Genomic DNA, 56292 nt, shown 5'->3' on the forward strand with positions numbered 1-56292 from the left:
GGGAAATGGGCACTTGGCGGGGTGCCAGCGGCGAAGCGGCGAGCACGGGAGGTTGCTGTGGCGGTTCGGCATCGTCTGATCATGACGAGCCCGTGGACGGTGTGGTCCGTCCTGGCGGACGGTCACCGGTACGCGGACTGGGTGGTGGGCACCTCGCAGTCCCGGCCCCTGCGTGGAGAGTGGCCCCAGGTGGGCGCGACGATCGCCTACGAGGTCCGCGTCGGACCCATGTCCCTGAACAACGAGACGGTCGTACGGCGCTGCGACGAGGGCACCGCCCTGGAGCTCGAGGCCCGGGCGGGCGCGCTGGGCACGGCCAGGATCGCCATCGAACTGCGCCCCTGGGGCGAGCACTGCCTGGTGATCGTGGACGAGCATCCGCTGCGCGGCGCCGGCGGCGCGCTGCACAACGTGGCCGTGGAGACACTGATCCAGATCCGCCACCGGGCCATGCTCGCCCGCCTCGCCAAGGTGTGCGAGGCGGAAGCCGGAGCCGACGGCGATCCCGGCGAGCGGGCCCCGGGCCCGGCGTCGGGGTCGGGAGCCAGGCATGCCTGACGCGGTGGTGATCGGGGCCGGGCCCAACGGACTGGTGGCGGCCAACGTGCTCGCCGACGCGGGCTGGAGCGTGGAGGTCCTGGAGGAACAGCCCGAACCCGGTGGAGCGGTCCGCCACGACCGGGGCGTCCACCCCGACTTCGTCAACGACCTCTTCAGCTCGTTCTACCCCCTCGCCGCCGCCTCCCCGGTGCTGTCCGCGCTGCGCCTGCACGAGCACGGCCTGCGCTGGAGCCACGCCCCCCGGGTCCTGGCGCATCCGCTGAGCGACGGCCGCTGCGCGGTCCTCGACCGCAGCATCGACGTCACCGCGGACTCCCTCGACGCCTTCAGCCCCGGGGACGGGGCGGCGTGGCGGCGCCTGCACGAGGTCTGGCAACGCCTGCACACCGACATCCTCGACGCCCTGTTCACGCCCTTCCCGCCGCTCAAGGCCACGGCACGGCTCGCCGTCCGGCTGCGGGCCGCCGGCGGGCTGCGGCTGGCGCGCACCCTCGTGCTGCCGGTGCGGCGTATGGGGGAGGAGGAGTTCGGCGGCGAGGGCGGCAGGCTCCTGCTGGCCGGCAACGCCCTGCACGCCGACCTCGCCCCGGAGGCCGCGGGCAGCGGCGGCTTCGGCTGGCTGATGTCGATGCTCGGACAGACGTACGGCTTCCCCGTGCCCGTCGGCGGTGCGGGCGCCCTCACCGATGCCCTCGTGCGCCGGCTGCGCTCCCGCGGCGGCGTCCTGCGCTGCGGGCACCGCGTCGGCCGGATCGTCGTCCGCGGCGGCCGGGCCGTGGGCGTGCGCACCGACGACGGCGAGACGGTCGCCGCGCGCCGGGCCGTGCTCGCCGACGTGTCCGTGCCCGCCCTGTACGGCGAGCTGGTCGAGCCCGAGCACGTGCCCGCGCAACTGCTGGCGGACCTGGAACGCTTCCACTGGGACTTCGCCACCTTCAAGGTCGACTGGGCCCTCGACGGCCCCGTGCCCTGGCGGACGGAGCAGGCCGCGCGGGCCGGCACCGTCCATCTGGCCGACGGCGTCGACGAGCTCACCCGTTTCGCGGCGCAGATCGCCATGCGGCAGGTCCCCGACCGTCCGTTCGCCCTGTTCGGCCAGATGACCACGGCGGACGCCACCCGCTCGCCCCAGGGCACCGAGTCGGCGTGGGCCTACACCCACGTGCCGCAGCGCGTCACCTCCGACGCCGGCGACGAGGGCCTCACCGGCTCCTGGGACCCGAAGGAGCAGGAGGTGATGGCCGACCGGGTGGAACGGCAGGTGGAGCGGTTCGCACCGGGTTTCCGCGCGCTGGTCCGCGCCCGCCGCGTCCTGGGCCCGCCCACGCTCCAGTCGCTCGACGGCAATCTGAGCGGCGGCGCCATCAACGGCGGCACGGCGTCCCTGCACCAGCAGCTCGTCTTCCGGCCCGTGCCCGGCACCGGGCGGCCGGAGACGCCGGTGCGCGGACTGTTCCTCGCGTCCGCCGGCGCCCACCCCGGCGGCGGCGTCCACGGAGCCCCGGGCGCCAACGCCGCCCGCGCGGCCCTGCACCGCCACCGCCCGCCGGGCCTGACCCGCGTCCAACGAGCGCTCATCCACCGCGACCGCACCGGGGACAAAGCCCCACCGCGGCGGTGACGACCGAAGCAGGGGGGAGCCGCGGTCGCGGGCCGGCCGGGCGGGGGCCGCTCACCGGGACGCGGCGACGCGTCGGCAGTCGAAGGAGACGGGTCATGGCCGACAGCCCTCTGCGCGGCCGCACGGTCGTCGTGACCGGTGCCGCCCGTGGCCTCGGCGCCGCCCAGGCACGGGCGCTCGCCCGGCGCGGCGCGCGACTGGCGCTGCTCGGGCACGAGGGACCCGCACTGGAGACGGTGGCCGCGGCCCTGCCCACCCCGGCCCTGGCCGTCGAGGTGGACGTCACCGACGCGGCGGCCCTGGAGCGCGTGGCCGAACAGGTCCGTGGCGGGCTGGGCCCGCCCTCGGCCGTCGTCGCCAACGCGGGCATCGCCGAGGGCGGCCCCCTCGCCGTGGCGGACATGGGCACCTGGCGCCGAATCGTCGAGGTCAACCTCGTCGGCAGCGCGCTCACCGCCCGCGCCTTCCTGCCCGACCTCCAGGAGACGGCGGGCTACTACCTCCAGATCGCCTCCCTCGCGTCGATCGGCGCCGCGCCGATGATGAGCGCCTACTGCGCCTCCAAGGCCGGTGTGGAGGCCTTCGCCCACGCGCTGCGCGCCGAGGTGGCCCACCGGGGCGTCGCGGTCGGCATCGCCTACATGAGCTGGACCGACACCGACATGATCCGCGACGCCGACCGCCATGTGGTCCTGCGCGAGCTGCGCACCCACATGCCGGGACCCGCCCGGCGGGTCCACCCGGCCGACCTCGTCGCGGAGCGGCTCGCACGGGCCGTGGAAACCCGCCGCACCGCCGTGTACGTACCCGCCTGGCTGCGCCTCGCCCAGGTGACGCGGGCCGCGCTGCCCCCGCTGGTGCTGCGGGTGTGCCGGCGCGAGCTGCCCCGCCTGGAGGCCGAGGAGGCCCTCCGGTCCACAGGTCCGCTCGGCGGCGGCGGACGCGCCGACAGCGACGCCGCCCGCGCCCGCCGGCCCTGAATCCGTGAAGAAACCTCGAAAGTCTCGCGACTGCTCAGTGTGCAAGGGGGAATTCGGGGAGTAGGAGGTCGATGGAAATGGTGCCCCTGATTCTGGTTCTTCTCCTGGCCGTGTTCCTGTTCGGAGTGGGTTTCGCCGTAGAGGCCCTGTGGTGGATCGCGCTCATCGTGCTGGCCGTGTGGGTGCTGGGCTTCTTCCTGCACCCGGCGGGCGGTCCGGGACGCCGGGCCCGCTGGTACCGCTGGTAGAGGTCGCGTTTGTGAGTCGGAAAGCGGGTCACTACGGTGTGCGGAGCACTGGGCCGCTCTTTCCGACCGCAAACGCATCGTGAGGTGTTCGGGTCTGTCCGCGTCGCAACAGGCAGAAACCGCAGAAGCCATAGAAAAGACAGAAAAGACACAGGCGAGCGACATCGCAGCGCACGCTGAACCAGCGGAGCGCGCGACGCGGGCACCGTCCTCGGGCGGTGCCTCGCCGCGTCCGCTCACCCGGGAAGGACCCTCGCCGCACTCCCCGAAGGCGAGGGACGCGTTCTTCGACAACGCCAAGTACCTCGCCATCGTGCTGGTCGCCGTCGGCCACGCCTGGGAGCCCCTGCGGTCCGGCAGTCGCACGGTCACGGCGCTCTACACCTTCGTCTACGCCTTCCACATGCCGGCCTTCATCGTCGTCTCCGGCTACTTCTCACGCGCCTTCGCCGCCGAGCCACGGCACATCCGGCGCCTGATCACCGGCGTGGCCGTGCCGTTCGTCGTCTTCGAGGTGGCGTACACCCTGTACACGAGATGGACCGACGACGCCCCGGACCGTCCGATCAGCCTGCTGGACCCGCTGTACCTGACCTGGTTCCTGGCGGCGCTGTTCATCTGGCGGCTGACCGCCCCGGTGTGGAAGCTCGTCCGATGGCCGGTCCCCGTCGCGCTCGGCGTCGCGATGCTGGCGACGCTGTCGCCCGCCATCGGCAAGGACCTCGCCCTGCAACGGGTCCTCCAGTTCCTGCCGTACTTCGTGCTGGGCCTGTGCCTGACGCCGGAGCACTTCCGGCTGGTGCGCCGGCGTGCGGCCCGCGTCCTGGCGGTGCCGGTCCTGGCCGCCGCCCTGGCGGTGGCCTACTGGGCGGTGCCGCGCATGGACTACGCCTGGTTCTTCCACGACGACAGCGCCGAACAGCTCGGCGCGCCCGCCTGGTCGGGCCCGGTGATGACCCTGGCGACCTTCGGCTGCTCCGTCGCCCTGGTCGCCTGCTTCCTGGCCTGGGTGCCCGGCCGGCGTACCTGGTTCACCGTCCTGGGCACCGGCACGCTCTACGGCTATCTGCTGCACGGCTTCGTCCAGCAGGCGGCCGGACCGGCCGGCTGGTACGAGCCGGACTGGGTGCACCGGCCGCTCGGCGCGCCGGCCGTCACCGTCGCCGCCGCGGCGGTCGTGACGCTGCTGTGCACATCACCGGTACGCCGGCTCTTCCGCCCTGTGGTGGAACCGTCGATGGACTGGGCGTTCCGCGGCGGCGCGGTCCGGACACCGAGGGGCCGCGCGCCTCATACGCGGACGGGGCCGTCGCCGTCGCCGAGCCGTCTGCGTAGCACCATCAGGGCGGTGTCGTCACCGGGCGTGCCCGCCGCGTGGCGCCGCAGGTCACGGTAGACGGCGGCCGGTACGTCACCGGCGAGGACGTCGGACCAGGCCGAGGCCCGCTCCTCCAGGGGGTAGAACGCGCCGGACGGATCGCGGGCCTCGGTGACGCCGTCCGTGCACAGCAGGAGCGTGCTGCCGTGCGGGAAGGCGAACCACTCGACCGTGCGCGGCTCGGGGGCCAGGGCGTCCAGGCCCAGCGGCACGCACGGCTCGCGCCTGAGCACCGGCCCGGTGGTGTCGCCGTGCAGCAGCAGGGGCGCCACATGCCCGCAGTTGATCGCCTGGACCTCCACCCCTGAGTCGACGCCGAGGACCAGCGCGGTCACGAAGCGCTCGCTCTCCCCGGCCTGCGCCGCGAAGGAGTTGTGCCGCAGCACCGCCTCCTCCAGAGCGTCCACGATGCCGGTGAGCGTCGGCTCGGCCACGGCCGCCTCGCGGAAGGCGCTGAGCACCGCGAAGGCCGCGCTGATGGCGGGCAGGCCCTTGCCCTGCACATCGGCGATGAAGACCCGGGTGCCGTACGGGGAGGCCACGACCTCGTAGACGTCGCCGCCCACCCGGCTGTCCTCCTCCACCGGCTGGTAGAGGCCGTGCACCAGCAGCTGGTCCGTCATCAGCGGGAACGGCCGCAGCAGCTGGCGTTGCAGGGCGGCCGCCGCCGAACGCAGCCGGGCGATCTCGCCCTCGCTGCGCACCCGCTGGGCGGCCCGTGCCACGCTGAGGCCGTTGAAGACCAGCGCGAACACGACGGTCGCCGCGCCGGCGCCGACGCTGTCCTCCGCCCGGTCGAAGAGCGACCCGATGATCATGAGCGTCACCCAGACGGAGGCGACGGCGGTCTGCCGCACGGTCCCTCGCCCGGCGATCAGCGCGGGGAGCACGACGAGGAAGGGGGCCAGCCGGGACTCCCGGTCCAGGAAGACACCGGTCACCGCGAGGATCACGGTGAGGGCGGCGAGCCAGGACACCACCACGGACCAGCGCAGCGCCGGGGCCGACCCGTCCCGGCCGTCGACCAGCGACAGCCGGTCCGTGTCCCTGCGGATGCCCGGGATGCCCACCGGTGCCTCCCGCTCGTGCGCCTCTCGGCGGACCCGCCCGTGGACGGGTGCCCTCCACCCCAATGGTCCGACAGTCCCACGAGGTTCGCCCGCCACGTCTTGACCACGATCGAGAGCCAGGTCCACCGTTCCGGCGTCCGAGTTGGTTGAAACGATTCAAGGCATGTTCCTCCCGGCGGGCATCGGCCGCTGCCGCACGACGATCGACCTGCCGTCTTCGCCACCGCCGCCCGGCAGGACACGGCCCGGTCGGCCCGGTCAGGCTGGTGCCCTACGGCCAGGCCGCCGGGAACCGACCGGGGGAGTGCGACGGCCGGACGCGGGTCCGCCGCCCCGACGGGGAGCCACGCTATCCGGCGTCGGGGAAGCCGACGTCGGGCAGGCCGCCCGGACCCCGGCGCGGGCCCCGGCCCGGCCCCGGGTCGGGTTCGCCGTCGGCCCGCCGCGCCCGGCGCGCGTTCTCGCCGCGCATCGCCGTCAGCCACGGCCACAGGTCCGGCAACGGCTGCGCCGCGCAGGTCAGCCGGTGCTCGATCCGGCAGCGCTGCGAGGCGACCGGCGGACACACCCCGTACACCGTCACCCGGCCGTCCGACAACACGATCCACCGATGCTCGGCGGGCACCAGGTGGGCGAGCACGTCCACCCCCGGCTCCAGCAGCACCCAGTCGTGTTCCGACGTCAGCACCCGGTCCTGCGGCAGCCCGCAGTACGGGCACGCGTACGTGCGGCCCTCGCGCAAACGGCGCGGCCCCCTGTCGACAGCCCCCATGGCAGGAGCGTGCCCACGACCGGGGCCCCACGCACGCCGTCTTCAGGCCGCAACCGGTGGGACCCCACGGACCCGGCACACCAGCCGAGACACCACCGGACCGCCGCCGCCCCCGCCGGCCCACCGGTCACGGCCTGAGGCCCGCCGCACACACCCCCACGGCGGGCCGGGCCGGGTGCGGAATACTGCCCCGGAGGATCACGGCACGGATGGGGGTATCGGTGCGACCGCTGGGCAAGGACGATCCGACGCAGATCGGCCCGTTCCGGATCATCGGGCTGCTCGGGGGCGGCGGCATGGGGCGCGTCTACCTCGGCCGCGCGGTGGACGGCCGGACGGTCGCGGTGAAGACCGCGCGGGCGGAACTCGCCGACGACCGTGGGTTCCGGACGCGTTTCGCCCGTGAGGTGGCCGCCGCCGGACGGGTCGGCGGCCCGTTCGTGGCCGCCGTCGTCGACGCCGCACCGCACGACGACATGCCCTGGATGGCGACCGACTACGTGCCGGGCGTGTCCCTGACCGACGCGGTGCTCGACTGCGGGCCGCTGCCCGCACATGTGGTCCGGCCCCTGACGGCGGGTCTGCTGCACGCCCTGACGGCGGTCCATGCCCAGGGCCTGGTCCACCGTGACCTCAAGCCGTCGAACATCCTGCTGACCACCGAGGGCCCGCGCGTCATCGACTTCGGCATCGCCTACTCCGCGGCGGACACCGCGCTGACCACGACCGGCACCGCCCTCGGCAGCCCGGGATTCATGGCACCCGAGCAACTCACCATGACCGGCCCCAAGGTGACGGGCGCGGCGGACGTGTTCGCCCTCGGCGGCGTCGTCGTCTTCGCGGCCACGGGCACCGGCCCGTACGGCAGTGCCGATCCGCAGGTCCTGATGTACCGCACCGTCCACGAGGAGCCACGGCTCGGTGAACTCCCCGACGACCTCCGCGCGTTGGCGGCCTCCTGCCTGGCGAAGGACCCCGACCGGCGGCCCGCCCTGTCCGAACTCATCGCCCGGCTCGGCCCTCCCGGCCCCTACGGCGACTGGCTCCCCGAACCTCTCGACGTCCGGCTGCGCCGGCTGTCCGCGCGCCTCGCCGACCCCCGCTCCGCCCACACGGTCCCGCCGGGGCCCCCGGCCGCCGCGACCGCCGACGTGCCCGACGCGACCGCGGTGAGCACGACCCCCTTGCCGCCGTTCCCCGCCACCGTCCCCCGGCACCAGGGTCCGGCGGGCACCTCCCGTCCGTCGGGGCCGAGCAGACGCCGGGTTCTGGCCGCGCTCTCCGCCGTCGGTACCCTCGCGGGCGGCGGCGCCCTGACCTGGGCCCTGCTGCCCGACAGCGACGGCAATGGCAACGGCGGGAGCGGGGGCGGCGCGGCCGGGGGCGGATCCGGCACGGGTGCCGCGCAGGGCACCGGAGCCACCGGCGCCCCGGCCGCCGGCACGCTCGCCGCCCGCCTGCCGCAGGAGATCCGCGACAAGGGCGTCGTGGTGGTCGGATCGGACGTCGCCTACGCGCCCATGGAGTTCCTCCGCGACGGCACGCCGGTCGGCGCCGACATCGATCTCGGCAACGCCCTCGGCCGACTGCTCGGCGTCCGCTTCGATTTCCGCAACGCCACCTTCGACACCCTGCTGACCGGTCTGAACGCGGGCCGTTTCGACCTGGTCATGTCGGCGATGGCCGACACCCGGGACCGGCAGGAGGGGCGCGCGGACGGCGTCCTGACGGGCAGCGGCGTCGACATGTTCGACTACCTCGACGCCGGTCTGGCCATCGTCGTCCCCAAGGGAAACCCGGAGGGCCTCAAGACCCCCGAAAACCTGCGGGGCAGGAAGGTCGCGGCCCTGAACGGATCGGCGGCGCACGCATACCTGTCCGCACTCGGTCGGAACGGTTCCGGCGGGGTGGACGTCAGGGGGTTCGGGTCCCCGGCCCAGGTCTACGACGACGTCACGAAAGGCCTCTCCGCGGCCTGCCTCGACGACTTCCCGGTCGCGGCCCACACCGTCGCCCCCGACCAGGGCGGTGCCGCCCTGGAACTCGTCGGCGAGCAACTCGACCCGGTGCCCTACGGCATAGCCGTCGCCAAGACCGACACCGCCCTGCGCGACGCCGTACGCGAGGCCCTCGACCGTCTCATCGCGAGCGGCGAGTACACCAGGATCCTGAAGAAGTGGAACCTCCAGGACGGCGCGGTGACCCGAGCGGTGGTCAACGGCGGCCGGTAGCGCCGCCCGCTTTGGGCAGCCGCCCTCGGGGAGCGGTCAGCGATGGCCGACCAGGTGCGCCGCGTCGGTGAAGTCGGGGGTGAAGGGGCGCAGGAAGTCCCTGCCGGGCTCGACGACGCCGTAGCTGTTCTCCGGCACCTCGTTCCAGGCGCCGGGCAGGTCGCCCAGGGGCTCCGACACCACCATGCGGGTCTCGTCGGAGACCTCGCGAAGGAAGGCGACATCGGGGTGCAGGGCCCGCAGGGACTCCACCTCGCTGCTGTAGTACAGCGACCGTGAGGCGCCCTCGCTGGAGTAGCGGAAGGCCCACACCCGTTCGCCGTCGGCCACCGCGACCGTCATCTGCAGCGGGTGCCGGACCCCGTGCGCGTCCCCCGTCGCCTCGATCAGGCCGGCCATCCGGGCCACGGCCCGGGGCGGATCCTCGGTGAGGCCGAAGGTGAGGGCGAGGAAGAACATCAGCTCCGAGTCGGTGGAACCCTCGATGGCGGGGTAGAGCCGCGCGTCGACGGCGAGGGCGAGGTCGCGCCGCAGCAGGCGGAAGTCGGCGACCGCCCCGTTGTGCATCCACATCCACCGGCCGTGGCGGAACGGGTGGCAGTTGGTCTGCTGCACCGCCGTGCCCGTCGAGGCCCTGATGTGGGCGAAGAACAGCCCCGAGCGGACATGGTCGGAGATCTCCCGCAGATTGCGGTTGTTCCACGCCGGACCCACGTCCCGCAGGACCGCCGGAGTCTCCGCCTCGCGGGTGTACCACCCGACGCCGAACCCGTCGCCGTTGGTCGTCTCGACACCCATACGGGAGTGCAGGCTCTGATCGATCAGCGAATGCTGCGGCTTGAACAGGACCTGGCTGAGCAGCACCGGCGTACCCGAATAGGCGATCCAGCGGCACATGGTCACGCCCTCCCTCCCCGGCCGGGGCGGGCCGGGAGCACCTTGCTGGGCTCACTCCAGTATCGCGACGCCGGGCGAACCGGGCATCCGGACCCGCTCGCGCCACAGCGCTCCGGCCGGCCCGACCCACGGGATACCGCCGGTAACGCCTTTCGGTGGCTGTCCGTTCTCCGGCCGCCGGGCCGCGCCCGTGGGAGGCCACCGCCGACTGACGGCCCGACCGCCCGCCACGACCGCCCCAACTCACCGCCAGGGCAAGGGCGGCGCGCGGCCGCGCCAGTCAACGGCGGGCGGGAGCGGGGTCGGTCGCGGGGCCGTCGACAGCAGGCGCGCGCGGCGGGTCGCGGGCCGTCAATCCGCTCTCGGGGGAAGGCGCGTACGAGCAGGTCGCTACCATCGACTGCGCGGCACCACTCCTCCAGTACGAAAGCGGTTCCCCACGTGTTCAGCCCCACCCCGATCTACCAACGCCTCATCGCCGAACGCGGTGACGTGCCTGCCCAGGTCCGCAGTGAGGCGGAACGCATACAGCGCGACCTGGCGCAGCTCATCCAGACCCCGCTCGCCACCGGTCTGCCGCCCCACCGCCTCCTGCCCGACGGCAACCGCCCTTCCGGACTCCTGTGAACGCCGCGCCCGCTGCGCGCCGCCCGGAGTTCACCGCCCTTCGCCCCGGGCGGTGAACAACCGGCGGGCCTCGCCCGTACTCCACGGCGTAGAACTGTCCGCCCACGGGGGCGGCACCCGCCCGGAATCCGAAAGCGAGCGACGTGCCCCAGCCGCAACCGCGATCAGCCCTGTCCGTCGTCCGTGTGGCCCGCGGCGCCGCGGTCGTCGGCAGCCTGGCCCTCCTGCCCCTCACCTCCGCCTGCGGCGGCGGTGACGAGACCGCCGCGCAGGGCAAGCCGTCGAGGACACCGACCGTCTCGGCCCAGCAGGCCCAGGTGGTGGCCCCCGCGAAGGTCGAGGTCCTCGCCGGCCTGACGGGTTGCACGGCCAAGATCCGCGTCGAGGCCGACGAACTCCGCGAAGGCGTCTGCCACACCGCCTCCGGCGACTACCTGATCACCACGTTCCCCGAGGAGCGGTTCAAGGAGACCTGGCTCGAGACGGCCGGCGTCTACCAGGGCACCTACCTCGTCGGCATGCGCTGGGTGATCAGCGCCAAGCCGAAGCTCCTCGAGCAGTTCCGCCCGAAGGTCGGCGGCGACATCGTGCGGATGTCCGGCATGGCGCCGGCCCCCGGGGCACCGGGCTCCACCTAGCCCTGCCTCGGGCGGGCCGCGGGCCGGCCGGGTGGGGACGCGGCCCCGAGGCGGCGCCGGCGTTCGCCGTAGGCGACGAGGGCCTCCCACAGGTGGTGCCGTTCGACGTCCGGCCACGCGTGGTCGGTGAAGTACAGCTCGGCGTAGGCGGAGTGCCACGGAAGGAAGTTGGACAGGCGCCACTCCTTGCCGGTGCGCCACAGCAGGTCGACGTCCGGCAGGTCGGGGTCGGGGAGGTGGCGTGCGAAGTCCCCTTCGCCGATCCGGTCGGGGTCGATCTCGCCGGCCCGGGCGGCCCGGGCGAGCGCGGCGGAGGCCCGGGTGATCTCGTCGCGGCCCCCGTAGTCGACGCACACGGTCAGCGTCAGGCCGCCGCGCGTACGGGTGGCGTGCTCCCGTCGGCGCAGCGCCTCCATGAGGTCCGCCGGCAGCCGGTCGGGCTTCCCCGCCCAGCGCAGACGCACGTCCAGCTCACCGTAGGGATCGTCGTCGAGCTCCTCGCGCATCGCCTGGAGAAGGGCACCGACCTCCTCGCTGTCGCGTTTCCAGTTCTCGGTGGAGAAGGCGTACACCGTCAGATGGCGCAGGCCGACCTCCAGGGCGCCGTGGACGGTCTCGTGCAGGGCGCGGACGCCCGCCCGGTGGCCCGCGTGCCGGGGCAGACCGCGCTGCTCGGCCCAGCGTCCGTTGCCGTCCATGATGATCGCCACATGGCGGGGCATCCGGTCGGCGGGGATGCGCGGAGGTCTGATCCCGCTGGGGTGCGCCGGCGGCGGGCGCAGCGCGGTGGTGGAGGGACGCGAATCCGGGGCGAGGACGGCGGGTGCCGTGGCGCGCGGCACGCCGGCCCGGGGCCGGTGCGGGGGGATCGTCAGCGGGGTGAGCCTCCAGGCCAGCGCCGAGCGCAGCCGGGCCGGGACGAGGACGCGGGCGACCGCGGCGGGGCGCGGGCGGGGCGCGGTGCGCAGCAGCGTGGGCCCGGCCGCCTCCACGGCGTCCAGCTGGGCGGTCAGAAGCCCCGCCATGGTGTCCAGCACGGTCGCCGGGCCCGGGTGCATGCCGTGCGTCAGACGCGGCTGCGTCACCCAGCGGCGGCCCAGCGCGGTCAGCTCGGCCGTCAGCCCGGCCACGGCCTCGCTCCAGCGGCCCCCCAGCAGGTCCTCCTCCGCGCCGGGGAAGCGCTCCAACGCCTCGCGGGGCAGGAGCAGGTCGCCCTGCGCCAGGTCGGCGGCCAGATCGGTGAGGATGTCGGTGAGCCGGAAGCCGTCCAGGAACCGCTCGTAGCCGTCCAGATGGTCCAGGCGCAGCGCCACCGGCACCCCGGCCCGGTCGAACAACTCCCGCACCCGCTCGAACCAGGGCAGCAGATTGCCCCGCCCCCAGGCCCGCCAGGCCGCCCAGTCGGCGAAGACACGGCCGGCCGTGTCGTCCCGCACCACCTCCAGGGCGCCGCGCAGCCCGCCCAGATCCAGGTCCCAGCGCAGCGCCGTGTCGACCAGGGCGTGCCGCACGGGATCGGTGCCGGCTCCCGCCGCCAGGTCCTGGTCGAGCCCGGTGATCCACGCCTCCACACGCGCGGCCCGCTCATCGGCCGTCGCCCCGCGGTCGTCGGCCAGGTCGTCGACGGCGTTCGCGGCCGCCCACAGCGCCCAGCACGCGGGGCGCAGCGCACCCGGCACCAACTGGATCAGGGCGTACTGCACGGGGTCCTCCCGCCGGGTCAGCCGACGGCACAGCCGGTACGCGGCCCGCAGCGCGGGATCCTCGCCGGTCACCGCCCGCGGCCCGGCCCTCCCGACGACCGCCGGGCGGGGCGGCTCCGTCGGTGAGGTTCCGTGGTGGCCGGAAGAACTGTCTTCTGTCGTATGCACGTTCATGACAACGACAATGCCCCAGCCGGGTCGCGGACGCGGCCCGCACCGGCGTGTTCAGCGGGCGGGACGACGCCCGGCGCGGCCCGGGCTCCTCGCACCTCTCGCTCCTCGCGCCGCGCTCGTGCCGCACCGGGACGACGACCGGGGCACGGGGCGTCCCGCAGCTCGGCGCGGCTGCATAAAGTAGCCGTGTGCGGGGCGGAAACAGGTCCGCCGGGGAGGGGAACGCGTCATGGGCAGGACGGACAAGGACCGGGGGCGCGCGGGCGTGGCCGCGCCCGAGCAGATGATCGCGGAGGCGCGCAAGGCGTTCTTCGTGATGTTCGGTGTCGTGGCGTTCGTCTGGCTCGTGCAACTCGCCAACTTCGCCGACGACTACGCCCTCTCCCGGGACTACGGCGTCGTGTCCGGCGACTCGGGCACGCTGCCCCACATCCTCACCGCGCCCTTCCTGCACTGGAACTGGGCGCACATCGAGAGCAACTCCGGGCCGCTGTTCGTGTTCGGGTTCCTCGCCGCCTACCGGGGGGTCGCCCGCTTCTTCGGGCTGAGCCTCCTCGTCGCGGTCACCAGCGGGCTCGCCGTCTGGCTCTTCGAGGGCCGGGCCGTCGACACGGTGGGCGCGAGCGGCCTGGTCTTCGGCTACTTCGGCTACGTCGTCGTGCGCGGACTCTTCGACCGGCATCTGATCGACACACTGATCGGTCTCGTCATGGCGGCCTCGTTCGCCTATCTGCTGACCGTCGCGGTGCCCGGGACGCCCGGGGTGAGCTGGCTGGGACACCTCGGGGGGCTGGCCGGCGGCCTGGTCGGGGCCTGGCTCTTCCGCGACCGGCGCCCGCGCGCCGCCGCGCCGGCCCGCCGGGACGACGCCCCGGGACCGGCCGCGCCCGGAGAGCTCCCGGCGCCGTCCGACGGCTCACGCGCCGACCTGCACAAGGAACTCCGGGACCTCGGCCTGCTCTAGCCAGAACTCCGCTCGGGGCGTGGTGCTTCTCCGGGGGCGGCTGTCGGTGGCTCGCGTTACGGTGCCCCCGTCCGACCGCTTTCCCCGTTCAGGGAGGCTCTCATGAGCGCGCGTCTCAACCCCTACCTCACCTTCGACGGCGACGCCCGCCAGGCGATGGAGTTCTACAAGGAGGTCTTCGGCGGCACCCTCAAGATCAACAGCTACGGCGACTTCGGCCAGGCGGGCACCCCCGAGGCCGACAAGATCATGCACGGCATGCTGGAGACGCCCAGCGGATTCACCCTGATGGGCGCCGACGCCCCGCCCGGCACCGAGCACAACCCCGGCAACACCTTCTCGGTGAGCATCAGCGGCGACGACGACGCCGAACTGCGCGGCTACTGGGAGAAGCTCTCCGCCGACGGCACCGTGTCCGTCCCGCTGGAGAAGCAGATGTGGGGCGATGTGTTCGGCATGTGCACGGACCGGTTCGGCATCTCCTGGATGGTCGACATCACCACGCCGCAGTGAGCGCGATGTGTGACACGCCCCCGGACGGCGCATCCGGCCGGATCGCGGGCCGAAGGTCATAACGTACGAAATATGATCAAAAGCCATATTGCGTATCTCGCATGCGCCGCCGCGGTCGTCGGTACGGGGCTCGGCGCCGCCGCGCCGAGCCCCGGCTACAAGACCCACGTCGTCCAGCCCGGACAGTCCATCCAGAAGGCCGTGGACGCCGCCCGGCCGGGCGACACCGTCCTCGTCACCCCCGGCACCTACCGGGAGAGCGTCACCATCAGCACGCACGGGCTGATCCTGCGCGGAGTCGGCCAGGACACGGTCATCAAGCCCGCCAAGGCGGTCGTACCGACCACGACCACCGCGCCCGCCACGCAGCAGGCCGCGCGACGGGCCCCGGTCGGCTGCGCCGCGAGTGGCAACGGCATCTGCGTGGTCGGGACGAAGGACAAGAAGGTCCAGGACGTCACCATCGCCTCCCTCACCGTCACCGGATTCGCCAAGTCCGGGATCTCCGCCCTGGCGACGGAACGGCTGACCGTGCGCAACGTCACCGCGGAGAAGAACGGCGTGTGGGGCATCGCCCAGGAGCAGTCGGTGCGCGGCGTGTTCCGGAGCAACACCGCCCGCCAGAACGGCGACGCCGGCCTGTTCCTCGCCAACACCGTCTCGGCCGAGGAAGGCGCCGCGGACAGCCATGGCACAGTGGTCCAGCGCAACCGGCTGGAGGGCAACCGCATCGGCCTCACCGTCCGGCGGCTGCGCAACCTCACCGTCGAACGCAACAACGTCACCGGCAACTGCGCGGGCGTGTTCGTCGTCGGCGACGAGAACAAGCCCCGGGCCGGCAAGGTGACCGTACGCGCCAACCGCATCGTCAAGAACAACAAGTCCTGCCCCAAGACCCCGCGGCTGCCCGCCCTCCAGGGCTCCGGCATCGTGCTGACCGGCACCGAGCGGGCCCTGGTGACCGGCAACACCATCACCGGGAACTCCGGCACCTCCCCGCTGTCGGGCGGCATCGTCCTCTTCCAGAGCTTCGTGGGCGTCACCAACGAGCAGAACCGGATCAGCGACAACGTCCTGGACGGCAACGCCCCCGCCGACCTCGTCAACACCGACACCGGCAAGGGCAACACCTTCGCGAACAACTCCTGCCGGGCCTCGAAGCCCGCGGGACTGTGCTGACGGGCTGACCCCGGTCACCCGTCGACACGAGAGAGGAAGGAGGCGGCGCATGACGACCGCTGAGACTGCCCCACCGCCGTCCATGCTGCTGAGGGAGCTGGTGTTCGGGGCGGCGTGTGCCGCCGCCCTCCGTACGGCGGCCCGCCTGGGGGTCGCCGACGCCCTCGGCGACAGCCCGATGACCGTGGAGGACCTCGCCACCGCGGTGAAGACCGAACCCCGCCCGCTCGGACGGCTGTTGCGGGCCCTGGCCTGCTACGACGTCTTCGCCGAGCAGGCGGACGGGAGGTGGGCGCACACCGACATGTCCCGGCTGCTGCGCGAGGACGACCCGCACAGCCTGCGCTACATCACCCTGTGGTGCACCGAGCCGTGGACCTGGGACGCGTGGCCGCGCCTCGACGAGGCGGTGCGCACCGGCCGCAACGTCGTGGAGGACCTGTACGGCAAGGAGTTCTTCCAGTACCTCAACGAGGACGCCCCCGAATCCGCGGTCGTCTTCAACCGCGCGATGACGACGTCCAGCACGCAGTCCGCGCGGGACGTCGCCCAGCACCTCGACCTGTCGGGGAGTTCCTCCGTCGCCGACATCGGCGGCGGCCAGGGCCATGTGGTGGCGAGCCTGCTGGAGAAGTACCCGACCGTCCACGGCACCCTGCTCGACCTGCCGCGGGTCGTGGAGAACGCCGACCCCCGGCTGCGTCCCGGCGGCGCCCTCGCGGACCGGGTGCGCATCGTGCCCGGCGACTGCCGGGTGGCCATCCCGGTCCGGGCCGACGTCTACGTCATCAAGAACATCCTGGAGTGGGACGACGACAGCACCGCCCGCACCCTGCGCAACGTCCGTGAGGCGGGCGGCCCCGGAGCCCGGGTCGTCGTCATCGAGAACCTCGTCGACGACACCCCCTCCATGCGGTTCAGCACAGCCATGGACCTGCTGCTGCTCCTCAACGTCGGCGGGGCGAAGCACACCAGGGAGAGCATGGCCCGCCGGCTGACCGACGCGGGCCTCGTCATCGACGACGTCCGGCCGGTCAACCCGTATCTGCACGCGTTCGACTGCACGGTGCCCGGCTGAGCACACCGCGTACGCCGCGCACACCACCGGTCGCCGGGCCCGCGAGGTACGCGGGCCCGGCGACCGGTGGCCGAGCCGGGGGCCGGTTCAGGCGCCGGCCTCCCGCTCCCAGCGGTAGAAGCAGTGCGCCATCGCGTCCTTCGGCGAACGCCACGTCGCGGGGTTGTACGCGCTGACGTACGCCGAGAGCCGCTCGCTGATGGCGCGGAACTCCGGATGCCCGGCCGCCTCGGCGATGGCGGGCGCGGGGTCCCGTTCCGACTCGACGAGGTGCAGGTACACGTCCTCGAACTGGAAGAGGCTGCGGCGGGAGACCCCGATGAGGTGCGGCAGCTCGCCCCGGTCCGACTCCTGGAACAGCTTGGCGATGTCGGGCGCCGAACCGGGGGCCATACGGGCGACGATCAGGGAGTGGTGCATCGTCCTGTCCTTTGCGCGGTTCAGTCGGTCAGCGTCGGCACGCGCCGCTGACGCGCGGCCTGCTCGACACGGTCCCGGATCAGCTCCAACTGCACCTTGGAGTTCCGGTTGATGTTGTCGGTCATCCAGGCGTCGTCGACCGGAGCGTCCGGCTTCATCGCGAAGTCCTGCGTCCACACCATCCGGGTGCCCTCGGGCACCTCCTCGTACTGCCAGCGGATGTTCATGTAGGCGAAGGGCCCCGTCTCCACACGGCGGGCCTTGACGCTGAGCGTGTCGCGGTCCGTCTCCCGCTCCGAGACCCAGCTCCACACGGTGCCGTTGTCGTCCGGGTGCATGGTCAGCCGGAACGTGGTCCTGTTCCCCTCCTGGGAGAGGATCTCGGCCGACGCGTACTCGCTGAACAGCCGCGGCCAGTTCGCCACGTCGTTGGTCATGTCCCAGACCAGGTCCAGCGGCGCCGCGATGGTGATCTCGTTCTGCGTGTGTCCGGTCATGTCACGCTCCCGCCATGAAGGCACTGTTGACGAGGTCGAGGAACTGCCGGGGGGTCTTGCAGCGCTCCGCGTCCGGCGGCATCGGCGTCCCGTACCGGTTCTCCAGCTCGCCCACGATGCCGAGCAGCCCGAGGGAGTCGATGCCCAGGGCGTCGAAACCGACGTCGGGCTGCTGCTCCAGCAGGTCGGGGGCGACGGTGATCCCGGCGGACTTCTTCATCAGCTCGGCCAGCTCTTCCACGGTGATGCGGTCACTCATGTGGTTCTCTCCTTTGCTCCGTGACGCCCCGCTACGAGGCGTCGGCGGCGCCGTGCCGCAGCACCAGCGCCGAGTTCGACCCCATGAGGCCCCGGCTGAGGACCAGCGCCGTGCGCAGCTCGGCGGCGCGGGCCCGGCCGGTCACGAGGTCGAGGTCGTGGCAGACGTCGAAGACGTTCGGCGTCGGCGGAATCAGACCGTGCTCCAGCGCGAGCACCGCCGCCGCGACGTCCAGCACGGGCGCCGCGCAGTAACTCCGGCCGATGCCCGTCTTCGGCGCGGTGACCGGCACCCGCCGGCCGTGGGCGCCGAGGACGTCGGCGATCGCCAGCGCCTCGGCACGGTCCGCCGCCGGCACGCCGAGGGCGTCGGCGAAGACCACGTCGATCTCCTCGGGCGCGCACCCGGCCTCCTCCAGCGCGCCCCGCACGGCCTGCGCGAGACCCTCGCGGGACTCCTCCCAGCGGGAGGAACCGGTGAACGTCGCCGCGTGCCCCGCGAGTTCGGCCCGCAGCCGCGCGCCCCGCTCCCGGGCCGAGGTCTCCTCCTCGACGACGAGCATCGCGCCGCCCTCGGCCGGCACGAACCCGCAGGCCGCCTCAGTGAACGGACGGTAGGCGCGCGCCGGGTCGTCGACGGTGCTCAGCTCCTCGTAGCCGAGCTGGCACACCCCCGAGTAGGGGGCGAGGGGCGCCTCGGTCGCGCCGGCCACCAGCACGTCCGTACCGCGTCGCACGGCACGCGCCGCGTGCGCCAGGGCGTCCAGGCCGCCGGCCTCGTCGGAGGCGACGACCGAGCAGGGGCCCTTGAAGCCGCGGCGGATGGAGATCTGGCCGGTGCTGGCGGCGTAGAACCAGGCGATGGACTGGTAGGGCCCGACATAGCGGCTGCCCTTGCTCCACAGCTGTTGCAGCTCCCGCTGGCCGAACTCGCCGCCGCCGGAACCGGCCGCGGTGACCACGCCCACGGAGAACGGCTCCTCACCGGTGTCGGCCCTGCCGAGCCGGGCGTCGTCCAGCGCGAAGTCGGCCGCGGCCAGCGCGAAGTGCGTGAACCGGTCGGTCTGGACGAGGAAGCGCTCCTCGACCGCCGCCGACGGCTCGAAGTCGCGGACCTCGCCGGCCACCCGAAGCGGCAGGTGCTCGCAGCCCTCGCGGGTGACCCGGTCGAGGGCGATGATGCCTTCCTTGGTGGCCTTCCAGAAGGCCTCGGTGCCGGATCCGTTGGGCGCGACCGCGCCGATTCCGGTGACGGCCGCGCGCCGCGTTCGGGGTTCGCTCATCGTGTCCTCTCCCTCGGCCGGGTCAGGATCACCGCGGACTGGAAGCCGCCGAACCCGCTGCCCACGGAGAGCACGTTGGTCAGTCTCCGCTCGCGCGCCACACGCGGGACGTAGTCCAGGTCGCACTCGGGATCCGGGGTCTCGTAGTTCGCGGTGGGCGGCACCACCTGGTGGGACAGGGCCAGCACACAGGCGACGACCTCTATCGCCCCGATCGCGCCCAGCGAGTGACCCACCATCGACTTGATGGAACTCATCGGCGTGTCGTAGGCGTGCCGCCCCAGGGCCCGCTTCACCGCGGCGGTCTCGTGACGGTCGTTCTGCTGGGTGCCCGAGCCGTGCGCGTTGACGTAGTCGATCGCCGTGCCGTCCAGCCGGGCCTGGTCCAGGGCGTGTTCGATGGCCCGGGCCATCTCCAGGCCCTCCCGGGTCAGCCCCGTCATGTGGTAGGCGTTGCCGAACGTGGCGTAGCCGCTGATCTCGCAGTACACCTGGGCGCCGCGGGCCCGGGCGTGTTCGAGCTCCTCCAGGACGAGCACGGCACCGCCCTCGCCCATGACGAACCCGTCACGTCGGGCGTCGAAGGGACGCGAGGCGTGCGCCGGGTCGTCGTTGTTCGGCGAGGTGGCCTTGATCGCGTCGAAGCAGGCCATGGTGATCGGGGATATCGGCGAGTCCGAGGCGCCGGCCACGCACACGTCGGCCCGGCCCTCCTGGATGGTGTGCACCGCGTACCCGACCGCGTCGAGCCCCGAGGTGCAGCCCGTGGAGACGGACTGCACCGGACCGCGCGCCCCGAACTGCTCCGCCACCGTCGAGGCGAGCGTGCTGGGCGCGAACGCGCGGTGCAGATGCGGGCGCGCCTGCTCGTGGTCGACGTCCCAGCGCTGCCCCCGATGGCTGACCAGCACGTAGTCCTGCTCCAGCCGGGTGGTGCCGCCGACCGCGGTGCCCAGCGACACCCCGACCCGCCAGGGGTTCTCCCGCTCCAGGTCGAGGCCGGCGTCCCGCACCGCCTCGTCCCCGGCGACCAGCGCGAACTGGATGTACCGGTCGCAGCGGGCCAGCTGCTCGGCGTCCAGCCCGTGGGCCGCCGGATCGAAGTCGCACTCGGCGGCTATCCGCGACCGCAGGCCCGACGGGTCGAAGAACGTGATGCCCCGTGTCGCGGTCCGCCCGTGGGACAGCAGGTCCCAGAACGCCGGTACGCCGATGCCGCCCGGGGCGACGACACCTATGCCGGTGACCGCCACACGCCTGGTCATGACACGACCTGACGTCGGTCGGCCGCCGCACCCGCCACGGGCACGGCGTCGGTCTCCTCGGTGTCGACGTGGCCGAGCGGCGGACTCGGGGCCAGCGGGCCGAGGTGGAAGACGATCCGCGCCTCCACGTTGCCGACGTTGCGGAAGCGGTGGCGCATGTGGGCCGGGATCATCAGCCCCTGTTCCGGCTGGAGCGGATGGGGGTCGCCGTCCAGGTCGACCTCCAGCTGCCCGCAGACCACGTACACGAACTCCTCGGAGTACGGGTGGTAGTGCTCGGCGATGCGGTCGCCGGGCTGCACGATGGCCACGCCCATGAAACCGCTGGTGGAGCCGACCGTGGTGGGGGTGAGCATGGCGCGCAGATCGCCGCCGCGCCGAGTGTTGGGCTCGACCTCGCTGAGATCCACGATTTTGAGACGGGGTTGGGTCACGACGTCGCTCCGATCGTGTGCTGTGTCGACGGAAGTCGACGGAACGGGAGAGGGCAGGGCCGCCGCGTCCCACGCGCGGGACGCGACGAGTCAGGCGTCGGGTGAACGGCGGTCGGTGACGGGTCGCATACGGGCGTGGTCGAGCAGCAGCGCGAGGGTGCTCGCCGACAGCGCCGACGGGTCGGCGCCGAGGGCCGCCGCGTCGAGCAGCGCGATCGCCTCGCGGGCCTGGGCGGGGTCCGCGAGACCGAGGATCGCCCCGGGGTCGGCGTCGAGGCCGCCGCTCACGTCGACCAGCCGCACCACCACGTCGTCCCGCTGGAAGATCGTGCTGCGCAGCACCGGGCCGCGCGGGTCGTCGGCCGCCGCCTCGTCCTGCTGGGCGAGCAGCTCGGCCAGCCGCAGTCCGCCGCCCGCCCGGGCCGGGTAGTACAGCGCGTGCCGCCGGGCGTCCGGACCGTCCTGGCCCGCCGTGACGTGGTGGACGGCGGGCAGCGCCGCGCGGGTGAAGAAGACCCGCGCGGAGTCGGGGTCGTTGAGGTCCCGGTCCTGCTCCAGATAGGGGTTGATGGCCTCCTCGACGGCCCGCACCTCGGGCTGGCGGGCCACGTGGCGCAGGGCGGCGAGCAGGTCGCCCCGCACCTCGATGGCCCGCACCACCCGGTTGCCGTGCATGAACAGCGAGGTGCGGCACAGCCGGGTGGTGTCGTCGACCTGCGGCTCGGGCGAGGCGTACTCGGACAGCAGCTTGGCGACGGTCTCCTCGCTGCCCGGCCTGACCGTGAAGGTGAGCGCGTGCCGGATCAGGCCGTCACCGATGCGGGGGGCCGTCTGCAGCCGCCGCCCGCCGGGCCGGGCGTGCGCCGCCGGGCCGCCGGTCTCGCGGACGACGTGGAAGCGCAGCGAGCGGGTGTCGCGCACACAGCTGTGCAGCGGCTTCACCATCTGCACGTGCTCCTCGCTGTTCACCCAGGTCAGGAACGGCGGGGCGCTCTCCCACTCGCTGGTGATGAGCCACTGGGAGGGGTTCTCGATCGACTGGCACAGCTGGTCGCTGATGTGCCCGGGCACGGACGCCACCTGGTTGCAGAGCTGCTCGTACGCCTCGAGGAACTGCTGGTGTGCTCCGTCGTGGACATCCACGAGCAGGACGACCCGGAGCCTGGAGCCGTCGAACACGGACTGGGAGACGTGGTGCGACACCTGTCGCGTCGGCGTCTCGGAAGCGGTGAGGGGCGTGGTGGTCATCCTGCGCACTTCTCCTTAGCGGGAGGGGAACGAAGCGGACTGCGGCCTCGGCGCTGCGACGTGAGCGTGTCTTGATCATTGGCCGGTCCCCTCCGGCGCGCGACTCCTATGGACTACCCGGGTGACCCGCGGCGGGCCCCCGGCCTCGGCCGGCCGAGGCGGAGGGCACCGGCGGGGACGGACCGCGAGGGCCCGCAGGGTGGTTCAGCCGAGTGACAGCGCCGTGGTGAGCACGAGACGCAGCGTCGACTCGGCGTCAGGAATGGCGCCGGGGGAGCGCCAGGCGACGAACCCGTCGGGCCGTACGAGCACGGCCCCCGCGCGCGTTGTGCCGTGGACCTCGTTCCACTCCACGCCGTCCTCGGGCGTCAGATCGCCGTCGGGCCCGGCCCCGACGCGGTACGACACGAGGGGGAGGGACATGCGTTCGGTGAGGCGGGTGGCGGCCTGGTGCCATCCGTTCGGCTCAGTGGCGTCGCTGAGCAACACCAGGGAGCGCTCGTACAGATCGAGGGTGGAGATCCGCTCGCCCCGATGACGAACCCACAGGTGGGGGGCCCTGCTGCCGGGCTCGCCGGTCAGCGCGAGCTGCTCCGGGACGACCGGGCCGCCGGGGTCGGCGCCGACGACGGCTCCGCTCGGGTAGCGGTACCCGAGCGCCACGTTGAGAATGCCGCGCTGGGGTGATCCGCCGGCGGCGCCGGGCGGCGGTGCGAAACCGGGATGGCTGTGCTCGGCCGAACGGACGGCGGCACGGGCGCTGGTCGCCTCCGCCACCGGGCGGCGCTCCAGGTCGTAGGTGTCCAGCAGTCCGTCGCCCGCCCAGCCGCCGAGCACCGCGGCCAGCTTCCAGGCGAGGTTGTGGGCGTCCTGGATCCCGGTGTTGGAGCCGAAGGCCCCGGTGGGGGACATCTCGTGCGCCGAGTCGCCCGCCAGCAGGACACGGCCCTTGCGGTAGCTGCGGGCGACGCGCTGGGCGGCGTGCCAGGGCGCCTTGCCGGTGATCTCCACGTCGAGGTCCGCGTCCCCGACCGCTCGGCGGATGTGCGTGGCGCACCGCTCGTCGGTGAACTCCTCCAGGGTCTCGCCGTGTTCGGGGTGCCAGGGGGCGTGGAAGACCCAGTTCTCGCGGTTGTCCACCGGCAGCAGGGCGCCGTCGGCGTTCGGGCTGGTCAGGTAGCAGACGATGAAGCGGCGGTCGCCCACCACGTCGGCGAGGCGACGGGAGCGGAAGGTGATGCTGACGTTGTGGAACAGGTCGCCGGGGCCGCTCTGGCCGATGCCGAGCTGTTCACGGACGGGGCTGCGCGGGCCGTCGGCCGCCACCAGGTACCGCGCGCGGATCGTGGTGTGCTCCCCGGTCCGCCGGCTCTTGACCACGGCGGTGACACCGTCGCGGTCGGTTTCGAACGACATCAGTTCGGTGGAGTAGCGCAGATCACCGCCGAGTCGCGCGGCGTGATCGAGCAGGACGGGTTCCAGGTCGTTCTGACTGCACAGGCACCAGGACGTCGGGCTGAAACGGGCCAGGCCGCCGCCCGGGTCGATGTCCTTGAACAGCCACTCGCCGGCGTCGCCGACCAGTCGGGGCGCCTGCAGGATGCCGTGGTTGTCGGCCAGCGTCGCGGCGGCGCCGTGGATCGCCGGCTCGACGCCGGCCACCCGGAACAGCTCCATGGTGCGGACGTTGTTGCCGCGTCCCCGGGGATGGATGGACGTACCGGCATGGCGCTCCACCAGGACGTGCGGCACTCCCAGCCGGCCCAGGAACAGCGAGGTCGACAGTCCCACCAGGGAACCGCCGACGATGAGGACCGGGACCTCATGGGCCGTGGGGCCGGCTCGGCCGGCTCTTTCGTTCATCAGTCGCCTCCAGCGCATCGTGTCCGCCGGCTCGGCCGGATCCGGCCGGCGACGTTCATCCATGCCCCGCGAGACACACGCCGTCCCAGGCCTTCACCCGAGGACGTGAACGAACCGGACCTCAGCTCCGGCCGGTTTCTCTCCGTCGGCTCATCGGCCGGCCCCCGCCCGGCTGACCTCTGTCATGACCGGCGGGCGGTCCGGGCCGGCGACGAACCGGCGGCGCAGCCATCGTTCGGCGGGATGTTCCACGCAGTGGTAGGCCAGGGCCGCGGCGGCCAGGCTGACGGTCAGCACGCCCGCCCAGAACACCAGCGTCTCCGTGCCGCGGGAGGGCTTGCCCCACTCGAACACGGCCACCCGGATCACGATCTCGTGCAGGAGGTACCAGGCGAACGACCAGTGGCCGAGGCGGATCGTCCACGGCCCGCCCAGTCCGGTGCGCCTGCCGTCGAGGTCGGCGCGGGCGGCGGCGCAGATCAGGGCGGCGAACAGCGGCGCGGACAGCCACTGGGAGGCGGTGTAGGGGCTGTACCAGTAGGCGTCCGGTACCGCGTCCGACCAGGGGATCAGCACCAGGTGCCAGGCGATGACGAGGGCGATGGCCACCGGCAGCGGCACGGGTGGCCGCCAGCCGCGCTTGAGGGCGAGGCCGGCCACCACGCCGAGCACGAACTGCAGGGACCGGGTGAGCGGCAGGTAGTCCAGGGCCCAGGTGCGGGTGGTGGGCTCCAGACCGGACAGGGCGGGCCACAGCACGAGGGCGGCGCAGGTGACGGCGACGGCCGTCCACAGCCAGACCCGGGCACGGCGGCCCGCGAGCAGCGCCAGCAGGGCGGGGAAGAGCAGATAGAACCAGGCCTCGTCACTGAGCGACCAGGCCGCCGGATTGCCCCCGGTGAACATGACGGGCTGCGGGAACCAGGCGTGCGCCAGCAGCAGCGTCGCCGCCACGGCCTTCAGCGACACGGCCTTGCCCATGGCGGCCCACACGGCGACGGACGCCCCGACGCTCACGGCCAGCAGCGGCCAGACGCGGGCGAAGCGCCGCCACAGGAAGACCCGCGTGGGCACCCGGGCGCCGTCGTAGGTCCAGGCGAGGACGACGCCCGACAGGACGAAGAAGAACGTCACCCCGCTGCGGCCGTACCAGACCGCCTCGCTGAGTCCGGGAACCGGTCCGACCTGACGGGAGAGGTGGTAGAGGACGACGAGGGCAGCCGCCCAGAAACGCAGTCCGGTCAGTGAGGGCAGCCGGTCGCGGCCGGTTCCCGGTATGGGGCTCAAAGACGGTCCTTCAGCTGGTCACTCCGCACGAAGGTGCGAGGTTAACACCGGCCCGGTGGCCTCAGGCGGCGAACACCCTGCCGTCCCTCACCAGGTAGCGGGCCGGCTCGGAGCAGCCGACGGAGGGGGTGATCAGCAGGCTCACCGTGAGCGGCGCGGGTTCCGTGCCGGCGGTGGAGAACTGGCAGACGGCGCCCGTGCCGGTGAGCGGGTACCAGAACCAGCCGTCCACGTCGCCGACGGTCACGCGGTCGGACTCCTTCCAGGCGCCGCCGTCGCGCGTGTAGACCTGGAGGCGTACGGAGGCGGCGTACTCGTCCTCGGCCGACCGCAGCGCGGTCAGGGTGATCCGGTAGTCGGAGCCGAGGACTGAGGAGGCGATCCGCCGTTTCTGCGGCGCGGCGCCGTCCGCGTTCGAGGCGCCCGCGCCGGCGCCGGCGAGCGCGACCGCCATCAGGGTGGTGAGAGCCGCGGCCGTGCCGCGACGGATACGAGTCGGCTTCATGGATGTTCTCCCTGTTGCACCCGGTTGGACCGGAAAGTCGGATTGTTCCGTTCATCAAGGAAGACATACCGCGCGGCCCGGTGGTTGCACGCACACGTCCCGGCGAACCGGCCCAACCTTCGGGCGGCTCGTGCGTCTTCCTTCTCGGGGGGTGTCATGGTGTCCGAACATCAGATCGCTCATTTCCTGCGCGAGCTGGCGGGAGCCGGAGACGCGCACAGACGCGCCGCGGCCGCCAAGGGGCTGGGGCGGCTCGGCGGCGTCGAGCACACGGCCGTCCTCGTCCGGGCCGCCCGTGACCCGGAGCCGGAGGTACGTGCGGCGGCGGCCGTGGGACTGGGGAGACTGGGCGCGCGACAGGCCGGCGCCGAGGTGCTGCCGGCGTTGCTGGACGACCCGGACGCGCGCGTACGCAGGAGGGCGTCGCTCGCCGCGATCCGCCTGGACCTGGACGGCCCCGACGTCAGGAAGGCCTTCGCGCGGCTGCTGCGCGACCCGGACCACCATGTCCGGATCAACGCCGTCACCGGGCTGGACGCGCTGGGCACGTTCGGGGACGCGGCGGCGTTGACGGAGCTGCACGGCGATCCCGACGTCGCTGTGTGGGGGCGCGCCCGCGGTCTGCTGTACCGGTTCGCGGACGACCCGGCCGTCGAGGCGGAAATGGTCCGCACGGCCCGGGAAGGCGTCGGCGCGGCCCGCGCCCGGGCGCTGGACATCCTGCCGTCCCGCTTCACCGAGCCGCTGCTCGACTCCCTGTTCACCGGGCTGCGTGACCCGTCGGAGCAGGTGCGGGCGGCGGTGGCCGGCCGGCTGCTGGGCGTCGATTCCGCCGCGGCGCGCGACGCGCTGGTCGAGGCCCTGGAGCGCGAGACGGACCCGAGGGCGGCGACGGTGCTGCTCCACGGCCTCGGAGGGCACGGCGAGCGGCGCGCGACCGACCCCGCGGTGCGATGGCTGGCCGATCCCGAGGCCGGACGATGGGCCGCGGACGCCCTCGGCGGCATCGGCACCTCGGCCGCCGCCTCGCACCTGCGATCGGCGCTGCACGACCGCACCCTGCCCGGCGCCACCCGGGCGGCCGTCGCCGAGGCCCTCGGACAGGCGCGGACGTGGGACGCCGTCTGGCTGCTCCTCCCCCTCCTGGACGACGCCGACCGCTCCTTGCGCGTCGGAGCGCTCAAAGGCCTGGGGACGCTGGTGAGGCGCGGGCTGTGGCTGTGGGAACGCCATGCGGTGACCCAGGCCCTGGTCGCCCACCTGGAGTCCGAGCGGGACGACCCGTGGCACGCCCGCAACGCGCTCGACGGCCTCGCCCGGGCCCTGCCCGCCGTGCGCCGCCTGGCCGACGAGTCACCCTCCGGGGAGGTCAGGGCCGCCGCGCTGTCGCTGCTCGACGTGACGGACGCCGACGACGACATGGCCGTCGAGGACGTGCGGCGCTGTGTGCGGGGCCTGGACGATCCGTACGAGGCGGTCCGCTACCGGGCCGTGATCGGCCTCGCCCGGTGGGTGGAGCTCACCGGCGCGCCGCCGCCGGACAGCGACGGCGTGCACGAGCGGCTGGCGGTGCTCGCCTCGCACCCTTCCGCGCGGCTGCGGCGGGCCGCCGCCGACCTGCTGGACACCCTCGGCCCGGCCGCGCCCGCATGACGAAGGAGCGGGCGGGGCCGGGCCGGCGCCTCAGGGCGTGAGACGGCCGCCGATCGACCGGGCGACCTCGGTGTGCGACAGGTACTCCCCGATGTTGTGGGCCCGGTCGCGGGCGTTGACGACGGCGAGGTCGGTCAGACCGTCCGCCCAGTCGTCGCCCAGCGGGCAGCCGATGGACACCGCGTCGGTGGGGCACCACACGTTGAGCCAGTCCGCGACCTTCTCGGGACGCTTCGGCCCGCCGACGAGCAGCCGGCTGTACACGCTGTCCAGGCCGAGCGGACTGCCCGCCGTCGTGAGGTGGACGAGGCTCACGCCCGGGGACAGCCGGGTGGTGAGGTCCAGGCCGACGACCGTGCCGAGGCTGTGGCTGACCAGGACGACCTCTCCCGAGTCCGGCATCGTCTCCAGCACGCAGTCCAGGACCTCCTCCCGCACGGGCCGGTCGTCGAGGTACGCGGCCACGTCCCGGAAGATCAGGGCGATCGCCCACGCGTCGAGGTCGCTGCGGGCCGCCAGCCAGCTCAACTGCCGCTGGAGAGCCCCGACCAGGTCACCGCCGAAGCGTTCGGTGGCCAACTGGCTCTCGGGCGGCAGGTACCACTTGGCGGCCGCCTCGCCGAGGATCTCCTCGTACACGGCGTGCGCGGAGGGCGTGGTCGGCGCGACGACCTCGGCCGCCGTCGCGGTCGGCGCTTCCACGATCCGGGGGACGGCCTCGTGCGCGGTGAGGGACCGCGCCAGCCGGTCGCCGTAGTAGGGGAACCAGACGTCCTCCGGGTCGAGCGCCGGCAGCCCGGCGCGGACCAGCCCCTGGTTGAGTCCGGCGGCCCATTCGCGGCGCAGCCTGACGGGGTCCTTCCCCTGCTGGGAGCGCCCGTGCAGGAAGACCAGATGCCGGTCGCCGCCGAACGCGCCGGCCCGGGCCCGCAGCCCCACCCGCACCTCGGCCCGCTCGGCAGCCGGGCTCGGCACAGTGGCGGCGGGCGGGCTCGGCACAGTGGCGGCGGGAGGGGGAACGGCGGAGGGGGCCGCGACCGCGCCGACGGGGGCCGTGCCGGCCAGTCCCGACTCCGGGCCCATCTCGGCCAGCAGCGCCCGCTGCGCGGCGGTGAGCGGCAGACCGGCGATGTGTCTCAGCACGGAGCTGACGCGGGCGCCCTCGTTGGCCACCCAGTCGATGGCGTCGTCGCCGTCCCCGTGCCGCCAGACCTGCCCGTCGCGGCGCAGGACGCGTCCCCGGTCGTCGGTCCTCGGCACTCCGCTGTGGTGGAGGGCGACGACCTCCCACTGGTCGTTGAAGACCGGGGAACCCGAATTGCCGGGCTCGGTGTCCGTCCTGTAGTGCAGGAAGTCGTCGAGCCGCACCTGGAGCACGTTGTCGCGTACGGCGATCTCCTTCAGACGGCCCATGGGGTGGCCGATGACGTTGACGGGTTCGCCGATGACCAGCTTGCCCAGCTGGGCGCTGAGCCGGTTCCAGCCGAACGTCTGCCCGGGAGGCCGCCGGTCCGGGCCGGGCGCGACCAGCACCAGCGCGTAGTCCAGGCGCCGGTCCGCCGCGAAGAACGCGTCGGGGTCGAGTTCCAGCCGGGTCGGCGCCTGCGGGGTGTTGTCGACGGTGACCTGCGCCTCGAACTCCACGAAGCACTGCCGGGCGGCGTCCGCGTCGCTGAGCACGTGATGGTTGGTCAGCAGCAGGCTCGGCGATACCAGGAACCCGGTGCCGATCGGCAGCTCGCGGCCGTTCTCCCGTACCGAGATCCGGGCCACCGTCCGTGCCGCGCGGGCGCCGCGCGGCAGGAAGCTCCAGGCCTGGAGCTCCTTGGACACGCCGAGGATGCGCTCATAGGCGGCGGGAGCGCTCAGCGGCTCCGCGCGGACGGCCTCCACGATCAGCGCGGCCGGTACCGCCTGCTGGCCGAGCAGCCGCGCCGCGCGTGCCGCGAGCGCGTCCTGCGAGTCCGGGAAGGCGACCCCGGCGTCCTGCTGTTCCTCGACCGCCCGACGCGCCTCACTGGTCTCGCCGTACCGTGCGGCGGCGGCCGCCGCCTGGCGTTCCCGCTCCTCGCGGGCCCGGTCCGTCGTTGCCATGTCAGGTCCCCGTCCTCGCGGCGGTGTGCCACGGCACGAAGGCGTTGGTCAGCCCCGCGAGGGCCGTACGCAGCTCCGGGTGGTGGCGCAGCAGCACCGTGATCATGCTGTTGTCGTCGATCCAGGCCATGCCGGCCTTGGAGTACACCTCGGGGGTGTAGTGGTCGGTGAAGAAGCGGTCGCTGTTCAGACGGCGTGAGGCCATCAGGACGAAGATGCGGAACGCCGTGTCGCTGAACGCGAATCCGGCCGGCAGCCGCTCCGCGTACAGGCCGACCATCAGGTCGACCTTCTCGATGTCGCTCTCGTAGAGCCGCTCGATCTCCTCGGCCCACGCCGGATCGGGCGTCAGCTCCGCGAAGTTCCGGGCGGGCTTGAGCCGCAGCAGCCGCCGGAACTCGTTGTAGCGGGGGACGCCCAGCTCCCGCGAGCGCAGGATGTCGGTGGCGGCCAGGTCCTGCAGATGCCCGTCCGGACGCTCGAACTCCTGGAGGAACCGGGGGAAGTTGTGCAGGGTGACCAGTCCGGGAGGGAGCGTGCCGAAGCTGTAGAGCAGGTCGGCCGTCTCGGTGGTCTCCAGGACCTTCAGCGCGCCCGGCCCCGAGATGTCGCGGAGGGTGCAGTGGCGCAGGGTCTCGTCGTCGGCGGCGGAGCGCAGATGCCACTCGTCACGGATGAGCGGGTGCATACGGTAGACGGCGACGAACTCCTCGGTCAGGGAGTACGGCACACCGTAGTGGTCGCTCTCGCCGCCGGGGATGCCGCTGACGACCTCGCTGTCGCTGATCCGGCCGAACAGGTTGTGCACCCGCTCGCCCGCGAGGCCCCACCAGTTGGCGCGCAGGGCCTTGACGGTGGTCGGGTGGCTGATCACGGCCGGGGTCCACTCCACGGTGTGGATCTTGGCCAGGAGCGCGGCGTTGACCAGCCGGGCACGCTGGAACAGCTCCTCGTCGCCCCACGACGGGTACGCGCCGTGCAGGTGGTCGCAGATCGCGTTGTGCTCCCGGGCGAACAGGTTCTGCATCATCGCCAGCCCCAGCCAGAAACCGGGCACCCGCGAGGGGTCGCGGGAGGGGTCCGACGGGAACGGGGACTGCTCGTCGTCCCACAGATGCAGCTTGCCCAGCTCGCCGGTGCGCATCAGACGCTGCTCGGTCTCGTTCGTCCCGTAGATCTGCGAGGCGTCCCACCAGTGGGAGGAGACGTTGACGCGGGTGTCGGGCGTCCCGGGGGGCGCCGCGGGGTCACGGGTGGGATCGTCCGGCGTCCGCATGATCCGCATCGGCTGCTCCGGCCACTGGTCGTCGTCCATCAGCGGCACTTCCCAGGGCCGGTCCGTGGGGCTCGTCCCATGGCTGAACCAGTCGCGGATCATGAACTGGAGCCAGGCCGCGACCAGGGAGTTCACCGACTCGGCCGGGTTCAGCTGGTGGCGGGTGAGCAGGGCGCGGCTGACCTCGCGCGGGCTCGGCCGTGACAGCACGTCCTCGGGTGTGGCGCGGGCGATCCGGTCCAGCGGGATGTTGCGGCCGAAACGGGTGCCGGCCATGCCCATCCGCGGCTCGTCGAGGTCGTTGTGGCTGCCGTCGGCGGTCCGGTTGACCTTGTGGCTCCCGGACGGGGGCGCGGGATCGGGCAGATCGACCGAGGGCAGCCGGCCGGTGTCGTGCAGGTTCTTCTGACGCAGCCTGACCCGCAGTCCGAGGAGCGTCAGCAGGCCCGGCAGGACAGGCAGCCTGTCCCAGCCGATGCGCCGGTCGACGTACTCGGCGCCGCCGGTGATGATCCGCCAGGGCAGGGACGTACGGTATGCGGCGGTGGAACGCCGTGCGGCGTGTCGTTGCTTGCTCATCGCGGTACTCCTTGGCTGGCTCCTGGTCGGTTCGCCATGGCGGGGAGAGGACGGGAGGCGGGGCGGGCGGGCCGGTTCAGGCGCGGGCCGCGTCGCGGAGGATCACGTCGCTCGCCTTCTCGCTGATCATGTAGATGGGGACGGCGACGAAGAACCCGGGGATGCGGGGGAACACCGAGGCGTCGACGATCCGCAGCCGGTCCGTCCCGCGCACCCGGAAGTCGCTGTCGACGACGGCCGAGGGGTCGTCCGCCCGCCCCATCCGGCAGGTGCAGGACGCGTGGTGCCCCCAGGCCTCGTCCCGCACGAAACGGCGCACGTCCTCGGGGCCGTCGACGTCCGGGCCGGGCCACAGCTCCTCGGCGATCACGGACCCGGCCCTGCGGTTCATGCCGCGCACGAACTCCACGGCCCCGGCCATCGCGTCGAGGTCCAGCTCCTCCTTGTCGGTTCCCTCGGCGAAGTAGTGGAAGTTGACCAGCGGGGTGTCCCGGGGGTCGGTGGAGCGCAGCCGCACCCGGCCGCCCGTGTTGTGGGTGCGGCTCTTGAGGACGACCCAAGTGAAACGGTCCCGGTCGCGGGTCAGGTCGAGCGAGTAGCCGGGGCGGTAGCCGCGGAAGTCGAACGGCCCGCCGAAGACGAACAGGTCGGGGGCGTCCAGCTCCGGGCGGGACTTACGGGTGATCCCGACCACGGCGCCGTTGGTGGTGTACAGGCCCTCGCCGCGCAGCCAGGCCCGGTAGCAGCGGTCCGGCTCGGTACCGGGCCGCGGCGCGTGGAAGTCGCAGTCCTTGATGACGGGGAACTCGCGGTCCATCCGGCTGACCACGCCCACCTCGTACCGGTCCTGGAGGTGCGCGCCCACGCCCTGGAGGTCGACCCGTACGGGGATGCCGTGTCGCCGCAGTTCCTCTCGCGGTCCGATGCCCGACAGCATCAGCAGCTGGGGCGAGTTGAAGGCCCCCGCGGCCAGGATCACCTCGCGGGAGGCGAGCACCCGGCGCGGCACGGGCTGCGCGCCGGCGGGCCGGCTGCGCGGGTCCGCGCGGTAGGCGTGCGCCTCGTCCAGATAGTCGACGCCCCTCGCCGCCCCGCTCTCGTCCAGCACGACCCGGGCCGCCAGGGCGTGCGTCCGGACCTCCAGGAGGTCCGGACGATCGCGCTGGACCGCCCGCACGCGTTCGCGTACGGCGCTGCGCCGTCCGCCGGCCGTGGAGAGCGGGATCTGCCACAACCCTTGCAGGGCCCGTGTCTGCACCAGCCAGTCGTTGGGGTCGACGAGGGAACCGAGCCCCTCCAGCGGGGACAGCGGCCGGTCCAGGAAGTCGGCCAGCGCGCTCTCCGCGGCGGACAGGATCACCTTCAGCAACTGCTTGTCCTGGACGATCAGTTCGGGGTCGGCGAGCGCGGTCGGCAGCCAGCCGTCGAAGCCGTGCCGGGCCGTGTTGCGGTACCGGCCGGCCGTGAAGGGCAGTGCCTTCAGCAGCGCCCGCAGCAGCGCGTTTGCGGGCGGCTCCTTGGGCCTCGGCCGGTACGTGCAGCGCTCCATCCGCTCGAAGTACCGGCGCATGGCCGTGCTGTGCCAGCTCGCGTCGCCGGTCTCGTCCGCGATCGCGTCCCAGTCGCGGTTGTACGGATAGACGGTGATCAGCGCGTGGTGGGCGGTGCAGCCGCCGACCGTCCCCGCGCGCGGGTAGAGGATGCCCGCCTCGGGGACGAGCTTGCTGTCGCGCCGGTGCTGCCGCTCGTCCTCGTAGTGCCGCACGTAGTAGTTCCAGCACTGGACGGGGTCCTCGGAGGCGTCCGCGTGGAAGGCGGGCACGAGGTAGGTGTCGTTCTCCTCGGCGCCGCCCGCGTCGAGGAGCAGGGTGCGTCGGCCCGCCGCGGCGAGGTTGGCCGCCAGCGGCCCGCCGCCCGCGCCGGCACCGACGACGACGTACTCGAATCCCGCCTCGGCCGGGGGAGCGGTACCGGGGTCCGCCGTCACTTCCCCTTCCCCCTGGCGGAGTTGGCGCGGGAGGTGGCGGCGGTGGCCAGGACGGTGTTGGTGGCCGAGATGAGCGTGGTGAGCGCCGCGGTGCGCGGTGGGAGCCGGCCGCTGAGGCCGAGCATGGCCGCCGTGGCGGTGTCACTGGCGTGGATCAGGACGCCTTCGCGCAGATCGTCCCGCAGCCGCTCGCCGTGATGGGTCAGCAGATCGAGACCGAGCAGGACCGTACGGATGCCGAAGAGCCGGAAGGCGTAGAGGGCCGCCGGACTGTGCGGCTCGTGGTGCGGGTCGAGACGGCGGATGAGCAGGTCCGGGGCGAGCAGTCCGGCGGCCCCGTTGACCACGCGGATGCCGCCGAGCGCGTAGACCGAGGCAGGGCGGGGGAGGGCACGCTTCAAGGCCATGATGTCTCCAGAAGGTGCGGTGACGCCGTCGGCGACGCGCGAACCGCCGCCGAACCCCCCTCACGGAAGAGGAAATCCCCTCAAAACGCTCCAGACACCATGCTATGAGTGACGCCGCTCGGCTGCACCTCGGGATCGGGCCCGCGCCCGGTGCGAGGTGCTGGGACGCCCGGGCCCGCGCCGCGGCCGGACGAGGGCCGGGGCCGCCGCGCGCGGCCGTGCCCCGTTCAGCCTAATGTGGACAAAAGGGGTAGTCGGTAAATTTCCGCAAGCGGGAGACGAGTGGGAGAACCGTCATGGGCAAGGTCACCACGCACACCTTCCAGACGTACCGAGCGGTCGCCAGCTTCGAGCGGGCCAAGGAGATCGCCCGCACAACGTCACCGTTCACCATCGAGGTCCGCTTCGTCGGCGGACTGACGGACACTCAGCAGGACGCGTTCGCCGCGGCGGCCGACCGCTGGGCCAAGGTCATCGTCGGTGACCTGGACACCGTCCGTGTCAACGGCGACATCATCGACGACCTGCTGATCGAGGCCGAGGGGGTGGCCATCGACGGCCCGAACAAAGTCCTCGGCCAGGCCGGCCCGACCGACTTCCGCGAGCGGAGCGCGCAGTCCGGCGCGTTCCTGCCGGCCAAGGGCCTGATGAGGTTCGACACCGCGGATCTGGAACAGATGGAGGCGCGCAACACGCTCGTCGACGTCATCACCCACGAGATGGGCCACGTCCTCGGGATCGGCACCCGGTGGAGGTTCTTCGGCCTGCTCAAGGGAGCCGGCGGCAGCAACCCCACCTTCGTGGGCGAGGGTGCCATGGCCGAGTTCGCCGCACTGCTCGGCCAGGAGGACCCCACCCCGGTACCCGTGGCCAACTTCGGCGAGCCCGGGACCCGGGACAGCCACTGGCGTGAGGCGGTCTTCGTCAACGAGCTCATGTCGCCGTTCATCTCCGGCACCGACAACCCGTTGAGCCGGATGACCGCGGCGAGCCTGGGCGACATGGGCTACCAGGTCGATCTCGAGGGCGCCGAACCGTACACGCTCCCGGATCTGCTCCAGGTGGCCATGGAGGGTGCCCTCGTGCCGCACACGGCGCCGCTCGGCGACGGCGTCATGCTCCCGGTCGTGCCGACCCGTCTGCCGGCCGGGACGACCTGACGCCACCCCGCGCCGGCGCCCTTCCGCCCGCGAGGACGGGGAGCGGCCCATCAGGGGAAGTCCCGAGCGGGAACAGGGGACGGCGGGCCGCCGCGGCGGGGATCCTCCCGCCCATGGCGGGCGACGGGGCGGGCCGGGCAGCGCTCGGCCCGCCCCGCGCGACCCCTCCTGCGCCCGCGACAGGACAGCACGCCTACGGCCGCAGCGGGTTGGCGCGCGCTGCCGCCATCAGGTACCAGGCCGTGGCGCCCGTGTGCCGGTAGGGGTAGTAGCCGAACCCGAAACCGGTGTCGAGGGGGCTGCTCGCCGACACCACCCCGGACCTCTCGGGCAGGGCCGCGCCGCCCACGGTCTGGTCGCGCCCGAGCAGGTCCTGGGCGCGCTCGACGGAGGCGAGCAGCCGTCGGGCGCGCGCCTCGTCGCCGGGGGCGCGTCGGCCGCGCAGGGCGAGCGCCAGATGGGCGGTTCCCTCGAACCACACGCCGTTGCGGTCGGGCTTGGGCTGGCCCGGGGCGATCGGGGCGTCCTCGTCGGCGAGGAGACTGGCGGAGCTGAAGGTGACCCCCGCGTAGGACTGGCCCGCCGGCACCGTGCTGTTGGGGCGGTCGGCCGTGTCCAGGACAGCCAGTTCGGTCCGCGCCCAGTCCAGTGACCGGGCGTGGGCCGGCGAGGCGAGCGCGAGGTGGGTCCAGGTCTGGGTGTCCTCGGGAATCGGCGACGTGTTGATGGTCACGCCGTCGTTGGTGCCGGTGTAGAAGAAGCCCGCCGACGGCTCCCACATGCGCGCGACGAAGGCCGCGGCCCGCGCCCGCCGCTCCCGCCACACCCGGTTGCCGGTGAGCCGGGCGAGCCGCCCGAAGAGGGCGATCAGGTCGGTGTTGTGCTCGGTGGAGGTGAACGGCAGCTTCCGGTCGGCCCCGTCGACCCCGAACTTGTAGCCGCCGAGCGGTTCGTCGGTGCGGCCGACGCGCTCGATCCACTCGCCGATACGGACGGCGCCGGTGAGGAAGCGGCGCTGGCCCGTCCGGTCGGCGAGGGCGCTCAGCGCGAGGCCCGCCCACGCCATGTCGCCCACGGCGGTGCCGGTGAAGCCGAACTGCGTGCCGACGTTGGCCGTTCCGTCCGCCCGCACGAACCCGTCCGGCTGCGCCGAACCGTCGTAGAAGGTGTACGGGCCCACGTTGTAGGCCTGGCGCAGTCTGCCGTCGTCGTACACCGGGTCGTGCGCCTGGGCGTACAGCAGCGCGTCACCGAGAGCCTGGGCCCGGGAGCGGTCCGCGCGGGCGGGGGAGGTGAGGAGCGCCAGGACGGCGAGGGCGTTGTCGTAGGTGAACGCCGTGCTGAACAGGCCCGCCTGGTCGGTGTAGCTCTGGGCGAGCCGCAGGGTGCCGTGGTCCGGATAGGCGTCCATGGCGGAGGCGAGGAAGGCGTAGGCCCGGCGCGGGGCGGAGGCGCCGGACCCGGCGGGGCGCTCCGCCGCCCGGGCCGCGCCGGAGCCGGCGGTGACGAGGGCCGCCGCCCCGGCACCGAGCCCGGTCCCGATGAGCGCGCGGCGGCTGAGGATCGGGCCTGGGGTGCCGGTCATGGGTCTCCTCGGAGGCAGGGTGTCGCTACGGGTTGAGAGCGCTCTCAAGAACGCGCGCTCATTGTGCTGTGACACCAGGCTCCGGTCAACGACCGTGACATGACGCGCTGTTGGCGCGCCGAGGGGCGGGGGAGACCTCGGACCCCGGCGCGCCCGTCCCGCACTGCGGGACGCCTACGCCGCCTGCCTGCGCTGCAACGCCCGTGCCGCGGCCCGGCGTCCGGCGTCGTGCGCGTCGAGGGTGACGCCCGCGCCCTCGCCGGGGGTGGCGTTCCACCCGCGGAGCTTGCCGGCCACGCGCCGCACCTCCGGCGAGGTCGGCGGGACGTCGATCTGGAAGTGGCTCTCGTCGGGCGTCGGGAAGTCGCCGCCCCACCTCACCACGCCCTCGCAGTCCGCGAGGATGTCACGGATCACCGCCACCTGATGGGCGAAGAACCCGCCCCGTACGCCCGCCGGATAGCAGTCCGGGCGGATGTCGACCGCCGTGCCCGAGGCGTGGTTGGTCTCGTAGCCCTTCGTCCGCGCCGGGCTGCGGTAGCCGGTCACGTCACCGGCGCGCAGCGCCTCGATCTCGTAGTGGAAGCGGCGGACGACGTGCACGAGGATCGTCTCGACGTCGCCGATGGCCACCTCCACGCCGAAGCCCGTCCCGGGAACCGGGCGGTTCCAGACGCTGCCGGTGTCGTTCGGGGCGGAGTCGATCGGCCAGCCGTTGGCGGAGACCCGGCCCGGACCGGCCGCCTTCGTGGAGCCCGCCGCCCGGTCCGCCGCGGACGCGGTGGCGGTCGACGCCGCCGTCGTACCGGCGACCGCGCCCGCCGCGACCGCCGTGGTGACCGCCGAGCGCAGGAAGTGCCGTCGTGTTGCTGCCATGGGGGGTGCCTGCTCTCTTCTCTGCTCTGGTGGGGTGTGGACTAACGGCCGGCGCGCAGCGGCGCGTAGTACTTCTCCAGGACCTGGTACAGCCCGAGCTGCGCCGATCCGTCCGATCCCGCCGGCCCCGACCCGAGGAACTCCCCGAGGAGCCGCCGGGTGCTCGTGGCCGTGTCCGCCAGGCCGGGCCGCGGCAGTCCCAGGTCGTGCGCGGTCTTGATCAGGGCGTACGCGGCGGTGTTGACGCTGAAGCGGTCGTCGTCGCGCATCTTGCGCCGCATGGCGCCCAGGTCCGCCGAGTCGGTCGGGTCGAGCAGCGGGCCGCGCAGGATGCGCTGCTCCACGCAGTAGTTGCGGGCGGCGACGGCCGCCTCGGGCGCCATCGGCACCAGGCCCGCGGCGGCCGCCGTCCCGCTGCCGCTGCCCGTGGCCCCCGTGCGCACGGCCCACAGCAGGCTCGCCGCGATGAGCGCCTTGCGCATCCGCAGCGTGCGGGCCAGATCGGTCAGGAGGGCGTCGTAGGCGACGAGGGCGTCGAACGCCTCCGTGGTGCTGCCCGCTCCCGCCGTCACCGCCGTGGACGCGGGCGTCGGGTCCCCGGCCCCCCGCTCCGGCAGCCCCACCGCCTGGAGGTGGTTGCGTACGTCCGCCAGGGCCACCGCCCGCAGCGAGAGGTCGAAGCGGACGTCGAGGTCGGTCGCGGCGGCCGGCGGGTCGTAGGAGATCTGGCCGAGGTCGCGGCCCGAGGCGATGTTGTTGTCGATCTGGATGGCGCCGTCGCCGCTGCCCACGTCGACGGTGGCGATCTGGTCGAACGCCCAGTCCCGGGGCAGCGGCGAGGCCACATTGCCGGTGTAGGCGGTGGACATGCCGGAGACGAAGCTCGCGGAGGTCAGGCCCTCGGCGCCGACCCGGGCGCACACGGCGCGCGGGCCGTAGATGCCGGTCAGGTAGCCGCCGCCGTCGGCGTCCAGCCCGGCCTTCAGCGCCCGGAAATAGGGCAGGACGCCCGTGGTGACCTCGCTGTCGACGGCGTCGTAGTCGACCGCGAAGTAGATGCGCGTGCCGGGCTTGAAGCCGTGGTAGCGGGCCCAGTACAGGGCGTCGGCGGCGTCCGAGGCGCCCTGCGCGGCGGTGAAGTAGCTCGCGGCGGCGCCGTTCGTCTGGTAGATCGGGAAGCAGCGCAGCCCGGCCGCGGCCATCACCCTCAGCTCACCCGGTTTGATCATCTTGTCGAGGGTGGTGCCGGGCACGTTCGACAGGTACCGCCCGACCACCCGGTACCCGGCGTCGGCCAGGGTCCGCGCCCGGGCGGCCGTGACCTCGCTGGAACAGTCCGCGGCGGTGCCCTTGCGCGTCGCGTCGCCCGTCGACACCAGCAGGGACGCCCAGGTGGCGAAGTCGCCCTTCCCGGTGACCGGGATCCTCACGAACTCCTGGAAGACACACACCCGTCCGGCGAGACCGACGTCGAACGTGTCCGTGAAGCGCACTCCGGGGCGCTGGTTGAACGCCATCGCCGCCGAGAACAGCCGCACCCACACGCCGGTCGACCCCACGGTCAGGGCCGTGGAGGACCTGAGCCCGTTCTGGGTGCCCGGCCCGAAGACGCCGTTGGCCACGTCGTCGGTCATGCCGAGCTCGTACTGGACGGCGAACATCAGCGCCCGCTGCACGTCCCGCGCGTAGCGGCCGTCGCAGGCGACGACGAAGAAGTTGGCCCGGCCGACGTAGGCGGCGTTCATCCAGCGCTGCGCCGCGCGCACGGCGTCACCACCGCCCTCCTGGAGGGTGTAGGCGTCCCTGTTCAGCAGCGCCTTGAACAGCTTGGGCACCACCGCGTCCCCGGGGTACGGCACGTCGAGCCCGCAGTCGGCCTTCACCTGCCGTACCGCGGCGGCGAGCCGGGCGGTGTAGGTGCCGTCGAGGTCTCCGGCGTCGTAGCCCTTGCAGTGCAGGGCGGACTGGACGATGCGTATGACGTTGGCCGGGGCGGTGGAAGCCGCGTCGATGGACGGCCAGGTGGCGGTGAGCCGGGCCAGGGTGGTGGGCCCGAAGTTGTCCGACAGGGCGGTGATGCCCAGTTCGTACTGGAGGGCACGGGTCAGCGCGTACAGGGTCGGCCAGTCGACGACGCCGGTCTCCGCGACCTTGGTGATGCCGGGTACGTCGCCGTAGGTGCCGTTGATGAATCTCTGCGCGCGCAGCACCATCTCGTCGGACATGGAAGGCGGTTCCTTTCACATGGGGGGTCGGTGCGCGGTGGCCACAGGGGCCACGCTGCCACATGGGCCACAGCGGCCACACAGGCCACATCGGCACCATGGGGAAAGGAAACAGGAGCGCCGGCACGGACGAGGCGGGCGCTGTCCTCGTACCGGCCGGTCTCCTCAGGAAGATCGCACAACTCCCGCAATCCACACGGCTTCGACAGGTCCGCGTAACGGTCCGTTTCGGCACGGGCAGGGGCCGGTGCCCGGGCCCGGGGCGGGCTCTGCGTCATGTGCCCGTCCGGGCGCCGGCCGGCGGGCCGCGCACCCGCGGGTGTCCCTCCCCGCGTGCGCTGCCGACCCCGCCCGTGGGAAGCCTTATCCGGAAGTAAATGATTCTTTCCCGATACAACAAAACGCTGACAAAGAACTCGCCAAAGGCGCCGGTCAAATCATCCGATGTCGGGCGCATCTTTCGTCGTTGACAGTGGCGGGCGGCCTGTTTACCGTTGAATAGTGGGCTGAGCGAGAAGAATACATGAATGGGGGACTTTTCGTGCGGCTGGTGGAGCGCGAAACAGAGCTGGGTCTTGTCGCGGAGCTCGTTGCCGCGACGGGGAACGGGGAAGGATCGGTTCTGCTCGTCGACGCTCCCGTCGCGAGCGGGAAGACGGAGATCCTACAGGCAGTCGAGCGCGAGGCGATCCGGCACGGCGCCCTGACGCTCACGGCGAACGCGTCCGTGTGGGAGAAGGGCTTCGCGCTCGCCGTGGTGGCGCAACTTTTGGAGAACGTGCCCGGGGAAGCGCATCCCGGATGGTCCGACACAAAGCTCCGATTAAAGGAATTCCATGGTCGCACCCAGGCGGGGGAAAGACCGCCGGTGGACCTCTTGCGGGATATTCACGAATTACTGGTCGAGCTGGCCGAGAAATCGCCCGTGGTCGTCGTCGTCGACGATCTGCACCACAGCGACGGCGCCTCCCTCTCCCTCCTCCTGGGCCTGGCCCGCCGCGGCCAGCGCAAGCCGATGCTGTTCGCGTTCGGACAGCAGTCGTCGTGCATGCGGGGCCTCCAGCTCTTCCAGACCGAACTGCGCCGGCTGCCGCACTGCTCCCACATGCCGCTCAAGCCCCTGTCACCCGCCGGTGTCGCCCGGTTCCTGGCCCAGCACCTGGACGACGAACAGGCACTCAGACTCGCCCCGGTCCACGAGGCGCTCAGCGGCGGCAATCCGCTCCTGGTGCGGGCGCTCCTCGACGACTACCGCGGCGCGGTCGCGCCCACGGCCGACGGCCCGGCCCGCACCGGCCCGGGTCTCGTCCCCGGAGACACCTACCGGCAGGCCGTGACGGCGTGTCTGCAGCGCGGCAGCGCCGACGCGGCCGACGTCGCCCACGCCTTGGCGGTCCTGCACACCTCCGGCTCCCCGCACCTGACGGCACGGCTGCTGGAGCTGGGGCGGGACGGCGTGGAGCGGGTCCGGCGGGTGCTGGCCGGCAGCGGACTGCTGACGGCGGACGGCTTCCGGCACCCGGTGGCCCGCGAAGCCGTGCTGGAGCACATGCCGCCCGCCCGGCGCACCGCGCTGCACCTGCGCGCGGCACGCCTGTTGTTCGACGACGGCGCGCCCGCCACGACCGTGGCCACCCACCTGCTCGCCGCGGGACAGGCACGGGAGCCGTGGGCGGCGCGCGTGCTGTGCGAGGCCGCCGAGCAGGTGCTCCGCGAGGACCGGGCCACCCTCGCCCAGAACTACCTGGAGCTGGTGCTGCGCGACTCCGGCGATCCGGTCCAGCAGGCCACGGTCACCCTCCAGCTCGCCCGCAGCGTCTGGCGCCGCAGCCCGGACCGCGCGCTGCGGCGCACCCTGTCCATGGTCGACACCTTCGACCTTCAGCAGGCGACCGAGGAGCAGGCCATCCAACTGGTCAAGAGCCTGCTGCGGCACGGCATGTTCGGCGACGCCGAGACCGTGCTGGAGGGACTCGCCGACCGGGTCGGCCGGGCGCCCGACCCGTCCAGCGACGACCTCCAGGCGTTCCGGCTGTGGCTCGCCTGCTCGTACCCGGTGCTGGCCCGGCGGTTCCCGCTCGCCCCGCCGTCCCGGCCCGGCCGCGCGACGCTGACCGGCGCCACCCGCACCAGCCCGCTGCTCCAGGCGACGACCCTGCTGCACACCGTCCTGTCCGGGGCTCCCGCGCAGCACGAGATCGCCGCGACCCAGCAGGAGTTGCAGGTGCTCCGGCTGGACGACGAGACCCTGGAGCCGCTCGGCACCGCCCTGATGGCCCTGGTCTACGTGGACTGGATCGACGCCGCCGAGCTGTGGTGCAAGGAACTGCTCGCCGAGGCCACCGAACGCGGTGTGCCCGCGTGGATCGGTGTGCTGTCGTCGGTCATGGCGGAAGTAGCCCTGCGGCGGGGCGACCTGCGGGCGACCGAGAAGTACGCCCGCGCGGCCCTGTCGCACATCTCCAGCGAGGGGTGGGGGGTGGCGGTGGGCTCGACCCGGGCGGCCCTCCTGACGGCGCTCACCGCCCGGGGCGACTTCCGCACGGCCGGACAGCTGGTCAACGAGCCGCTGCCGGACAGCATCTTCGACACCCGCGACGGGCTGCACTACCAGCAGGCACGCGGACGCTTCCACCTGGCGCTCGGCCATCCGCACGCCGCGCTGCGGGACTTCGAGGACTGCAGCGCCCGGATGAGGGAGTGGGGCCTGGACCGGCCGTCGCTGCTGTCGTGGCGCACCGACGCCGCCCGGGCGCTGCTGGCCCTGAACCGGGTGGACGAGGCCCGCCGACTGGCCCGGGAACAGCTGGAGTTGCTGGGACCGGACAGCCCGCGCATCCGGGGCCTGACGCTGCGGGTGCTGGCCGCGACCGCCCCGTCCGAGCAGCGACTCGCGCTGCTGGGCCGGGCCGTCGACGACCTGGAGAGCGCGCACGACGCGCTGGAACTGGCCCAGGCGCTGGGCGACCTGTCCCGGGCCCGTGGTGCGACGGGCGACCCGGTCGGCGCCCGGCACGCCATGGTCCGGGCCCGGCAGCTGGCCAGGGCCTGCCACGCGGAGGTCCTCCTGCCCGCGCTGCGGGAGCCGGAGGAGGAGATGGTGCCGCGCCGGCCCGACACCGTCGCCCGGCCCCTCGACGAGGAGCACGGCCCCGCCGAACTGAGCGAGGCCGAGCGGCGCGTGGCGCGCCTGGTCGCCAAGGGCCGGTCCAACCGGGAGGTGGCGAGCCTGCTGTTCATCACCGTCAGCACCGTCGAACAGCACCTGACGAGCATCTACCGCAAGCTGCACATCAACCGCCGGGCCGAACTGCGCTCGGCCTACCTGGAGTTGACCTGAGTGCCGGTCAGCGGCCCGGCGCCGCGGGAGAGTCCGGTCCGACGACCAGGTCCGCGCCGCGGCGGTCGTCGTCGAGGAGCAGCCGCCGGGTGCCCCCGGGGCCCGGACCGGCGCCGAGGGTGTACTCCCCGGCGGGGAGGGCGGTGAAGCGGTAGCGGCCGTCCGCGTCGGTGTGCGTGGACAGCCAGAGGCCGGAGTCGTCCGCGAGCGTGACACGGGCCCCCGCGACGGGGCCGCCGTCCCGGTCGCGGACGACTCCGGCGACGGTGACCAGCCGCTGCCCCACGGTGATGTCCGTGACGCTGCACGAGTGGGGCGTCACCCGCACCGGACGTACGACCGGGCGGCGGTGGCGGTGGTCGACGGCGAGGCTGTACGTGCCGGCCTCCAGTCCGGTGAAGGCGTAGCCGCCCTGGTCGCCGGTGACCGCGCAGCGCAGCACCGCGCCGAGCGCGTCGATCAGGACGACCACGGCCCGGGCCACCGGGGTGGCCACGCCCTCCTCCCGTACGGTGCCCCGGATGCTCGACGAGGCGACCAGCCGCACGTGCGCGGTGGTCAGCGGCGCCGCCGCGACGACGGGCAGGGCGTCGGGGAGGTACCCGGCGCAGCCGGCGACCAGGAGGTAGCGGCCCCGTGCCGGGGCGCGCAGCCGGAAGGCACCGCTGCGGTCGGCGACGTGCGAGGACACCCTGCGCCCCTCGGCGTCGATGAGGGACAGCCGGGCGTGGACCGCGGGCACCCCGTCGTCGCGCGTCGCCCTGCCGCGGACCTCCCACCCGGGGAGGGGAAGAGAACGACGCCGCAGCAGCGAGGCGAGGCGGTACCAGGCCGTCCGACGGCGGGCTTCCTTGCCCGGGTACATGTCGTTCTCCTCTCCGGTGGTCGTGGGTCCTCGGCCATGTCAGTGGGCGGGGGAGGCGGCCGCCGCCCGCGACCTGTTCAGCCGGCCGAACCCGCCGGCGAAGAGGGCGGCCAGGCCCACCGAGATCGCCGCGATGGTGAAACTGGTCTCGTAGGCGTGCTCGGTGGGGACACCGCCCGCCATGGTGTCGGAGGTGAGGATGGCCGCCGTCAGCGAGCTGGCGATGCTGCCGCCGACCAGCCGCACCAGGCTGTTGACGGCGCTGGCGACGGCGGTCTTCGCGGGGTCCACGTGCTCGACGGCCATGGTGCCCAGGGCCGCGAACGACAGGCCCACGCCGAGGCCCAGCAGCGCGGTGGCGACGTAGATGTCGTACGGGTGGTCGTGACGCAGGATCAGCCACACGTTGGACAGCGCGGCCACCACCGAGCCGATGGCCACCATGGTCGCCGCAGAGGTCTTGCGCACCAGACGGCCGGCCAGCGGCGAGATGACGATGAGCAGCAGGGTCGTGGGCAGCAGGTAGACGCCGGCCATCAGCACGGACGCGCCGAAGCCGTAGCCCACCTTCGACGGGGTCTGCACGTAGTTGGGCAGCAGGGTGAAGCCCGCGTACAGCGCGAAGCCCAGCAGGAACGAGGCGAGGCTGGCTCCGATGGTGCCCGGGTGGGTGAGCATGGTGATGTCGACCAGCGGGTCGGTGGCCCGGCGCTCGATCGCCACCCAGATCGCGAACAGCGCGGCGGCGGCCACGAGCAGACCGATGATCGGCGCCGAGGTCCAGCCCCAGCCGCGGCCCTCGGTGATGGCCAGCAGCAGGCAGACCAGCGCGCCGGTGAAGACGACGGCGCCGGGCACGTCGGGCCGTCCGCCCGCGGGCGGAGCCACGTCGCGGACGACGAGGGCGGTCAGCACGGTCGCCGCGGCCGCGAGGCCGGTGATGAGCCAGAAGACGATGCGGTAGCCGCTGGTGTACTCGGCGATGAAACCGCTGATGATCATGCCGAGGCCGACGCCGATGCCCATGGTCGCGCTGAGCACGCCGATACCGGTGGCCATCTTCTCGGGGGGCAGCAGATCGCGTACGGCACCGATGGACAGCGGTACCGTCGCCGCGGAGACGCCTTGCAGCACACGGGCGATCATCAGCGTGGTGATCGAGGTGGACAGCGCGCCGACGACCGAGCCGGCGACCAGCAGGGCGAGGGTGAGCAGCAGCATCCGCCGCCGGCCGTACATGTCGCCGAAGCGGCTGAACAGCGGGGTGGCCACGGCACCGCACAGCAGGCTGACCGTGAGCGCCCAGCTCACCGCCGACACCGAGGCGTTCAGGGACTGTTCCAGGCGGGGCAGGAGCGGGATCACCGCGCTCTGCTGGATGGACGCCGTCGAGGCGGTGACGGACAGGGTGAGGACCACCAGGCCCTGCGGCACGGACCGGCGTGTTCCCGGGGCCGGCGCCGGCTGGGTGAGCGAGGGATTGCCTTGACTGGACATGGGTGATCTCCTTTCCGGGAGAATGGATAACTGAGGTAGGTAGTTGCGAGGCGCGCTCCTGGGCGCCCGCCAACTTCATTACCTACCTTAGGTAGGTAATTTCTGGAAGGCAAGTCATGGTGGAAGACGTCGACGGACTGTTCTCCCTGGCGCCCCGGCTCGCACAGCTCGGCGCCGCGCTGAACAGCAACTGGCTGCACGTACGGGCGACGGAACTCGCGGGGATCACACTGGAGCGGCCCGCTCTGCAGATCCTGGGCATCCTCCAGGCGAGCGGGAAACCGCTGCGGGTGGGGGAGATCGCCACGGAGATGCGGGTGGAGGGCCCGCATGTGACCCGGCAGGTCCACAACCTGGAGCGCAAGGGCCTGGTGCACCGGGTGGTCGACCCCGACGACCGCAGGGCCCGGCTGGTCGAGCTCACACCGGAGGGCGACGAGGTCAACTCGCGCTACCGCGAGGTGGTCATGACCTGGCTCTCCCACGCGTTCGACTCCTGGTCCAAGCAGGACATGGACGATCTGGTCCGGCTGGGCGGGCGGATGGTGGACGACTTCCTCGTCTTCCTCCAGCAGGCGCAGGACGTCGAGCGGGAGCAACGTCCGGGCAGGCGGGGACGGGAGCGGTGACCCCGGGTGCCCGACGCCGGCCGGGCCGTCGCCGTCGGCCGTCGGCGCGGGGCGCCGGGGCCGCGGCATGCGGAGGCGGCCCGCGCCGCGACGCCCCGAGCCCTGGACGCGGGGGCTCGGCAGGCGCCGCGGCGCAGGCCGTGGAGGCCGGCGGGAGGGGACCGCCGACGGGAGGGGGCCGTGTCTCACGGGGTGAGCGCTGGGGTGTCCAGAGCCATGGTGGTGGGGGCCTCCTGACGGGAGGGCTCCAGGTGCCAGCGCCGGACGCCCTCGTCGGTGACGGCGGGCAGCTCCCGCCCGCACCCGCAGGCCCGGTCCGTGAAACCCTCGAACCGGTAGGCGATCTCCATGATGCGGTTGCGGTCGGTGGGCCGGAAGTCGGCCACCAGGTGCACGCCGGCCCGGGCCGCCTGGTCGATCAGCCAGCGCAGGACGACCTTCCCCGCCCCGAAGGACACCACCCGGCAGGACGTGGCCAGCAGCTTCAGATGCCAGACCGAGGGGTGCTTCTCCAGGAGCAGGACCCCCACCGCGCCGTGCGGTCCGAAACGGTCGCTGAGATGGGTCACCAGGACCTCGTGCCGCGGGTCGGACATCAGCGCGCGCAGCGCCGCGTCGTCGTAGTGCACACCGGTCGCGTTCATCTGGCTGGTGCGCAGGGTGAGTTCCTCGACCCGGGTGAGGTCCTCCGCGGTGGCGCGCGCGATCCGCATCCGCATCCGCAGCGAACGCAGGAACTCCTCGTCCGGTCCCTCGAAGTCCGAGCGCGCGCTGTCCCGCAGGAAACCGGCCTGGTACATCTGGCGGCGGCGACCGGAGTCCACGGTCAGGGCCGCCGGCGTGAACTCGGCCCGCCGCGGCAGGGACACGGCCAGCTCGGCGGCGTACAGACGGACGTCCGGCAGGTGGTGGGCCACCTCCGCGCGCTCGGCGGGCTGGTCGTCGATGAAGCCGATCGCGCCGTGCGCGAAGTTCAGCCGCTCGGCGATGGCCCGCACCGCCCGCGACTTGGGCCCCCAGCCGATGTGCGGCAGCACGAAGTACTCGGCGATCCCCAGCTTCTCCAGCCGCTGCCAGGCCGTGTCGTGGTCGTTCTTGCTGGCCACGGCCTGGAGCACACCGCGCGCGTCGAGGGTGTGCACGACCTCCCGGACGGCGTCGGTCAGGACGACGTCGTCGCCCTCCATGAGGGTGCCCTGCCACAGCGTGTTGTCCAGGTCCCACACCAGGCACTTCACCAGCGACGGCCGGTGCCGCCCGGCCGGTTCGGACACGGCACCGAGGTCCGTCACGGTCTCTCCTTCGGTCATCCCCACACCGCCAGGGCGCTCCGGGCGAGGGCGAGCTGACAGATCTCGCTGCTGCCCTCGATGATCTCCATCAACTTGGCGTCACGATGGGCGCGCGCCACCACGTGCCCGTCCCGTGCCCCGGCCGACGCCAGCACCTGCACGGCACGCGAGGCACCCCGCACCGCCTGCGTCGCGCTCACATGCTTGGCCAGCAGTACGGCCGTCACCATCTCCGGCGACCCGCTGTCCCAGCAGCGGCCGGCGTGCTCGCAGACCCGGGTGGCCGTCTGCTCGGCGACGACCAGCTCGGCCAGATGGCGGGCCACCAGCTGGTGTTCGGCGATCGGCCGGCCGAACTGCTCACGGCTCGCCGCGTGCCGCGCGGCCGCCGACAGACAGGCCCGCAGGATGCCCGTGCAGCCCCACGCCACGGACATCCGCCCGTACGCCAGCGCGGCGGTCACCAGCAGGGCCGGTGGCTGACCGGCGCCGGGCAGCACGTTCGCCGCCGGCACCCGCACCGAGGAGAACGCGATGTCGGCGTGGCCGGCGGCCCGGCAGCCCAGCGGATCGGGGACCGGCTCGATCCGGACGCCGGGCGCGTCGGCGGGCACCACCACGACGGCGGCCCCCGAACCGTACGTCCCGAACACCACGAGCAGATCGGCGTAGGCGGCCCCGGTGATCCAGACCTTCGCGCCGTCCACGACCACGCTGTCGCCGTCGGGGACGATCCGGGTGCGCATCGCCGACAGATCGCTGCCCGCGCCGCTCTCGCTGAACGCGACGGCCGCGAGACCCCCGTCGGTCAGCCGGGGCAGGAAGGCCTCGTGGTGCGACGGGGAGCCGAGGCGGCGCAGGGTCCAGGCGGCCATCCCCTGCGAGGTCATCAGGCTTCTCAGCGAGCTGCACAGGGATCCGACATGGGCGGTCAGCTCGCCGTTGTCCAGGCTGGACAGGCCGAGGCCGCCGAACTCGGCCGGCACCTCGGCGCACAGCAGCCCCTTGGTGCCCATCGCGCGCACGAACGGCACGGGGATCCGGCCCGCCCGGTCCCAGGACTCCGGCGCGTCCCCGATGAGGTCGCCGCTGAGCGCGATCGCCTCGGCGAGCGTCTCAGTCACCGCCGCCTCCGGCGGCCGGGGTCCGCAGCCGGTCCACGAGAGCGGTCATCGTGCCGATGGTGCGGAAGTTGTCCAGCCGCAGCTCCGCCCCGCCGATCGTGACGCCGAAGGTCTTCTCCAGGAAGACCACCAACTGCATCGCGAACAGCGAGGACACCGCGCCGGTGGCGAAGATGTCCTGGTCGTTCTCCCAGGAGACCTTGGTGTGCCGCCGCAGGAAGTCCCGGATCAGGTCCTCGTCCGGGGCCGGCGTGTCACTGCGGGGCGTGTCGTTCGCAGCCGTGGTCATGGCATCGCCTCTCCGTAGTCGTAGAAGCCTCGGCCGCTCTTTCTGCCGAGGTCGCCCTGCGCGACCTTGTCGAGCAGGAGGGTGCAGGGACGGCAGCCCTCGTCCCCGGTGCGCTCGTACAGCACACGGAGGGAGTCCGCGAGGTTGTCCAGTCCGATCAGGTCGGCCGTGCGCAGCGGGCCGGTGCGGTGGCCGAGGCAGCCCCGCATCAGCGTGTCCACCGCCTCCGGTGTGGCGCGGCCCTCCTCGACGACCCGCACGGCGTCGTTGATCATCCGGTGGAGGATCCGGCTGGTGACGAAGCCCGGCCCGTCGCCGACCACCACCGGCTGCCGTCCCAGGGCCGTCAGCAGGGACGTCACCGCGTCCATCGTGCGGTCCGCGGTGCGCGGTCCCCTGGCCACCTCGACCATGGGGATCAGGTACGGCGGGTTCATGAAGTGGGCGCCGACCAGGTCCTCGGGGCGGTCGACGGCGTCGGCGAGTTCGTCGATGGGGATGGACGAGGTGTTCGAGACGAGGGCCGTGCCCGGTGACACGGTCGCCGACACCTGGGCGAGCGCCTTGACCTTGGCGTCGAGGAGTTCGGTGACCGCCTCGATCACCACGCCCGCCCCGGCCGCCGCCTCCGGGGTGGTCGTGACGGTCAGGTCGCCGGGGTCGCGGCCGGCCGGCAGGGCGTTCATCAGCCGGGCCATGCGCAGCTGGTCCTCGATCTGCTCGCGGGCCCGGCCGGCCTTGTCCTCGTCGACGTCGACCAGGGTGACGGACACGCCGTGCCCGACGGCCAGTGCGGTGATGCCGGCACCCATGACGCCCGCGCCCAGAACGACGAGCCGGTACGGCACTTGGTTTTCTGCCACGGAATATCCGCCATTCTCTCTTCGTGCTCGGACACTCTTCGGAAGCGAAAAGGGCAGCCGAAAAGGAAAAGCCGAAAGGGATGGGTCCGCCACCGGGAAGGACGGTCCTTCCGGTGAGGCGGCGTCGCCAGACTGGCCGGGGACACGGGGGAGGGTCAACCCCTGAAAACCGTGACCGGGCCGGGCCCGACACGGCCGTCGGGAGCGGGGAAGGGGCCAGCGGGCAGGGGGTGCGGCAGGGGTGCGGGCCGAGGGGCCGACTGGGGTTCAGGCGTCCCGGACAGGGATGGAAAGCGGCAGGTCGGAGGCGTCGTGACGGTCCGGTGAGGGTCGCGCGCTAGGGGGTGCGCGACCCCCGGGACAGGTGCCCGGCAGTGGGGGAGCGGGGCGCGGACTCAGGGGTTGTCCGGGATCCGGGCGTCCCATAGTTTCCTGCTGCACGAATCACCGGATGATCCTCGCGATCGCCTCGCGGAATCCCCTCCATCGCTGCGCGGTCGGATCACCTTCATCGCGTGAGAGCGGCTCACAGCTGCCTCCTGAAACCGGGACTCATCATGGGCACTCTCAGTTCTGTTCCAGCGGTATTCAGATCCGGCTCGTTCAACGGCGACGGACGACAGGACCTCCTGGTGCGCAACGCGCGCACCGGGGAGTTGTTCGTCCTGCCGCACCGCGGGGAGTTCAAGGGCCCCGACACCTACGGCGATCCGGTCCTGATCGGCACCGGATTCGGCCTCCACCTGTGGCTGTGCGCCGGCGACCTCACCGGCGACGGCACCGCGGACCTGGTCTGCATCACGAATGACGACCGCACCCTCGTCTTCCTCAACCAGGGAGGCCTGGACGGTCCGCGCACCCTCGGGGAACCCATCCACGTCGGCGGCAAGCCCCCGGAGCGCACCTACGACACCATCGCCCTCGGCGACCTGACCGGGAACGGCATCGTCGACATCATCGGCCGGGTGCAGGGCACCGGTGAGATCCACCGCATCCTGCACCAGGGCAAGGTCGACGGCCCCCACACCTTCGCCCCGCCCGCCGACTTCGCGCTCATCGACCCCACGGACCTGCCCGTGGGCCTCGCCGACATCACCGTCAACGGCGAACCCGACCTGCTGGTGCGACGCGTGGACGGGACGCTCGTCGTCCACGAGGTGTACGCCGGCGGCAAGGGCGAGGACGCCCGCCCCCTGGCACCCGCGGGCTTCCACCCGCTCGGCACCGGCTGGGACAAGGCGCTGGTCATCGACATCACCGACATCGACGGCGACGGCCGGCCCGATCTGCTGGCCCTGTACGCCGACGGCTCGCTCGTCGTGCACCGCCACAGCGGGACCTTCGACCCGGCCGACCCGGGCGCCACCTTCCTGCCGCCCGTCGCGCTCGGCACCGGCTGGGCCGACTTCGACATCGTCAGCTGACCCGCGCCGCACCCCGCGCGGCACCGCGGGCCGCCCGGCACGCGGCCCCTCTCATCCGTCCTTCCGTCCTCCCTGGGGGTTGGCTCGTGGCGCACCACGACGCATGGCGCATTCTCAGCAAGGGCAGCAGGCCCGAGATCCTGCTCGCCGTCGACTTCGATGTGACGGGCCGCCCGGAGGCACGCTTCAGCGACCTCGTGGCCAACCTGGAGACCGACCACGGCGTGTGGGAGAGCGTGCCCACCCCCCTCGGCTCCACCGACCCCGCCGGACCCGGGCACCTCGACGCCTGGCACGAGGGCCTCGGCCCCGACCACCCCCCGGTGAAGGCCGTCATGGGCTACTGCGTCGGCGGGGTCTACGCCGCCGAACTCGCCGCCCGCCTCACCGCGACGCAGGACCGCCCACCCCTCGTCCTGCTCTTCGACCCCGAACTGTCCACCGCCCCCACCCTGTACTGGCAGTTCCACAAGGTGATGGAGTTCATGAGGTCCACCGGCGCCGGACCGGAGATCGACGCGGCCCAGGACGCCGGCCGGCACGCCCAGGAGAGCGCCGGCGACCTGACGGAACTCGCCCGGGAACTCGTCGGCCTCTTCCGCGCCACCGGCGAGACCGTCCTCACCCGCGCCGGCCTCGACGCCACCCGCCGCGCCGAACTCACCGACGTCTTCACCGCGTTCATGTCCTACCTGGCGGGCGGTGGCCGGTACGACCCGCTGTCCCGGTGGACCTCAGCGGTGGCCATCAGCTCCGCCAGCCCCCAGAGCGGCCTCAACGGCATCCGGGCCCACCTGCCCGGGACACGACACGACCTGGTGGCCCGCGAGATCAGGCTGCCCCTGGAACACGCCGAGCTGCTGCGTGCCCCGGCGGTCGCCGAGGCCGTCGCCGAGCTGCTGGCGGAGACGTCATGAACCGCGCCCCCGCCTCCCGCAAGGAGGAGGCCCTCTGGCTGCTGGAACGGATCGTCCCCGGCAGCGCCGTCAACAACCTGTCGCTGGCGTTCCGCGTCGAGGGACGGCTCGACGCCGAGGCACTGCGCCGGACCCTGACGCTGCTGCTGCGCCGCCACCCCGTGCTGAGGACGGTCTTCCACACCGACGACAGCGGCCTGACCAAGACGGTGACCGACGTCGACGTCGTCCCCACGGAGACAGCGACGTGCGAGGACGACCGGGCCGACGCCGAGCTGGCCGCGTTCGTCGCACGGCCCTTCGCCCTGTCCGGACAGCCCCTCCTCAGGGCGCTCCTGCTGCACGGCACCACACGGGACCACTTCTGCCTCGCCGTCCACCACCTCGTCTTCGACACCCTCTCCGGCGCGGTCCTCCTCGACGAACTCACCACCCTCTACACGGCCCTCACCACCGGACAGCAGCCCCCCGCCGAGCTGTCAGAGGAGGTCGCGCCCCTCCCGGACACCCCGCCCCGCGAGGCGAGCACCGCCTTCTGGCGCGACCGGCTGAAGGGATTCGACCCCGAGCAGCTCGCCCTGCGCGTCGGCCGCCCCGAACCGGCCAACCCCACACTCCGCGGCGACCAGGTCCTGCACCACCTCTCGGACGGCGCCCGCGAGGCCGTACGGCGCACGGCGAGGGAACTGCGCGCCTCCGAGGCCGTCGTCCTGCTCGCCGCCTACTGCCTGCTGCTCGCCCGGCACGGCGCCGGCCCGGACCTGGTCGTCGGATCACCGGTGAACGTCCGCGGCCCCCGCGACCAGCGCGCCGTCGGCTACCACGTCAACGTCCTCCCGCTGCGCGTCGGCGTCGACCCGTCGCTGTCCTTCGCCGAGCTGGTGAGCCGGGTGCGGCACGTCTTCATGAACGCCATCGCCCACGCGGACGTCCCCGTCGACGCCCTGCTGGACGAGGTGCCCCGCCGCGATGTCTCCTGGCACAACTCCCTGTTCCGGCACGTCTTCAACTACGTGCCCGGCAACGGCCTGCCGCCCTTCGAACTGGCGGGCAGCCCGGCCCGGCCCCTCGTCGTGGAGAACGGCTACAGCAAGTTCGACCTGGAGTTCTTCGTCCTGTCCTCGCCCGAGTCCGTCGGGGTCCGGGCCGCGTTCTGCGTCGAGGCCTTCGACCGCGACGACGTCCACGCCCTGCTGCGCCGCTACGACCGGCTGCTGGAGACCCTCGGCGCCGACCCGGCGGCACCCGTCGGCGAGGCCGACCTGTTCTCCCCGGCCGACCGCGCGACCGTCGACCGCGCCAACGACACCGGCCGGCCGCTCCCCTGGCCGACCGTCCTCGACGCGGTCCGCTCCCGGGTGCGGGCCCACCCCGACGCGACCGCCCTGGTCGACGACCGGGGCCGCGAGGTGTCCTACGGCGCGCTGTGGCGGGCCGCCCGCGACACGGCCGGGGCGCTGCGCGCGGAAGGCGTCGGCGCCGGCGACGTCGTCGCCGTACTCGCCGGACGCGGGCCCGAGCTGGCGGCCGCCGTCCTCGGCGTCTGGCTCGCCGGAGCGGCCTATCTGCCGCTCGACCCGAACCACCCCGCCGACCGGCTCCGCCACCAGCTCGACGACTCCGGCGCCGCGGTGATCCTCGCCGCCGACCCGTCCGTCGTGCCCGACGCCGAGACCCGCACGGTACGGCCCCTGGCACCGGCACCCGCACCCGCGCCCCGCGACGACCCGTCGACCGCACCCGGCGCCGCCACGTCCACCGACCCCGGCTCCCGCGCCTACCTGATCTACACCTCAGGGTCCACCGGGCTGCCCAAGGGCACCCTGGTCAGCCACCACAACCTCGCGAACCTGGTCGCGGACTTCGCGGAGCGGTTCACCGACGTCGCGTCGGTGCTCTGGCTCACCACGTTCTCCTTCGACATCTCCGCCCTCGAACTGTTCCTGCCGCTCGTCGCCGGCGGCCGGGTCGTCGTCGCGCCGGACGAGGCCCGCACCGACGGGCGGGCGCTGGCCGACACCGTCACCCGGCACCGGGTGGACACCGTGCAGGCCACCCCCACCACCTGGCGGCTCGTCGTGGACGGCGCGGCCGACGCCCTCGCCCCCTGCCGGGTGCTGTGCGGCGGCGAGCCCCTGCCGCGTGAACTGGCGCGCCGGCTCACAGAGGTGGCCCGCGAGGTGTGGAACGTGTACGGCCCGACCGAGACCACCATCTGGTCCACCGCGGGCCGGGTGCCCGCCGAGGGACCGCTCACCGTCGGCCGTCCCCTCGCCAACACCCAGGTGTTCGTCGCCGACCCCGACGGGCGCGAACTGCCCGTGGGCGTGCTCGGCGAACTGCGCGTGGCCGGCGGCGGCGTCGCCCTCGGCTACCACGACCGTCCTGACCTCACCACCGCCCGCTTCACCGGACACCCCCGCTACGGCCGCCACTACCGCACCGGCGACCTGGCGCGCTGGCTGCCCGACGGCACGCTCCAGGTCGCCGGACGCACCGACCGCCAGGTCAAACTGCGCGGCAATCGCATCGAACTGCCCGAGGTCGAGGCCGTGCTCCTCGCCGAACCCGACGTCCGCGGCGTGGCCGCCGTGATCGCCGGCGAACCAGGAGGCGACGACGTGCTGATCGCCTTCGTCGACGGCCCCGACAAACCCGAGCTGGCCGAGCGGCTGTGGGACCGGGCCCGCGCCAAGCTGCCGCTGGCCGCCGTGCCCAGCGCGTTCCACTTCGTGGAGGCCTTCCCCATGACGGGCAACGACAAGGTCGACTACCCCGCCCTGACCCGCCTCGCCGAGGAGCGGCGCGCACAGCGGTCCACGACGGCCGACGCCTACGACGACGGGGCGGACGAACTGCTCTCGACGCTGGTGTCCCTCTGGCGCGAACTGCTGGACCGCCAGGACCTCGACCACCGGGCGAACTTCTTCGCCAGCGGCGGTCACTCGCTGCTGGCCGCCCGGCTGACGCAGCGCATCGAGGAAGTGACAGGCATCCGGATCCCCATGGCCGACGTCTTCGCCCAGCCCACCCCCCTGAGGCTGGCGGAGCATCTGCGGGTGACCGGTTCGCACGACGACAGCGGCGCCGGACAACCGGGCGCCTGACGAACGGGGTGGAGGTCGCTGAGCCGATGAACGAGACCGAGAAGTCCTCGACCGAGACCGTCGCGGAGCCGATCGCGGTGATCGGACTGTCCTGCCGGCTGCCCGGGGCGCCCGACCCCGGCGGCTTCTGGGAGCTGCTGCGGCGGGCCGAGCACGGCATCACGGAGGTGCCGGAGGGCCGCTGGGGCCCCGAAGCGGACACCGTGACGGACCCCGGGGCCCGCAGGGGCGGCTTCCTCGACCACGTCGACCGGTTCGACGCCGCCTTCTTCTCCGTCTCCCCGCGCGAGGCGGCCATGATGGACCCCCAGCAGCGCCTCGCCCTGGAACTCGCCTGGGAGGCACTGGAGTCCGCCTGCCTGGCCCCGGCCTCCCTCGACGGCAGCCGCACCGGCGTCTTCCTCGGCGCGATCTCCGGCGACTACGCGACGCTCGTGCACCGCGCCGGCCACGAGGCGATCACCCGGCACACCATGGCCGGCCTGCAACGCGGCCTGATCGCCAACCGCATCTCCTACCACCTCGGCCTGCGCGGCCCCAGCATGGCGGTCGACGCCGCCCAGGCCTCCTCGCTCGTCGCCGTCCACCTGGCCTGCGAGAGCATCAGGGCGGGCGAGTCGGACATCGCCCTCGCCGGGGGAGTCCACCTCAACCTGGCGCCGCTGAGCGCCCTGGCCGCCGCCCGGTTCGGCGGGCTCTCCCCGGACGGCCGCAGCTACACCTTCGACGAACGCGCCAACGGGTTCGTGCGCGGCGAGGGCGGCGGCCTGGTCCTGCTCAAGCCGCTCACCCGCGCCCTGGCCGACGGCGACCACATCCACTGCCTGATCAGGGGCAGCGCGGTCAACAACGACGGCACGACCGACGGCCTGACCCGCCCGGACGCCGCCGCCCAGGAGGACGTCGTACGCCGGGCCTGGGCCCGGGCCGGCGTCGACCCCGCCACCGCCGGCTACGTGGAGCTCCACGGCACCGGCACCCGCGTCGGCGACCCGATCGAGGCCGCCGCCCTGGGCGCGGCACTGGGCCGCGCCAGGCCCACCGGCCACCCCCTGCTGGTCGGGTCGGCGAAGACCAACGTCGGCCACCTGGAAGGCGCCGCCGGCATCGTCGGCCTGCTCAAGACCGTGCTCAGCGTCGGCAAGGGCGAGATCCCGGCCAGCCTGAACTTCGCCCGCCCCAACCCCGGGATCCCGCTGCCGGAACTCAATCTCGGCGTCCCGACGCACCTCACCCCCTGGCCCCGCTCGCACGGTCCGCGCCGGGCGGGCGTGTCCTCCTTCGGGATGGGCGGCACGAACTGTCATGTGGTGGTGGAGGAGGCGCCCGTGGCGGAGCGGGAGGCTTCCGTTTCCGGGGAGGCGCCGGGGTCCGTGCTGCCGTTCGTGGTGTCGGCGCGGAGCCGGGGT

General features: G+C 73.1%; 47 protein-coding genes. 20 read left to right on the forward strand and 27 right to left on the reverse strand.

Going from position 1 to position 56292, the window contains the following annotated elements:
- Nucleotides 1-57 precede the first annotated feature (57 nt).
- The 5 genes from ALMP_RS13735 (at nt 58) to ALMP_RS13755 (ending at nt 4806) form a co-directional block, all read left to right on the forward strand.
- A complete protein-coding gene (locus tag ALMP_RS13735) occupies nt 58-558 on the forward strand; it encodes an SRPBCC family protein (RefSeq protein ID WP_264927483.1) in 501 nt (166 codons plus the stop codon).
- Nucleotides 551-2182, forward strand: coding sequence for an NAD(P)/FAD-dependent oxidoreductase (locus ALMP_RS13740; RefSeq protein WP_264927484.1), 1632 nt, complete (start codon nt 551-553; stop codon nt 2180-2182). The genes ALMP_RS13735 and ALMP_RS13740 overlap by 8 nt, the downstream gene beginning before the upstream one ends.
- Before the next feature lie 95 nt (nt 2183-2277).
- Entirely contained in the window at nt 2278-3162 is an 885-nt protein-coding gene (locus tag ALMP_RS13745) for an SDR family oxidoreductase (RefSeq protein ID WP_264927485.1), read from the forward strand.
- Between the two features lie 77 nt (nt 3163-3239).
- Nucleotides 3240-3410, forward strand: a complete 171-nt coding sequence (locus tag ALMP_RS13750) for a DUF5670 family protein (RefSeq protein ID WP_264927486.1) — start codon at nt 3240-3242, stop codon at nt 3408-3410.
- 163 nt (nt 3411-3573) lie between these two features.
- A complete protein-coding gene (locus ALMP_RS13755; protein ID WP_264927543.1) occupies nt 3574-4806 on the forward strand; it encodes an acyltransferase family protein in 1233 nt (410 codons plus the stop codon).
- Here the strand turns inward: ALMP_RS13755 and ALMP_RS13760 are convergent.
- Nucleotides 4701-5858 carry a PP2C family protein-serine/threonine phosphatase gene (locus ALMP_RS13760; protein WP_264927487.1) on the reverse strand — a complete coding sequence of 386 codons (1158 nt, stop codon included), beginning with the start codon at nt 5856-5858 and terminating at the stop codon, nt 4701-4703. The genes ALMP_RS13755 and ALMP_RS13760 overlap by 106 nt on opposite strands.
- Nucleotides 5859-6207: 349 nt before the next feature.
- Complete coding sequence (locus ALMP_RS13765) at nt 6208-6630, reverse strand: DUF6083 domain-containing protein (RefSeq protein ID WP_264927488.1); 423 nt, start codon at nt 6628-6630, stop codon at nt 6208-6210.
- A gap of 209 nt (nt 6631-6839) precedes the next feature.
- On the opposite strand from ALMP_RS13765, the gene ALMP_RS13770 reads away from it, so the two are divergent.
- Nucleotides 6840-8861 carry a bifunctional serine/threonine-protein kinase/transporter substrate-binding domain-containing protein gene (locus ALMP_RS13770; protein ID WP_264927489.1) on the forward strand — a complete coding sequence of 674 codons (2022 nt, stop codon included), beginning with the start codon at nt 6840-6842 and terminating at the stop codon, nt 8859-8861.
- Between the two features lie 36 nt (nt 8862-8897).
- Here ALMP_RS13770 and ALMP_RS13775 read toward each other — a convergent pair whose 3' ends face one another.
- Nucleotides 8898-9758 (reverse strand): class II glutamine amidotransferase, encoded by an 861-nt coding sequence (locus ALMP_RS13775; RefSeq protein WP_264927544.1) that lies wholly within the window; start codon nt 9756-9758, stop codon nt 8898-8900.
- 441 nt (nt 9759-10199) lie between these two features.
- Between ALMP_RS13775 and ALMP_RS13780 the strand changes: the two genes are divergently transcribed.
- Together ALMP_RS13780 and ALMP_RS13785 are read left to right on the forward strand one after the other, a co-directional pair.
- Nucleotides 10200-10385: a hypothetical protein gene (locus ALMP_RS13780; protein WP_264927491.1), complete on the forward strand. Its 186-nt coding sequence runs from the start codon at nt 10200-10202 to the stop codon at nt 10383-10385.
- 143 nt (nt 10386-10528) lie between these two features.
- Nucleotides 10529-11023 (forward strand): hypothetical protein, encoded by a 495-nt coding sequence (locus ALMP_RS13785; protein ID WP_264927493.1) that lies wholly within the window; start codon nt 10529-10531, stop codon nt 11021-11023.
- Here ALMP_RS13785 and uppS read toward each other — a convergent pair.
- Nucleotides 11020-12900: a polyprenyl diphosphate synthase gene (gene uppS, locus ALMP_RS13790; protein ID WP_264927495.1), complete on the reverse strand. Its 1881-nt coding sequence runs from the start codon at nt 12898-12900 to the stop codon at nt 11020-11022. The two genes, ALMP_RS13785 and uppS, sit on opposite strands and share 4 nt — an antisense overlap.
- Before the next feature lie 229 nt (nt 12901-13129).
- Here uppS and ALMP_RS13795 point away from each other — a divergent pair, with 229 nt between their 5' ends.
- The 4 genes from ALMP_RS13795 to ALMP_RS13810 all read left to right on the forward strand — a co-directional run bounded on the left by ALMP_RS13795 (nt 13130) and on the right by ALMP_RS13810 (nt 16634).
- Nucleotides 13130-13864 carry a rhomboid family intramembrane serine protease gene (locus tag ALMP_RS13795; RefSeq protein ID WP_264927496.1) on the forward strand — a complete coding sequence of 245 codons (735 nt, stop codon included), beginning with the start codon at nt 13130-13132 and terminating at the stop codon, nt 13862-13864.
- Between the two features lie 102 nt (nt 13865-13966).
- Nucleotides 13967-14377, forward strand: coding sequence for a VOC family protein (locus ALMP_RS13800; protein ID WP_264927498.1), 411 nt, complete (start codon nt 13967-13969; stop codon nt 14375-14377).
- 72 nt (nt 14378-14449) lie between these two features.
- Complete coding sequence (locus ALMP_RS13805) at nt 14450-15556, forward strand: nitrous oxide reductase family maturation protein NosD (RefSeq protein WP_264927499.1); 1107 nt, start codon at nt 14450-14452, stop codon at nt 15554-15556.
- Nucleotides 15557-15605: 49 nt separating this feature from the next.
- Complete coding sequence (locus ALMP_RS13810) at nt 15606-16634, forward strand: methyltransferase (protein WP_264927500.1); 1029 nt, start codon at nt 15606-15608, stop codon at nt 16632-16634.
- 87 nt (nt 16635-16721) lie between these two features.
- On the opposite strand, the gene ALMP_RS13815 is transcribed toward ALMP_RS13810, so the two are convergent.
- The 10 genes from ALMP_RS13815 to ALMP_RS13860 form a co-directional block, all read right to left on the reverse strand.
- Nucleotides 16722-17054, reverse strand: a complete 333-nt coding sequence (locus ALMP_RS13815; RefSeq protein WP_264927501.1) for a TcmI family type II polyketide cyclase — start codon at nt 17052-17054, stop codon at nt 16722-16724.
- Nucleotides 17055-17074: 20 nt separating this feature from the next.
- Complete coding sequence (locus ALMP_RS13820) at nt 17075-17551, reverse strand: SRPBCC family protein (RefSeq protein WP_264927502.1); 477 nt, start codon at nt 17549-17551, stop codon at nt 17075-17077.
- A gap of 1 nt (nt 17552) precedes the next feature.
- Complete coding sequence (locus ALMP_RS13825; protein WP_264927503.1) at nt 17553-17810, reverse strand: acyl carrier protein; 258 nt, start codon at nt 17808-17810, stop codon at nt 17553-17555.
- A gap of 31 nt (nt 17811-17841) precedes the next feature.
- On the reverse strand, nt 17842-19092 hold the full coding sequence (locus tag ALMP_RS13830) for a ketosynthase chain-length factor (RefSeq protein ID WP_264927504.1): 1251 nt from the start codon (nt 19090-19092) through the stop codon (nt 17842-17844).
- Nucleotides 19089-20357, reverse strand: a complete 1269-nt coding sequence (locus tag ALMP_RS13835; RefSeq protein WP_264927506.1) for a beta-ketoacyl synthase — start codon at nt 20355-20357, stop codon at nt 19089-19091. The genes ALMP_RS13830 and ALMP_RS13835 overlap by 4 nt, the downstream gene beginning before the upstream one ends.
- Entirely contained in the window at nt 20354-20767 is a 414-nt protein-coding gene (locus ALMP_RS13840; protein WP_264927545.1) for a cupin domain-containing protein, read from the reverse strand. The genes ALMP_RS13835 and ALMP_RS13840 overlap by 4 nt, the downstream gene beginning before the upstream one ends.
- A 114-nt stretch (nt 20768-20881) precedes the next feature.
- Entirely contained in the window at nt 20882-22039 is a 1158-nt protein-coding gene (locus tag ALMP_RS13845; protein WP_264927508.1) for a SchA/CurD-like domain-containing protein, read from the reverse strand.
- Nucleotides 22040-22243: 204 nt separating this feature from the next.
- A complete protein-coding gene (locus ALMP_RS13850) occupies nt 22244-23902 on the reverse strand; it encodes an FAD-dependent monooxygenase (RefSeq protein WP_264927509.1) in 1659 nt (552 codons plus the stop codon).
- Between the two features lie 150 nt (nt 23903-24052).
- Nucleotides 24053-25189 (reverse strand): acyltransferase, encoded by a 1137-nt coding sequence (locus tag ALMP_RS13855; protein WP_264927510.1) that lies wholly within the window; start codon nt 25187-25189, stop codon nt 24053-24055.
- Between the two features lie 61 nt (nt 25190-25250).
- Complete coding sequence (locus ALMP_RS13860; protein ID WP_264927512.1) at nt 25251-25694, reverse strand: hypothetical protein; 444 nt, start codon at nt 25692-25694, stop codon at nt 25251-25253.
- Nucleotides 25695-25850: 156 nt separating this feature from the next.
- On the opposite strand from ALMP_RS13860, the gene ALMP_RS13865 reads away from it, so the two are divergent.
- Nucleotides 25851-27347 carry a HEAT repeat domain-containing protein gene (locus ALMP_RS13865; protein ID WP_264927514.1) on the forward strand — a complete coding sequence of 499 codons (1497 nt, stop codon included), beginning with the start codon at nt 25851-25853 and terminating at the stop codon, nt 27345-27347.
- 30 nt (nt 27348-27377) lie between these two features.
- On the opposite strand, the gene ALMP_RS13870 is transcribed toward ALMP_RS13865, so the two are convergent.
- The 4 genes from ALMP_RS13870 to ALMP_RS13885 all read right to left on the reverse strand — a co-directional run bounded on the left by ALMP_RS13870 (nt 27378) and on the right by ALMP_RS13885 (nt 33690).
- Nucleotides 27378-29441 carry a serine protease gene (locus tag ALMP_RS13870; RefSeq protein ID WP_264927515.1) on the reverse strand — a complete coding sequence of 688 codons (2064 nt, stop codon included), beginning with the start codon at nt 29439-29441 and terminating at the stop codon, nt 27378-27380.
- Nucleotide 29442: 1 nt separating this feature from the next.
- On the reverse strand, nt 29443-31296 hold the full coding sequence (locus tag ALMP_RS13875) for a peroxidase family protein (protein WP_264927516.1): 1854 nt from the start codon (nt 31294-31296) through the stop codon (nt 29443-29445).
- Nucleotides 31297-31372: 76 nt separating this feature from the next.
- Nucleotides 31373-33283, reverse strand: coding sequence for a GMC family oxidoreductase (locus ALMP_RS13880; protein WP_264927518.1), 1911 nt, complete (start codon nt 33281-33283; stop codon nt 31373-31375).
- Complete coding sequence (locus tag ALMP_RS13885) at nt 33280-33690, reverse strand: hypothetical protein (protein ID WP_264927520.1); 411 nt, start codon at nt 33688-33690, stop codon at nt 33280-33282. The genes ALMP_RS13880 and ALMP_RS13885 overlap by 4 nt, the downstream gene beginning before the upstream one ends.
- Nucleotides 33691-33986: 296 nt before the next feature.
- Between ALMP_RS13885 and ALMP_RS13890 the strand changes: the two genes are divergently transcribed.
- Nucleotides 33987-34850: a leishmanolysin gene (locus ALMP_RS13890; protein WP_264927521.1), complete on the forward strand. Its 864-nt coding sequence runs from the start codon at nt 33987-33989 to the stop codon at nt 34848-34850.
- A 193-nt stretch (nt 34851-35043) separates the two neighbouring features.
- Here the strand turns inward: ALMP_RS13890 and ALMP_RS13895 are convergent, their stop codons facing one another.
- The 3 genes from ALMP_RS13895 to ALMP_RS13905 all read right to left on the reverse strand — a co-directional run bounded on the left by ALMP_RS13895 (nt 35044) and on the right by ALMP_RS13905 (nt 39536).
- The gene (locus tag ALMP_RS13895; RefSeq protein WP_264927522.1) at nt 35044-36435 is read right to left on the reverse strand and encodes a Tat pathway signal sequence domain protein; all 1392 of its coding nucleotides are present in this window, start codon (nt 36433-36435) and stop codon (nt 35044-35046) included.
- A 174-nt stretch (nt 36436-36609) separates the two neighbouring features.
- Entirely contained in the window at nt 36610-37311 is a 702-nt protein-coding gene (locus tag ALMP_RS13900) for a M15 family metallopeptidase (RefSeq protein WP_264927524.1), read from the reverse strand.
- Between the two features lie 41 nt (nt 37312-37352).
- Nucleotides 37353-39536 (reverse strand): glycoside hydrolase domain-containing protein, encoded by a 2184-nt coding sequence (locus tag ALMP_RS13905; RefSeq protein ID WP_264927526.1) that lies wholly within the window; start codon nt 39534-39536, stop codon nt 37353-37355.
- Between the two features lie 523 nt (nt 39537-40059).
- On the opposite strand from ALMP_RS13905, the gene ALMP_RS13910 reads away from it, so the two are divergent.
- The gene (locus ALMP_RS13910) at nt 40060-42876 is read left to right on the forward strand and encodes a LuxR family transcriptional regulator (protein WP_264927527.1); all 2817 of its coding nucleotides are present in this window, start codon (nt 40060-40062) and stop codon (nt 42874-42876) included.
- A gap of 7 nt (nt 42877-42883) precedes the next feature.
- Here ALMP_RS13910 and ALMP_RS13915 read toward each other — a convergent pair whose 3' ends face one another.
- The gene (locus tag ALMP_RS13915) at nt 42884-43741 is read right to left on the reverse strand and encodes a collagen binding domain-containing protein (RefSeq protein ID WP_264927529.1); all 858 of its coding nucleotides are present in this window, start codon (nt 43739-43741) and stop codon (nt 42884-42886) included.
- A gap of 39 nt (nt 43742-43780) precedes the next feature.
- On the reverse strand, nt 43781-45238 hold the full coding sequence (locus ALMP_RS13920; protein ID WP_264927531.1) for an MFS transporter: 1458 nt from the start codon (nt 45236-45238) through the stop codon (nt 43781-43783).
- A 116-nt stretch (nt 45239-45354) separates the two neighbouring features.
- Between ALMP_RS13920 and ALMP_RS13925 the strand changes: the two genes are divergently transcribed.
- The gene (locus ALMP_RS13925; protein ID WP_264927532.1) at nt 45355-45867 is read left to right on the forward strand and encodes a MarR family winged helix-turn-helix transcriptional regulator; all 513 of its coding nucleotides are present in this window, start codon (nt 45355-45357) and stop codon (nt 45865-45867) included.
- A 185-nt stretch (nt 45868-46052) separates the two neighbouring features.
- Here the strand turns inward: ALMP_RS13925 and ALMP_RS13930 are convergent, their stop codons facing one another.
- Genes ALMP_RS13930 through ALMP_RS13945 form a run of 4 tightly spaced genes read right to left on the reverse strand, consistent with a single transcriptional unit; the run spans nt 46053 to nt 49435 of the window.
- Nucleotides 46053-47177 carry an HAD family hydrolase gene (locus ALMP_RS13930; RefSeq protein WP_264927533.1) on the reverse strand — a complete coding sequence of 375 codons (1125 nt, stop codon included), beginning with the start codon at nt 47175-47177 and terminating at the stop codon, nt 46053-46055.
- Nucleotides 47174-48283, reverse strand: a complete 1110-nt coding sequence (locus tag ALMP_RS13935) for an acyl-CoA dehydrogenase family protein (protein WP_375803480.1) — start codon at nt 48281-48283, stop codon at nt 47174-47176. Before ALMP_RS13935 ends, ALMP_RS13930 begins: the two co-directional genes overlap by 4 nt.
- Nucleotides 48276-48572 carry an acyl carrier protein gene (locus tag ALMP_RS13940; protein WP_264927535.1) on the reverse strand — a complete coding sequence of 99 codons (297 nt, stop codon included), beginning with the start codon at nt 48570-48572 and terminating at the stop codon, nt 48276-48278. Before ALMP_RS13940 ends, ALMP_RS13935 begins: the two co-directional genes overlap by 8 nt.
- Nucleotides 48569-49435 carry a 3-hydroxyacyl-CoA dehydrogenase family protein gene (locus tag ALMP_RS13945; protein WP_264927537.1) on the reverse strand — a complete coding sequence of 289 codons (867 nt, stop codon included), beginning with the start codon at nt 49433-49435 and terminating at the stop codon, nt 48569-48571. Before ALMP_RS13945 ends, ALMP_RS13940 begins: the two co-directional genes overlap by 4 nt.
- Nucleotides 49436-49992: 557 nt before the next feature.
- Here ALMP_RS13945 and ALMP_RS13950 point away from each other — a divergent pair.
- From ALMP_RS13950 to ALMP_RS13965, 4 genes are all read left to right on the forward strand, one after another.
- Complete coding sequence (locus ALMP_RS13950) at nt 49993-50859, forward strand: VCBS repeat-containing protein (RefSeq protein WP_264927538.1); 867 nt, start codon at nt 49993-49995, stop codon at nt 50857-50859.
- Nucleotides 50860-50945: 86 nt separating this feature from the next.
- Nucleotides 50946-51776 (forward strand): hypothetical protein, encoded by an 831-nt coding sequence (locus ALMP_RS13955; protein ID WP_264927539.1) that lies wholly within the window; start codon nt 50946-50948, stop codon nt 51774-51776.
- The gene (locus ALMP_RS13960; protein ID WP_264927541.1) at nt 51773-54883 is read left to right on the forward strand and encodes an amino acid adenylation domain-containing protein; all 3111 of its coding nucleotides are present in this window, start codon (nt 51773-51775) and stop codon (nt 54881-54883) included. The genes ALMP_RS13955 and ALMP_RS13960 overlap by 4 nt, the downstream gene beginning before the upstream one ends.
- Before the next feature lie 26 nt (nt 54884-54909).
- Nucleotides 54910-56292: polyketide synthase (locus tag ALMP_RS13965; RefSeq protein ID WP_264927542.1), on the forward strand; the 1383-nt coding region annotated here is incomplete at its 3' end.

Source organism: Streptomyces sp. A012304 (genome assembly GCF_026008495.1).
GTDB lineage: Bacteria > Actinomycetota > Actinomycetes > Streptomycetales > Streptomycetaceae > Streptomyces.

Excerpts from the sequence above, each read along its gene's own strand:
- ALMP_RS13740 (WP_264927484.1), top strand. The coding sequence starts at position 551 with ATGCCTGACGCGGTGGTGATCGGGGCCGGGCCCAACGGACTGGTGGCG.
- ALMP_RS13745 (WP_264927485.1), top strand. The coding sequence starts at position 2,278 with ATGGCCGACAGCCCTCTGCGCGGCCGCACGGTCGTCGTGACCGGTGCC.
- ALMP_RS13750 (WP_264927486.1), top strand. The coding sequence starts at position 3,240 with ATGGTGCCCCTGATTCTGGTTCTTCTCCTGGCCGTGTTCCTGTTCGGA.
- ALMP_RS13765 (WP_264927488.1), bottom strand. The coding sequence starts at position 6,630 with ATGGGGGCTGTCGACAGGGGGCCGCGCCGTTTGCGCGAGGGCCGCACG.
- ALMP_RS13770 (WP_264927489.1), top strand. The coding sequence starts at position 6,840 with ATGGGGGTATCGGTGCGACCGCTGGGCAAGGACGATCCGACGCAGATC.
- ALMP_RS13775 (WP_264927544.1), bottom strand. The coding sequence starts at position 9,758 with ATGTGCCGCTGGATCGCCTATTCGGGTACGCCGGTGCTGCTCAGCCAG.
- uppS (WP_264927495.1), bottom strand. The coding sequence starts at position 12,900 with ATGAACGTGCATACGACAGAAGACAGTTCTTCCGGCCACCACGGAACC.
- ALMP_RS13795 (WP_264927496.1), top strand. The coding sequence starts at position 13,130 with ATGGGCAGGACGGACAAGGACCGGGGGCGCGCGGGCGTGGCCGCGCCC.
- ALMP_RS13800 (WP_264927498.1), top strand. The coding sequence starts at position 13,967 with ATGAGCGCGCGTCTCAACCCCTACCTCACCTTCGACGGCGACGCCCGC.
- ALMP_RS13805 (WP_264927499.1), top strand. The coding sequence starts at position 14,450 with ATGATCAAAAGCCATATTGCGTATCTCGCATGCGCCGCCGCGGTCGTC.
- ALMP_RS13810 (WP_264927500.1), top strand. The coding sequence starts at position 15,606 with ATGACGACCGCTGAGACTGCCCCACCGCCGTCCATGCTGCTGAGGGAG.
- ALMP_RS13815 (WP_264927501.1), bottom strand. The coding sequence starts at position 17,054 with ATGCACCACTCCCTGATCGTCGCCCGTATGGCCCCCGGTTCGGCGCCC.
- ALMP_RS13820 (WP_264927502.1), bottom strand. The coding sequence starts at position 17,551 with ATGACCGGACACACGCAGAACGAGATCACCATCGCGGCGCCGCTGGAC.
- ALMP_RS13825 (WP_264927503.1), bottom strand. The coding sequence starts at position 17,810 with ATGAGTGACCGCATCACCGTGGAAGAGCTGGCCGAGCTGATGAAGAAG.
- ALMP_RS13830 (WP_264927504.1), bottom strand. The coding sequence starts at position 19,092 with ATGAGCGAACCCCGAACGCGGCGCGCGGCCGTCACCGGAATCGGCGCG.
- ALMP_RS13835 (WP_264927506.1), bottom strand. The coding sequence starts at position 20,357 with ATGACCAGGCGTGTGGCGGTCACCGGCATAGGTGTCGTCGCCCCGGGC.
- ALMP_RS13845 (WP_264927508.1), bottom strand. The coding sequence starts at position 22,039 with ATGACCACCACGCCCCTCACCGCTTCCGAGACGCCGACGCGACAGGTG.
- ALMP_RS13850 (WP_264927509.1), bottom strand. The coding sequence starts at position 23,902 with ATGAACGAAAGAGCCGGCCGAGCCGGCCCCACGGCCCATGAGGTCCCG.
- ALMP_RS13860 (WP_264927512.1), bottom strand. The coding sequence starts at position 25,694 with ATGAAGCCGACTCGTATCCGTCGCGGCACGGCCGCGGCTCTCACCACC.
- ALMP_RS13865 (WP_264927514.1), top strand. The coding sequence starts at position 25,851 with ATGGTGTCCGAACATCAGATCGCTCATTTCCTGCGCGAGCTGGCGGGA.
- ALMP_RS13870 (WP_264927515.1), bottom strand. The coding sequence starts at position 29,441 with ATGGCAACGACGGACCGGGCCCGCGAGGAGCGGGAACGCCAGGCGGCG.
- ALMP_RS13875 (WP_264927516.1), bottom strand. The coding sequence starts at position 31,296 with ATGAGCAAGCAACGACACGCCGCACGGCGTTCCACCGCCGCATACCGT.
- ALMP_RS13885 (WP_264927520.1), bottom strand. The coding sequence starts at position 33,690 with ATGGCCTTGAAGCGTGCCCTCCCCCGCCCTGCCTCGGTCTACGCGCTC.
- ALMP_RS13890 (WP_264927521.1), top strand. The coding sequence starts at position 33,987 with ATGGGCAAGGTCACCACGCACACCTTCCAGACGTACCGAGCGGTCGCC.
- ALMP_RS13895 (WP_264927522.1), bottom strand. The coding sequence starts at position 36,435 with ATGACCGGCACCCCAGGCCCGATCCTCAGCCGCCGCGCGCTCATCGGG.
- ALMP_RS13900 (WP_264927524.1), bottom strand. The coding sequence starts at position 37,311 with ATGGCAGCAACACGACGGCACTTCCTGCGCTCGGCGGTCACCACGGCG.
- ALMP_RS13905 (WP_264927526.1), bottom strand. The coding sequence starts at position 39,536 with ATGTCCGACGAGATGGTGCTGCGCGCGCAGAGATTCATCAACGGCACC.
- ALMP_RS13910 (WP_264927527.1), top strand. The coding sequence starts at position 40,060 with ATGAATGGGGGACTTTTCGTGCGGCTGGTGGAGCGCGAAACAGAGCTG.
- ALMP_RS13915 (WP_264927529.1), bottom strand. The coding sequence starts at position 43,741 with ATGTACCCGGGCAAGGAAGCCCGCCGTCGGACGGCCTGGTACCGCCTC.
- ALMP_RS13920 (WP_264927531.1), bottom strand. The coding sequence starts at position 45,238 with ATGTCCAGTCAAGGCAATCCCTCGCTCACCCAGCCGGCGCCGGCCCCG.
- ALMP_RS13925 (WP_264927532.1), top strand. The coding sequence starts at position 45,355 with ATGGTGGAAGACGTCGACGGACTGTTCTCCCTGGCGCCCCGGCTCGCA.
- ALMP_RS13930 (WP_264927533.1), bottom strand. The coding sequence starts at position 47,177 with ATGACCGAAGGAGAGACCGTGACGGACCTCGGTGCCGTGTCCGAACCG.
- ALMP_RS13940 (WP_264927535.1), bottom strand. The coding sequence starts at position 48,572 with ATGACCACGGCTGCGAACGACACGCCCCGCAGTGACACGCCGGCCCCG.
- ALMP_RS13950 (WP_264927538.1), top strand. The coding sequence starts at position 49,993 with ATGGGCACTCTCAGTTCTGTTCCAGCGGTATTCAGATCCGGCTCGTTC.
- ALMP_RS13960 (WP_264927541.1), top strand. The coding sequence starts at position 51,773 with ATGAACCGCGCCCCCGCCTCCCGCAAGGAGGAGGCCCTCTGGCTGCTG.